At 74.7% G+C, this 56,425-nt stretch carries 48 protein-coding genes (2 of these 48 running past the window's edge); 24 read left to right on the forward strand and 24 right to left on the reverse strand.

The annotated features are described in order from the left end of the window. Both ACZ501_RS21560 and ACZ501_RS21565 read left to right on the forward strand, forming a co-directional pair. A protein-coding gene (locus tag ACZ501_RS21560) for a S1 family peptidase (protein WP_362466303.1) crosses the window boundary here: on the forward strand, nt 1–194 show its end. The gene continues 691 nt to the left of window position 1, outside the view; the window shows 194 of its 885 coding nt (coding positions 692–885); the start codon falls outside the window, past its left edge; the stop codon is at nt 192–194. Nucleotides 195–281: 87 nt separating this feature from the next. Continuing rightward, nucleotides 282–761 (forward strand): hypothetical protein, encoded by a 480-nt coding sequence (locus ACZ501_RS21565; RefSeq protein WP_468797375.1) that lies wholly within the window; start codon nt 282–284, stop codon nt 759–761. 18 nt (nt 762–779) lie between these two features. Here ACZ501_RS21565 and ACZ501_RS21570 read toward each other — a convergent pair whose 3' ends face one another. The 6 genes from ACZ501_RS21570 to fxsA form a co-directional block, all read right to left on the reverse strand. Then, nucleotides 780–1,676 (reverse strand): DUF4231 domain-containing protein, encoded by an 897-nt coding sequence (locus tag ACZ501_RS21570; protein WP_362466300.1) that lies wholly within the window; start codon nt 1,674–1,676, stop codon nt 780–782. A 79-nt stretch (nt 1,677–1,755) separates the two neighbouring features. Further along, the gene (gene fxsT / locus ACZ501_RS21575) at nt 1,756–5,733 is read right to left on the reverse strand and encodes an FxSxx-COOH system tetratricopeptide repeat protein (protein ID WP_468797377.1); all 3,978 of its coding nucleotides are present in this window, start codon (nt 5,731–5,733) and stop codon (nt 1,756–1,758) included. Further along, on the reverse strand, nt 5,730–7,118 hold the full coding sequence (locus ACZ501_RS21580) for a TIR-like protein FxsC (RefSeq protein WP_362466316.1): 1,389 nt from the start codon (nt 7,116–7,118) through the stop codon (nt 5,730–5,732). The genes fxsT and ACZ501_RS21580 overlap by 4 nt, the downstream gene beginning before the upstream one ends. A gap of 43 nt (nt 7,119–7,161) precedes the next feature. Continuing rightward, nucleotides 7,162–8,025, reverse strand: a complete 864-nt coding sequence (locus ACZ501_RS21585) for an AAC(3) family N-acetyltransferase (RefSeq protein WP_468797379.1) — start codon at nt 8,023–8,025, stop codon at nt 7,162–7,164. Beyond that, the gene (fxsBH, locus tag ACZ501_RS21590) at nt 8,022–10,277 is read right to left on the reverse strand and encodes a radical SAM/SPASM protein FxsBH, inactivated beta-hydroxylase extension form (RefSeq protein ID WP_468797381.1); all 2,256 of its coding nucleotides are present in this window, start codon (nt 10,275–10,277) and stop codon (nt 8,022–8,024) included. The genes ACZ501_RS21585 and fxsBH overlap by 4 nt, the downstream gene beginning before the upstream one ends. A gap of 29 nt (nt 10,278–10,306) precedes the next feature. Further along, the gene (gene fxsA, locus ACZ501_RS21595) at nt 10,307–10,471 is read right to left on the reverse strand and encodes an FxSxx-COOH cyclophane-containing RiPP peptide (protein ID WP_361611124.1); all 165 of its coding nucleotides are present in this window, start codon (nt 10,469–10,471) and stop codon (nt 10,307–10,309) included. Between the two features lie 246 nt (nt 10,472–10,717). Between fxsA and ACZ501_RS21600 the strand changes: the two genes are divergently transcribed. After that, nucleotides 10,718–11,266, forward strand: a complete 549-nt coding sequence (locus tag ACZ501_RS21600; protein WP_468797383.1) for an NADPH-dependent FMN reductase — start codon at nt 10,718–10,720, stop codon at nt 11,264–11,266. A 6-nt stretch (nt 11,267–11,272) separates the two neighbouring features. Here the strand turns inward: ACZ501_RS21600 and ACZ501_RS21605 are convergent, their stop codons facing one another. Continuing rightward, nucleotides 11,273–12,124, reverse strand: a complete 852-nt coding sequence (locus ACZ501_RS21605; protein WP_468797685.1) for an alpha/beta fold hydrolase — start codon at nt 12,122–12,124, stop codon at nt 11,273–11,275. 285 nt (nt 12,125–12,409) lie between these two features. Next, the gene (locus ACZ501_RS21610) at nt 12,410–13,528 is read right to left on the reverse strand and encodes a DUF3533 domain-containing protein (RefSeq protein WP_468797385.1); all 1,119 of its coding nucleotides are present in this window, start codon (nt 13,526–13,528) and stop codon (nt 12,410–12,412) included. A 144-nt stretch (nt 13,529–13,672) separates the two neighbouring features. On the opposite strand from ACZ501_RS21610, the gene ACZ501_RS21615 reads away from it, so the two are divergent. From ACZ501_RS21615 to ACZ501_RS21625, 3 genes are all read left to right on the forward strand, one after another. Then, nucleotides 13,673–17,395: a DNA polymerase III subunit alpha gene (locus ACZ501_RS21615; protein WP_468797387.1), complete on the forward strand. Its 3,723-nt coding sequence runs from the start codon at nt 13,673–13,675 to the stop codon at nt 17,393–17,395. Next, entirely contained in the window at nt 17,392–18,720 is a 1,329-nt protein-coding gene (locus ACZ501_RS21620) for a DNA polymerase Y family protein (protein ID WP_468797389.1), read from the forward strand. Before ACZ501_RS21615 ends, ACZ501_RS21620 begins: the two co-directional genes overlap by 4 nt. A 1,008-nt stretch (nt 18,721–19,728) precedes the next feature. Next, nucleotides 19,729–20,589, forward strand: a complete 861-nt coding sequence (locus tag ACZ501_RS21625; protein WP_361611071.1) for an esterase/lipase family protein — start codon at nt 19,729–19,731, stop codon at nt 20,587–20,589. Between the two features lie 55 nt (nt 20,590–20,644). Here ACZ501_RS21625 and ACZ501_RS21630 read toward each other — a convergent pair whose 3' ends face one another. The 3 genes from ACZ501_RS21630 to ACZ501_RS21640 form a co-directional block, all read right to left on the reverse strand. Beyond that, entirely contained in the window at nt 20,645–21,691 is a 1,047-nt protein-coding gene (locus ACZ501_RS21630) for a lytic polysaccharide monooxygenase auxiliary activity family 9 protein (RefSeq protein ID WP_468797391.1), read from the reverse strand. 218 nt (nt 21,692–21,909) lie between these two features. Beyond that, the gene (locus ACZ501_RS21635) at nt 21,910–22,392 is read right to left on the reverse strand and encodes a ribonuclease FAU-1 family protein (RefSeq protein ID WP_361611068.1); all 483 of its coding nucleotides are present in this window, start codon (nt 22,390–22,392) and stop codon (nt 21,910–21,912) included. Beyond that, complete coding sequence (locus ACZ501_RS21640; RefSeq protein WP_468797393.1) at nt 22,389–23,333, reverse strand: GNAT family N-acetyltransferase; 945 nt, start codon at nt 23,331–23,333, stop codon at nt 22,389–22,391. The genes ACZ501_RS21635 and ACZ501_RS21640 overlap by 4 nt, the downstream gene beginning before the upstream one ends. A 72-nt stretch (nt 23,334–23,405) precedes the next feature. Between ACZ501_RS21640 and ACZ501_RS21645 the strand changes: the two genes are divergently transcribed. Further along, nucleotides 23,406–23,798: a GntR family transcriptional regulator gene (locus tag ACZ501_RS21645; protein ID WP_468797395.1), complete on the forward strand. Its 393-nt coding sequence runs from the start codon at nt 23,406–23,408 to the stop codon at nt 23,796–23,798. Between the two features lie 516 nt (nt 23,799–24,314). Here ACZ501_RS21645 and ACZ501_RS21650 read toward each other — a convergent pair. Next, on the reverse strand, nt 24,315–25,421 hold the full coding sequence (locus ACZ501_RS21650) for a DUF5925 domain-containing protein (RefSeq protein ID WP_362460588.1): 1,107 nt from the start codon (nt 25,419–25,421) through the stop codon (nt 24,315–24,317). 202 nt (nt 25,422–25,623) lie between these two features. Here ACZ501_RS21650 and ACZ501_RS21655 point away from each other — a divergent pair, with 202 nt between their 5' ends. Continuing rightward, nucleotides 25,624–26,433 (forward strand): SGNH/GDSL hydrolase family protein, encoded by an 810-nt coding sequence (locus tag ACZ501_RS21655; RefSeq protein WP_468797397.1) that lies wholly within the window; start codon nt 25,624–25,626, stop codon nt 26,431–26,433. Nucleotides 26,434–26,468: 35 nt separating this feature from the next. Here ACZ501_RS21655 and ACZ501_RS21660 read toward each other — a convergent pair whose 3' ends face one another. Beyond that, entirely contained in the window at nt 26,469–28,118 is a 1,650-nt protein-coding gene (locus ACZ501_RS21660) for a serine/threonine-protein kinase (RefSeq protein ID WP_468797399.1), read from the reverse strand. 269 nt (nt 28,119–28,387) lie between these two features. Here ACZ501_RS21660 and ACZ501_RS21665 point away from each other — a divergent pair, with 269 nt between their 5' ends. Further along, a complete protein-coding gene (locus tag ACZ501_RS21665) occupies nt 28,388–28,657 on the forward strand; it encodes a hypothetical protein (RefSeq protein WP_362460595.1) in 270 nt (89 codons plus the stop codon). Between the two features lie 88 nt (nt 28,658–28,745). Here the strand turns inward: ACZ501_RS21665 and ACZ501_RS21670 are convergent, their stop codons facing one another. Continuing rightward, on the reverse strand, nt 28,746–29,942 hold the full coding sequence (locus ACZ501_RS21670) for a CaiB/BaiF CoA transferase family protein (RefSeq protein ID WP_362460598.1): 1,197 nt from the start codon (nt 29,940–29,942) through the stop codon (nt 28,746–28,748). 125 nt (nt 29,943–30,067) lie between these two features. Here ACZ501_RS21670 and ACZ501_RS21675 point away from each other — a divergent pair, with 125 nt between their 5' ends. After that, nucleotides 30,068–31,024, forward strand: coding sequence for a hypothetical protein (locus ACZ501_RS21675; RefSeq protein WP_468797401.1), 957 nt, complete (start codon nt 30,068–30,070; stop codon nt 31,022–31,024). Nucleotides 31,025–31,055: 31 nt separating this feature from the next. On the opposite strand, the gene ACZ501_RS21680 is transcribed toward ACZ501_RS21675, so the two are convergent. Then, nucleotides 31,056–31,844, reverse strand: a complete 789-nt coding sequence (locus ACZ501_RS21680; protein ID WP_362460604.1) for an ABC transporter permease — start codon at nt 31,842–31,844, stop codon at nt 31,056–31,058. Then, entirely contained in the window at nt 31,841–32,809 is a 969-nt protein-coding gene (locus tag ACZ501_RS21685) for an ATP-binding cassette domain-containing protein (protein WP_361609325.1), read from the reverse strand. Before ACZ501_RS21685 ends, ACZ501_RS21680 begins: the two co-directional genes overlap by 4 nt. Before the next feature lie 78 nt (nt 32,810–32,887). Here ACZ501_RS21685 and ACZ501_RS21690 point away from each other — a divergent pair, with 78 nt between their 5' ends. Beyond that, a complete protein-coding gene (locus ACZ501_RS21690) occupies nt 32,888–33,613 on the forward strand; it encodes a TetR/AcrR family transcriptional regulator (protein WP_468797403.1) in 726 nt (241 codons plus the stop codon). A gap of 171 nt (nt 33,614–33,784) precedes the next feature. Here ACZ501_RS21690 and ACZ501_RS21695 read toward each other — a convergent pair whose 3' ends face one another. Continuing rightward, nucleotides 33,785–34,906, reverse strand: coding sequence for a type ISP restriction/modification enzyme (locus ACZ501_RS21695; RefSeq protein ID WP_468797688.1), 1,122 nt, complete (start codon nt 34,904–34,906; stop codon nt 33,785–33,787). A gap of 149 nt (nt 34,907–35,055) precedes the next feature. Between ACZ501_RS21695 and ACZ501_RS21700 the strand changes: the two genes are divergently transcribed. Then, nucleotides 35,056–35,229 (forward strand): hypothetical protein, encoded by a 174-nt coding sequence (locus tag ACZ501_RS21700; protein ID WP_361599958.1) that lies wholly within the window; start codon nt 35,056–35,058, stop codon nt 35,227–35,229. 47 nt (nt 35,230–35,276) lie between these two features. On the opposite strand, the gene ACZ501_RS21705 is transcribed toward ACZ501_RS21700, so the two are convergent. Continuing rightward, the gene (locus tag ACZ501_RS21705) at nt 35,277–36,026 is read right to left on the reverse strand and encodes a GntR family transcriptional regulator (RefSeq protein WP_361599961.1); all 750 of its coding nucleotides are present in this window, start codon (nt 36,024–36,026) and stop codon (nt 35,277–35,279) included. A gap of 85 nt (nt 36,027–36,111) precedes the next feature. After that, nucleotides 36,112–37,425 (reverse strand): homogentisate 1,2-dioxygenase, encoded by a 1,314-nt coding sequence (gene hmgA, locus ACZ501_RS21710; RefSeq protein ID WP_468797405.1) that lies wholly within the window; start codon nt 37,423–37,425, stop codon nt 36,112–36,114. Between the two features lie 192 nt (nt 37,426–37,617). Between hmgA and ACZ501_RS21715 the strand changes: the two genes are divergently transcribed. The 8 genes from ACZ501_RS21715 to ACZ501_RS21750 all read left to right on the forward strand — a co-directional run bounded on the left by ACZ501_RS21715 (nt 37,618) and on the right by ACZ501_RS21750 (nt 49,740). Beyond that, the gene (locus tag ACZ501_RS21715) at nt 37,618–39,753 is read left to right on the forward strand and encodes a right-handed parallel beta-helix repeat-containing protein (protein WP_468797407.1); all 2,136 of its coding nucleotides are present in this window, start codon (nt 37,618–37,620) and stop codon (nt 39,751–39,753) included. Nucleotides 39,754–40,123: 370 nt separating this feature from the next. Beyond that, nucleotides 40,124–40,951: a cupredoxin domain-containing protein gene (locus ACZ501_RS21720; RefSeq protein ID WP_361600069.1), complete on the forward strand. Its 828-nt coding sequence runs from the start codon at nt 40,124–40,126 to the stop codon at nt 40,949–40,951. Between the two features lie 116 nt (nt 40,952–41,067). Next, entirely contained in the window at nt 41,068–42,372 is a 1,305-nt protein-coding gene (locus tag ACZ501_RS21725) for a hypothetical protein (protein ID WP_468797690.1), read from the forward strand. Between the two features lie 46 nt (nt 42,373–42,418). Then, nucleotides 42,419–43,051 carry a TetR/AcrR family transcriptional regulator gene (locus tag ACZ501_RS21730; RefSeq protein WP_361599968.1) on the forward strand — a complete coding sequence of 211 codons (633 nt, stop codon included), beginning with the start codon at nt 42,419–42,421 and terminating at the stop codon, nt 43,049–43,051. Nucleotides 43,052–43,216: 165 nt separating this feature from the next. After that, nucleotides 43,217–45,520, forward strand: coding sequence for a molybdopterin oxidoreductase family protein (locus tag ACZ501_RS21735; RefSeq protein ID WP_468797409.1), 2,304 nt, complete (start codon nt 43,217–43,219; stop codon nt 45,518–45,520). Nucleotides 45,521–45,593: 73 nt separating this feature from the next. Beyond that, the gene (locus tag ACZ501_RS21740; RefSeq protein ID WP_468797411.1) at nt 45,594–47,069 is read left to right on the forward strand and encodes a CitMHS family transporter; all 1,476 of its coding nucleotides are present in this window, start codon (nt 45,594–45,596) and stop codon (nt 47,067–47,069) included. Between the two features lie 99 nt (nt 47,070–47,168). Beyond that, the gene (locus tag ACZ501_RS21745) at nt 47,169–48,581 is read left to right on the forward strand and encodes an aldehyde dehydrogenase family protein (protein ID WP_468797413.1); all 1,413 of its coding nucleotides are present in this window, start codon (nt 47,169–47,171) and stop codon (nt 48,579–48,581) included. 79 nt (nt 48,582–48,660) lie between these two features. Continuing rightward, nucleotides 48,661–49,740, forward strand: a complete 1,080-nt coding sequence (locus ACZ501_RS21750) for a Zn-dependent alcohol dehydrogenase (protein ID WP_468797415.1) — start codon at nt 48,661–48,663, stop codon at nt 49,738–49,740. Here ACZ501_RS21750 and ACZ501_RS21755 read toward each other — a convergent pair. Beyond that, on the reverse strand, nt 49,737–50,495 hold the full coding sequence (locus tag ACZ501_RS21755; protein WP_468797417.1) for a TetR/AcrR family transcriptional regulator: 759 nt from the start codon (nt 50,493–50,495) through the stop codon (nt 49,737–49,739). The genes ACZ501_RS21750 and ACZ501_RS21755 overlap by 4 nt on opposite strands. Nucleotides 50,496–50,581: 86 nt before the next feature. On the opposite strand from ACZ501_RS21755, the gene ACZ501_RS21760 reads away from it, so the two are divergent. From ACZ501_RS21760 to ACZ501_RS21770, 3 genes are all read left to right on the forward strand, one after another. Next, complete coding sequence (locus tag ACZ501_RS21760) at nt 50,582–51,736, forward strand: acyl-CoA dehydrogenase family protein (RefSeq protein WP_361599985.1); 1,155 nt, start codon at nt 50,582–50,584, stop codon at nt 51,734–51,736. A 92-nt stretch (nt 51,737–51,828) separates the two neighbouring features. Further along, nucleotides 51,829–52,116: a YiaA/YiaB family inner membrane protein gene (locus tag ACZ501_RS21765; RefSeq protein ID WP_361599988.1), complete on the forward strand. Its 288-nt coding sequence runs from the start codon at nt 51,829–51,831 to the stop codon at nt 52,114–52,116. A 119-nt stretch (nt 52,117–52,235) separates the two neighbouring features. Further along, on the forward strand, nt 52,236–52,880 hold the full coding sequence (locus ACZ501_RS21770; protein ID WP_361599991.1) for a TetR/AcrR family transcriptional regulator: 645 nt from the start codon (nt 52,236–52,238) through the stop codon (nt 52,878–52,880). Here the strand turns inward: ACZ501_RS21770 and ACZ501_RS21775 are convergent. Next, complete coding sequence (locus ACZ501_RS21775; protein ID WP_361599994.1) at nt 52,871–53,332, reverse strand: MaoC family dehydratase; 462 nt, start codon at nt 53,330–53,332, stop codon at nt 52,871–52,873. The genes ACZ501_RS21770 and ACZ501_RS21775 overlap by 10 nt on opposite strands. A gap of 139 nt (nt 53,333–53,471) precedes the next feature. Between ACZ501_RS21775 and soxR the strand changes: the two genes are divergently transcribed. Then, a complete protein-coding gene (soxR, locus tag ACZ501_RS21780) occupies nt 53,472–53,921 on the forward strand; it encodes a redox-sensitive transcriptional activator SoxR (protein ID WP_361599997.1) in 450 nt (149 codons plus the stop codon). Here soxR and ACZ501_RS21785 read toward each other — a convergent pair. The 3 genes from ACZ501_RS21785 to ACZ501_RS21795 form a co-directional block, all read right to left on the reverse strand. Further along, entirely contained in the window at nt 53,896–54,657 is a 762-nt protein-coding gene (locus ACZ501_RS21785) for a 3-keto-5-aminohexanoate cleavage protein (RefSeq protein ID WP_361600000.1), read from the reverse strand. The two genes, soxR and ACZ501_RS21785, sit on opposite strands and share 26 nt — an antisense overlap. Continuing rightward, nucleotides 54,654–55,250, reverse strand: coding sequence for a hypothetical protein (locus ACZ501_RS21790; protein ID WP_361600003.1), 597 nt, complete (start codon nt 55,248–55,250; stop codon nt 54,654–54,656). The genes ACZ501_RS21785 and ACZ501_RS21790 overlap by 4 nt, the downstream gene beginning before the upstream one ends. A 149-nt stretch (nt 55,251–55,399) precedes the next feature. Continuing rightward, nucleotides 55,400–56,425 carry the 3' portion of a serine-threonine protein kinase gene (locus tag ACZ501_RS21795; protein ID WP_468797419.1) on the reverse strand. It continues 318 nt past the right edge of the window, so 1,026 of the gene's 1,344 nt are visible here — the last part of the coding sequence; its start codon lies beyond the right edge, outside the window; the stop codon is at nt 55,400–55,402.

The raw sequence follows: 56,425 nt of genomic DNA on the forward strand, positions 1-56,425 counted from the left end.
GCGGCGACATCGTCTACGGGATGATCCGGACCAACGTCTGCGCCGAACCCGGCGACAGCGGCGGCCCGCTCTACTCCGGCAGCCGCGCCGTCGGCCTCACCTCGGGCGGCAGCGGCAACTGCTCCTCGGGCGGCACCACCTTCTTCCAGCCCGTCGTCGAAGCCCTGAACGCCTACGGCGTCAGCGTCTACTGACCGGGCCCTCCGCGGGCCCGCAGGCCCCCTGGACGTCCTCCCTCCTTCTGGGAGGATGTCCAGGGCGTCCACGGGGGAGGATCTCGTATGAAGCGCATCGGCGTGACCGGGCACCGCTCGATTCCCGACGAGGCGCTCGGCCCCGTGGAAGCGGGCCTGCGGGCCGTGCTCGGCGGCCACCGGGGCCCGCTGGAGGCCTTCTCCAGCCTCGCCGACGGAGCCGACCAGCTCTTCGCCGCCATCGCCCTCGAATACGGCGCCGACCTCACCGTCGTCATCCCCAGCGGGGACTACGAGGACACCTTCGAGGACCCCGACGCCCTCGCCGGCTACCGACGGCTCAAGCGCCGCGCCGCCCAGGAGGTCACGATGGCCTTCGCCCGCTCCACCGACGAGGCCTACTACGCGGCCGGCACCTACATCGCGGACAGCTGCGACCGGCTCGTCGCCGTCTGGGACGGCCTGCCCGCGCGCGGACACGGCGGCACCGGCGAGATCGTCGCCTACGCCCGGGCCCTCGGCAAACCCGTCACCGTCATCTGGTGCGAGGGCGTGACCCGCGCCTGAGCCGCGCCCCCCACCCCCTCAACTGCTGTGCCGGGCCAGCCAGTCGGTGTGCTGGGGAGAAACGTACCGCTCCGTCTCGTAGACGGCCGACGGCCAGTGGGACTCCGTGATGGTCGTCTGCATCACCACCATCATCGCCGACAGGTCCTGCTCGATCAGGGTGTGCGCCTCGATCAGCGGGTGGTGGCGGCGCACCTCGTTCCAGGCGATCCCCGCCGCCGCGGCCGCACTCAGCAGCCCCGCCGGCCCCGCCCCCGGACCCGAACCGAACGCCCCGAACAGGGCGAGCAGCAGCGCCAGACACGTCAGCAGCACGATCGTCCACGACCACAGCGCCGTCGCCCGCCGCGACCCCTCCGTCTTGCGCTGGTACCAGGTGCGCTGCTCGATCAGCCGGTCCCGGACGTACGTCTCCCTGCGCACCTGGTAGTCCAGCCCGCGCAGCCGCTGCATCGCCCCGGTGATCTCCGCCCCCTCCGGCACCAGGCCCGCCGTCCGCGGATCCTGCCAGCCCATCTTGCGCAGCTCGTCCAGCCCCTTCTCCAGCCGCGCCCGGTACACCCCCTCCGGCCCGGCGACCTCACTGCCGAAGGGCGCCCCGTGCACGGCGTAGCGCCACGCCAGGGACTTGATGAACTCCGCCGCGCTGCGGTTGAGCTGCCACTGCGGACGGGCCCGGCGCCGCGTCGCCCGTACGCCCACGGCCAGCACCCCGGCGTACGCCAGCGCGCTCACCGCCGCGAACACATGCAGCCCGCCGACCGCGGGCCCGGACGGCAGGGCGGCGGAGGCCGCCGCCGCGACCAGCAGCAGCAGCTGCGCGCGGGTGGCCTGCGTCGATTCCCGCTGCCGGGAGACCGCCGCCTGGTCGGTGTGGTGGAAGAGGGCCGGCAGGTCCTCGTTGCGAAAGGTCATGCTGTCGGGCACAACGCCCCCCAACTCTCGGGTGGCGGCCGGCGGGCACCCCGCGGGGCCCCCGCCGCCCGCCGTCGGATCACACCGCGAGCGGCTCCAGGTCCCGGTGGACCCGCCGCTCGTCACGGGCGTAGCGGGTCAGACCGTGGTCCTCCCCCAGCAGCCGCGCCAGCTCGGCCACCGCCTCCGCCCGCACCCGCGCCGCCTCCTCCTTGCGGCCCGTCATGTCCAGGCTGACCGCCATGTTCGACGCGCTCGCCAGGGTCTCCGGATGGTGCGCCCCCAGCACGTCGCGCAGCCGCACCACCGCGATCCGCTCCAGCTCCAGGGCGCCCTCCGGATCACCCAGGTCCGCCCGGGCGTTCGCCAGGTTCAGGTGCGCGAAGATCGTGTGCGGGTGGTGGTCGCCCAGCACGTCGCGCATGCTGCGGATGGTCTGGCGCAGCATCGCCTCCGCCGTGTCCGCCGCGCCCGTGCCCCAGTGGAAGACCGCGAGGTTGTTGACCGCCGCCAGGGTGTACGGGTGCCGCTCGCCCGGCACCTTCATGTACTCGTCCACCACCTCCTGCGCCAGGTCCCGCGCCGCCCCCGGATCACCCGTCGCGAACAGGTCCGAGGCCAGGTTCAGCTCACACGCCAGCAGGTCGGGGTTGACCGAGGTGTACTTGGCCCGGTAGCGGTTGCGCGTCGCCGTCGTCAGCCGCAGGGCGTTCTCGAGCTCCCCGGCCCGCCGCAGCGACACCGCCAGGTTCTTCGCCGCCGACAGCGTGCCCGGGAAGGCCCGGCCCAGCTGCCGCTTGTAGATCTCGTACGTCCGGCTCAGCAGCTGCACCGAGTCGTCGTAGCGTCCCACCTCGCGCAGGTCCCGGGCCAGGTTCTGCGCCGACGACAGGGTGTACGGGTGGTCCGTGCCCAGCACCTCGGTGCGCCGGTCGAAGACCTCCTGGTCGATCTCCCGGGCCCGCGCGTACTGCCCGACCATCCGCAGGTTCAGCGCCAGGTTGTTGGCCGCCGCCAGGGTGCGCGGGTGCGCCTCGTGGAAGATCTGCCCGAAGCCCTCGTGCGCGGCCGTCGCCAGCTCCATCGCCTCCCCGTACCGGCCGAGCGCGCCCAGGTCCATCGCCAGACCGCTCGTGGTCATGTACGTGTGGGGGTGCGAGGCACCCAGGGCGGCCCGCTGCCGCTCCAGCGTGACCTCGTCCAGCTCCTTCGCCTCCACGAAACGGCCCTGCGAGCGCAGGATGTTCGAGAGGTGGAACCGCAGGTACAGGTACTGGAGGTCGTCGCTGCCGAGCATCTCCCGCCAGGCCTCGCGCAGCTCCTCGCCCAGCGCGTACGCCGCCTTGAAGTCACCGCGCTTCCACAGGTAGCGCACCCGGTCGATCAGCAGCCGGCGGGTCTCCGGCTCCGTGCAGAACCGGGCCTCGGACGGGCTCAGGTGCGGCCAGATCGTGTTGAACCTCGGCCAGGTCTCCGGGTTGTCTATCGGTTCGTCGTCGTCCGGCCGGGCACCCGCCAGGATCCGGTGCACCGCGTGCCGCGCCTCGCGCTGCTCCTCCTCCGACAGCTGCGCCCGGATCACCGCCTGGACCAGCCGGTGCACCTGGATGCTGTTGCCGACCTGGTCGACCTTGGCCATCGCGAACCGGCCGATCTCCCTGATGACCCGGCCCAGGACCAGCTTCTCCTGGAGCGAGGAGTCGTACGGCTTGAGCGCGTCGATCATCTCCTTGCTGTAGAGGAGGTTCGCCGATATCGGCTCCGGCGCGAAGAAGGCGCACAGCTGGAGCAGCCGGACGGCGGCCGGGGAGCGGGACTGGAGCCGCTCGATCGACACGTTCCAGGTCGCCGCCACCGGCTGGGGGTATCCGGGCGGCTGGTTCAGGCCCAGCACCCGCGCGGTCTGCTCCGCGAGCTGCTCCAGGTACGCGGACACCGGCGTCGCGGTCTCCGCGATCCAGGCGCCCGCCTGCTCGACGGCCAGCGGCAGGTCGCCCACCGCCACCGCCACCTGCTCGGCGTCCTCCTTGCCCAGGCCGGGAGCGCGGCGCTGGAGGTGCTCGATGGACTCCTCGCGCAGGAACACGTCCACCGGCAGCGCGTCCCCGTACTGGGACCAGGACTGGTTGCGCGAGGTCACGAGCACGTGCCCGGGGCCGCCCGGCGGGAAGAACCGCTTGAGGGTCTCGGGGTCGTCGGCGTTGTCGAAGACCAGCAGCCAGCGCGAGGAGGGCACCCCGCGCCGCAGCAGGTCGATCGCCTCCTGGGAGGCGGCCGCCATGTCCTCGCCGGTCTGCGCGCCCAGCCGTACGGCGAGCTCGGCGAGGCCGGCGACCACCTCGTCCGTCTGTTCCGCGGAGATCCACCAGACCAGGTCGTAGTCGGCCATGAACCGGTGTACGTACTCCAGTGCCACCTGGGTCTTGCCGACGCCGCCGAGCCCGTACAGGGTCTGCGGCTGGGGCAGCACCACGGCCATGCCGCCGCCGAGCTGGTCGCGCATCCGCTCCAGCACGATGGACCGGCCGGTGAACCCGGGGTTGCGGGGCGGCGCGTTCCAGATCTTCGGGACCGTGCCCGGGAAGCGGGGGCCGGGCTGGGAGGTGCCGGCGACGGTGTCGGGCAGGGCCATCGGCCGCTCCACCGCGCGCAGCAGGGCGGTGGTCGCGTGCACCTCGTCGAGCCGGAACAGGTCGACCGGGTTGCGGTCGATGTAGGGCGTGGCCAGGCGTACGTCGCCCACCCGCAGCGGCACCAGCTGGCGCCGGCCCCCGGTCGGGTCCTCGGCGGCGGCCCGGTTCCACACCTCCACGGCCCGCGCCGACTTGAGGTAGGCGCTGGAGAGCAGCACCACGGTCCGGGCGGCGGTGTCCACGCTGATGCCCGCGCCGCCCAGGGTGTCGCCGGGCGCCGAGTGGGGCGCCCGCTCGGCGGAGACGTCCTTGGGCACGACCCGGAACCCGGCCCGGGTGAGCACCGACTCGATCCAGTCGGCCCACATCCGGTTCTCGGCGACGTAGGACAGGAACAGGTCGGCGGGCAGCGCCGGTCGGCGGCGGGTGAAGGCGTCCCTGATCCGCAGCCGCACCTCCTCGCCGATGACCGGCATGGAGGTGATCTCGCCCTCGGTGACCACCGTGGTGAGCCGTTCGAAGGCGGAGAGCAGGGAGTTGGTGAGTCCGGCCTCGTCGCCGAAGGTGGCCAGGGTCTCCTCGTAGGCGTAGTAGGGCCGGTACGGGATCTCCACGGCGCCCCAGTAGGAGGTCAGCTCGTCCCCGACCAGGCCGCTGGGGAAGCGGTCGAACTTCAGGCGGGCCAGGGCCCGGCCCGCGTCGGCCTTCTCCTTCTCGCCCTCGTCGATGCGCATCGGGACCGGGTAGATCTTGATCCCGCGGTCGTTGAACCGCTCGTCGATCTGCCGGGCCACCGAGGCGGCGCCGTCGATGGACTGGTCGGACAGGGTGAAGCAGTCGACCAGGACGTCGGGCAGGTGGACGGTGCAGATGTCGGCGATGTCGGACAGACCGGTGCGGCTGTCGATCAGGACGTAGTCGTAGTTCGCCTTCATGTCGGCCCGCAGGGCGTCGAAGAACAGGCCGCCGCCGAGCCGGTCGTAGAAGTTGTCCCAGTCGAAGGTGGACACGGTCGCCGAGTACTCGCGGTTCTGCCGGCCCGCGGAGACGAAGTCCAGGGTGCCGCCGTCCGGGAACTCCCAGCCGTGGGTCTCCGGAGTGAGGGAGACGGCGTGCGGCTGGATCCGCGCGTAGTCCTTGTGCCAGTCGGCGGCGCGCTGCACGGGGCTGGTGGCGGCCCAGGCGTACTCGCTGATCAGGTCGATGACCCCGGTGGTCGCCCCCAGGGTGGAGGGGTCCAGGAAGGGGTGGAAGAAGCGGTGCAGGCCCGGGGCCTCCAGGTCCCAGTCCACGGCGAGCACCCGCTTGCCGTTGGCGGCGAGGATCCAGGCCGTGTTGGCCAGGGCCATCGTGCGGCCGGTACCGCCCTTGTACGAGTAGAAGGTGACGATGCGTCCGTCTCGGCTGTCACGACTGGCTGTCATCCGCGTCCCCCCGGGTCTGTGTCGGTGTCTTCGCCGTTCCGGCCGGCCGGCGGCGGTGGTGCGGGCGGTGGCGGTGCGGGCGGCCCGCCCATCCCCATCGGGCCCACCAGCCGCGGACGTTCGGTGGAGGTGCTCCCGGCAGGCAGGTACACCTGGGCGTGTCTGAGGAACTGCTGGGCCGCCGCCTCGACCACCTGGGGCAGGATCTGCCCGAGCGTCTCCATGCCGGCCACGCCGTTGGCCGCGGCCCGGCAAGCGGCCCGGCCCTGGCTCATCTTGACGGGCAGGGTCTCCTCGAGCCGGCGGGCCAGCTCGGCCTCCCTCGCCCGGCTCTGGGGGTCGTACCGGTTCCACGGCACGACCACGTTGATCCACGGGCGGTGCTCCTGGTCGAAGGCGGCCAGCCGCTGGCGGCGGTGTTCGTCCTCCACCGCCCAGCGGTCGACGATCAGGATCTCGGGGCGGGTGGGCGGCTGCTTGCTGTCGAAGTGCCCGGCCTCGTCGTCGAAGGAGGACATCGTGGTCTGGTAGTTGAGGTTCCTGACCAGGTCCTCGGCCACGTAGGCGACGGGCCGCTGGGAGACGGGGTGGTACGGGTTCCACTCCAGCGCGTTCTCCCCGTAGTACTCGGGGCTGCGGCCGTCCGGCAGGTCGTGCCGGGAGGCGGCGGCGACGGTCACGTGCAGGGTGCGGACGGGCCCGGCGCCGGGTCCGGCCGGCTGGCCGCCGCCGTGGCCGAAGGCGCTGGGGACCAGCCGGTAGTCCAGCGGGCGGACCGGCTGGAGGCGTACGGTCTCGGCGACCCGGACGATCCGCCGGGCCAGCTCGTACACGGCCTGCTCGTACTGCTCGGCGTACCCGCGCAGCTTGATCAGCCCGTACAGGCCGTCGGTGACGTAGCGCTCGCCGAAGGTGTTGTGGTTGAACTGCAACCGCTCGGCGGGGCCGGGCAGTTGGGCGGGCGGCACCGGTACCCACAGGGCCGGGACGATGGCCTCGGCGGCCGGCTGGTTGCTGAGCGCGCCGTGGTGGATGGTGCGCTGCGCGAAGGCGAACCACTCCTTGCCGCACATCTCGCTGGCGAAGTAGCGCGGCGAGAACAGGGGGACGAAGACCCGGCAGGTGGCGAGGGCCGCCCCGAGCCGTTCCGACCAGCCCTCGCCGCTGCGTATCTCCCGGTCCATGAAGCCGGCCTCGGATCCGGCGGGCAGGTCCGTCAGCGCCATGATGTGGCCGCACAGGTCGCGGAAGAGACGCTCCACCCACATGTCGGGATCGGGTCCTCCAGGCCCGAACCTCGGTGTATGCGCATAACTGAGGAAAAAATACGGCTGCACTGATGCGGGCACACGACCCCCGTCCCGAAGCTGCGAGCGAAGAAACATCATTCCGGAGCTGCTTCGCCACATCCCCTCATCGTTCAGTCAATCAGCGTCTGTTTTCGGTCATCCAGGCCAGGGCGTGGTCGACGGCGTGCGAAACCGAGAAGAACACGGCGGACGCCCCTCCCACCCGCCCCCTGCGCACCAGCGATTCCGGCAGTGCCCGGCCGATCTCCTCGAAATCGCCGTCGTCCAGCGCGACGTCCTCGTACGTCGTCCACTTCCCGTCGTGAGGGCGCCCTCCGGGCCCTTCCGGAAGGCTCACCTTCACCACACAGTCGTACGTGCGCAAGGGGGGCTTCGGAATTCGGTACTCCGCGAGATGGAAAGCCGTGCAGGCCGAAAATCCCACATTGATCATGAGTACCTGTCCTCCCTCCCACCACAGTTTTCCCAAGGGGGAGTCCTCACCGAGGTGGCATTCGGTGCGGTGCTGCGCGCACAGCCGGTCCGCGTCGGCCCCGAGCGCGGCGAAGGAGGTCTGCGGGTGCCCGCTGCGGGCGGCGCCCGGCGTGGTGCGGACCACCTCGGCGAAGGCGCCCACGCCCTGGCTCGGGGTGACGTCCGGGTCGAAGGGCGGCATCCGCGACCGGAACGCCGCCGCCCCGGCTTCGTCGAGCCCGGCGACGCGGGCCAGGTGGGCGCTGGAGGTCAGGGAGTTCTCCGCCGTGAAGGCGGGGACGAGCAGGGTCCCCCGGGGGCCGAGGAGGCCGCGCAGGGCGTCGCGCAGGACCTCGGCGCGCAGGCCGGTGCCGCCCAGGGCGGCGTGCACGAGCAGCCGCTGCCCCGGCCGCACGCCGAGCAGCCGGAGCTGCGCGGCGAGCTGGTGGCGGCCGGGCGGGTCCTGCGGGGAGGCCGGGGCCGCATCCCGGGCCCCCGGCGGGCAGGCCGGCCCGGCCGGGAGGGTCATGCGTCGACCGCCTTCAGCTCCCAGCGCAGCTCCTCCACCAGCCGCTTGCCGGTGACCGTCAGCTCCGCCGCCCCCGCCAGCCGGTCCAGCGCGCGGTGGATGCGGTCGGTGCCGCCCGGCTCCTGCGTCCGGGTGGCCCGGCGGTACGCCTCCACCGCGACCCGCTCGTGGACGTCGGCCAGCAGCCGCGACACCGGCACCGGACGCGTCCGCCAGGGCGAGGGGTGCTCCCAGGCCCCGTCCAGCGCGTAGAGGTCGGCCACCTCGGTCAGTGCCCGCAGCCGGGCCCGGCGGCGGCCGGTGAGCAGGGCCAGGGCGGTCTCCTTGACCCCGGCGGCGTACGGCACCCCGAGCGCGCCCGGCCCGTGCCGCCCGGCCTCGCCCCAGCCCCCGGCCCGCGGGCCGCCGGCGAGCGGCGTCAGGGTGCTCAGCCCGGCGGCGGCCGCCCGCGCGAACCCGGGGACGGTGCGGTGCAGCAGGGCCCAGGCCGCGCCGAGGCGACCCCGCCACTCGTCGGCCTCCCCGGAGCCCAGCCGCAGCCGGGGCGGGCGGGCGAAGCAGTTGCGGTACGGGTCCAGGTCCTCCAGCGCCACCGCGGGCTCCCCGGGCCCGGGCGACCAGGTCCGTACGGGCAGCCACCGCGCGTCCCCCGCCGCCGGGCCGAAGCGGTGCTCGGTGCGCCCCTCCCGGACGACCGCGTACCCCTCGCCCGTGGCGTGCAGCACGGCACGGCCCCGCGTACCGGGCTCCCCGAGCCGCAGCAGCCCCAGCGTCGGCAGGTACACCTCCCCGTCCCGGTAGGCCACCTCCGCCGGCAGCCCGAGCCCGCCCCGCAGTACGGCGGCGGCCGCCAGCGCGGCGAGCCTGCGGGCCGCCCCCGGGCCGTCGGGGCGCCCCTCCCGCACGGCGTCCAGGGCCTCCAGCACCCAGGTCCGGGTGAACGGGTGGCCCAGTACGGCGTCCAGCGCGTCCGCGCCCGCCTCCCCGGCCTCCTCCACCCCGGCCAGCAGCTCCCAGGCCCGCGCCCAGCCGGGGTCCCCCGCGAGGTCCCCGTGCAGGCGGGCCAGCAGGACCCGGGTCAGCTCCTCCTGCGCCCGGGCCAGTTCGGCCGGGTCGGCCAGCTCGCGGGCGGTCAGGGCGGCGGCCGTACGCCCCTCGATCCCGTCCACCAGCTCGCGCAGGTCGGAGCAGTAGACGGAGGGGTTGTCGAAGCCGTTGTCCTCGCGGTAGCGGTGCGTGTAGAGCCCGCCCCCGCACGAACGTACGACAGGGCAGCGGCGGCACGTGTCGCTGACGCCCGCGAGCCCCAGCTGCCGGGCCCGGATCCCCGGGTGCGCGGCGACCTCGTCGAAGGTGTGGGCGAAGACGTCGAACCCGGTGGCGGGGGCCCCCTCGAAGGCGCTCTTGAGGGAGTCGGCCTGCTCCAGCGTCCCGTCGGTCTCCACCACGACGAGGTCGGTCGGGGCCAGCCCCAGGGACTCCGTCAGGCTCGGACCGCCGCCGAGCGTCGACAGCAGGGACTCGAAGAGCCGTACCGGCACGGGCCGTTCCAGCTGCTCCCAGCGGTCGAAGACGCGCAGCAGCCAGCGCGCGTACGCGTCGGGCGCGCCGCCGGCGCGCTCCGGCGGGGTCTGCCAGGTGGCGTGCGGCAGCAGGAAGTCCACCCGGGGCGGCTCCAGCGCCACCAGGGCGTCGAGGACGGCGACGGGGTCGTTGGCCACGTCCACGGTGCAGAGCAGGCCCAGGTAGAGGTGGCGGTAGGGCGCGGAGCGCAGCAGTTCCAGGGAGGCCAGGACCAGGGGGTGGCTGGAGCGGCCGTCGGCGAAGCGGCGGTGGCGGTCGTTCGCCGTGCGGTCCCCGTCGAGGGAGACGCCGACCCGGACGCCGTACTCGGCGAAGAGGTCCAGGTAACGGGGGCTCAGCCGCAGCCCGTTGGTGTGGATCCGCAGGTCGAGCTCGGCCGTACCGGCGAGGGCGCCGGTGAACTCCTCGCACACGAGGCGCAGCCGCTCGGGGCCGGCCAGCAGGGGTTCCCCTCCGTGGAGGATCACCGTGACGGAGGGGAGTGCATGGTCACGGGCATGTTCGGCGAGCCGCGACGCGGTCTGGGAAATGACCCCGGGGGAGATCACCTTCGGCCGGGCTCGCCAGCTCTGGTCTGCGTGTTCGTAGACATAGCAATGATCACAAGCAAGATCGCATCTGCTGTGAACCTTCAGGACGATCTCGCGGAATGCGATCGGGCCGGTCATTCCACCAGTCTAGAGCTCGTGACGCACCGTCAGAGGGCGGAGTTGAAGATCGGTGACTGAATGCGACGGCCGGATTCCGCGGGGAGCACGCGCTCGAGCGCCGCGGCCGCCGAGGCGCTGCGGACGTCGATCTTCGCGAGCGGGACGCGACGGTCCTTGACCGTGCTGGTCGGGGGGGTTGCGGAAGTGTTCACGACACCGTCCTCGGGGAGGCCATCTGAAATGGGAGGGGAAGACATCAGCGCGTTGCTGCCGTCAAGCGTGGACTTTACTCGTCCCCACCCCATTGGCAACCGAGACATGACGCCTGGTCAAGCGTTCTATGGAAAGCGTGGAGCAATAATCGAGGGGGTGCATTCGGCCGTTTGCCGCACGGCCCGGTCCCGTTCTCCCGGAGCCCGCGCCGGACGCCGTCGGCGCAGGTCGGTAGATTGGGACGCATGGCCCACGCACCCGTTGTCCTGCTGCTGTCCGGAAGCCTGCGCGCCGGTTCCACCAACGAGACCGTGCTGCGCACCGCGCGCTCCGTCGCCGCCGAGGCCACCCCGCCGCTGCGCACCGTCCTCTACGACGGCCTGGGCAGCCTGCCCCACTTCAACCCCGACGACGACACCGACCCGCTGCCGGCCCCGGTGGCCGGGCTGCGCGCGGCGATCGCGGAGGCTTCGGCGGTGCTGATCTGCGCCCCGGAGTACGCGGGCAGCCTGCCCGGCTCGTTCAAGAACCTGCTGGACTGGACGGTGGGCGGCACCGAGATCTGCGACAAGCCCGTGGCGTGGGTGAACGCCGCCGCCCCCGGCCGCGGCGGTGGCGCCGAGGCCGCGCTGCGGACGGTGCTGGGCTACACGGGCGCAGCCGTCGTGGACCCGGCCTGCGCGCGAATCCCGGTGGACCGGCAGGCGGTGGGCGCCGACGGGACCCTCGCCGACCCCGCCGCGCGCGAACGCCTCGCGGGGGTGCTCGCCCTGCTGGTGGAAGCGGCCGGGTGAGCGGCCTCAGGCGGGCTGCTGTTCGCCCAGCGGCTCGCGCAGCAGCCAGTTGAGTACGCCGGGCAGCGCGCGCAGGGCCGCGAAGTGGGCGGCGGAGGGGTCGATGGTGGTGGTGGCGCCGGGGATGCGGCGGGCCAGCCAGCGCGAGTGGCCCACGGGGGAGAAGACGTCGAGCTCCCCGTGCCACAGCAGTACGGGGCAGCGGATGCCGGCGGGGTCGAAGCCCCAGGGGCTGCTGAAGGCGAGGATGTCGTCGATCCATCCGTACGCGGAAGTGCGCACGCCCTCGCGGTAGTTGCGCAGCAGCATCGACCGCAGGCCGGCGTCCGAGACGATCATGCGGTCGCTGGCGGTCAGCTCCCGGCGCAGTTCGTCCAGGAGCCGGCCCGGGTCCCTGGCGATGCCGGCGGCGCGCGGGATCAGGCGGGCCGCCAGTTCCTCGGGGTCGTCGGTGGCGGTGGTGTACTCCCGTACGTTCGAGGCGGCCATCCCGGCGAACCAGTCCAGGTCCTCCGCGTCCCTGGGGGCGATCGGGACCAGGGCCGCCGTCCGGGTGACGCGCTCGGGCAGCAGGGCGGCGCAGGCCAGCGCGCCGGGCGCGCCGCCCGAGCGGCCGGCCACGGCGAAGGTGTCCAGCCCGAAGGCGTCGGCGATCGCGGCCACGTCATGGGCCACGTCGGCGACGGTGCGGCCCGGGTGGCGTTCGGAGCCGCCGTAGCCGGGCCGGTCGTAGGCGATGAGCTGCATCCGCCGCTGGTAGAGGACCATCCCGCGGGGCGCCGGGCCGAGCCTGCTGCCGGGCATGCCGTGGAGCAGGAGGACGGGCTTACCGTCCGGGTCGCCCCAGCGTTCCGCCATCAGGGCACGACCGTCGGCGGTGCGCACCTCTTTGCGCACGCGCTCCCTCCCTCACGTCCGGCGCGGGCAGTGAGGCCGATTGTGCTCCCCGGGAGGGGAGCGCGGTAGGGCGCACTCACGGGCGGTTTCCCCCGCGGGGCGTCCGGGGCGGGACCGGCCGCCGGCCGTGTCCGGCGGCGTGAGGCCGCGTCCGGCCGCCTCGGACGCCGGCGGGACACCGGCGGGCCGGGGGCCGGCCGCGGGGGTCCCGGAGGGCACCGGCCCCGGCCGCCCGGCCTCCGGGCTTCAGCGCGGGTCCGCGGCCCCGTCCGTGAGGCGGGGGGCGGACGGGGCGTCGGCGGCGAGCCCGCTGCCCACCGCGGCACCCGGGCGGCCCCGGCGCCTCACCGCGCAGGCCATGGTGATCACGGCGCCGGCCGCCGCCCACGCGGCCAGCACCAGCATGGGGCCGCCCGCGCCGTTGCCCTTGAAGTACGCGATGGAGCGCGCGGCGTACGTACCGGCGCCCGGCGGCAGGGCCGGGCCGACGGCCCTCCAGAACGGCGGCAGCAGCGGATACGGGTAGGCGCCGCCCGCGCTCGGGTTGCCGAACACCACGACCACCAGGATGGCCAGGCCGATGCCGACCACGCCCGCCACCCCCTGGAAGGCCAGGGTGAGCGCGCCGACCGCGAAGACGACCAGGGTGCCGAGCCCCCACAGGGCGGCGACCGGGCCGGGCAGCGCGCCCAGCACCGGGCCGGCGATGACCGCGCCGAGCAGCCCGGCGGCGATCGAGTACAGCAGCAGCGCGCCGAGCCGGATGACCGCGCGGTGGATGTTGGCCGGCCGGGCGCCGGCGCTGATCGCGAGGATCGCGGCGCACAGGTAGCCGCCCACGCACCAGCCGACGACCAGGTAGAAGGAGCTCAGGCCGCGGCTGTCGCCCCGGTCGGCGGGGACCGCGTCGACGACCCGGACCGTACGGCCCCCGGCCCGCTCGGCCAGGCCGACGATCTGTTCCAGGGCCTGGGAGAGCGAGGCCCCGGAGCCGCTCGCGACCAGCAACCGGTCGGTGGTGCCGGCCGGGTCGACGATCAGCGCACCGTCCACCTCCCGGTTCCGGAGCTGGGCGAGCGCCGCCGCCTCGTCCGCGACCGGGTGCGGGTCGAGCGGCACGCCGGGCAGTGCGCCGAGGCGCTGCGCGGTCTGCGCCGCGACCGGTTCCGCGGGGGCGGCCACCGCGATCGGGATCCTGCTGGGCTCCGGGTGGTGGAAGGCCCCGATGTAGGAGGTGATGAACGCCAGCTGGAGGGCCAGCACCCCCAGGACCAGGAGGGCCGCCCGGGTGGTCACGGCGTCCTTGATCTCGGCGGGGAAGCCGCCCGAGGGCCCGGGGGCGCTGCTTCTGGGGGGTGGGGTCATGGCTCCCACGCTCGGCGCGCCGGGGGTGCGGCGCAGCAGGGGAGGCCCGAATGGATGATCGAACATGTGTTTCGCACGGGTATTCGAATTGCTCTATGGTGGAGACGGGGGAGGTTGAAGGTCGAGCGAAGCAGGAGGCCGCGGGTGCCTGGGTTTACGCATCTGCACACCGTTTCGGGGTTCTCCATGCGATACGGAGCTTCGCACCCGGAACAGCTGGCGGAACGTGCCGTCGAACGGGGCATGGACGCCCTCGCCCTCACCGACCGCGACACCCTCGCGGGTGCGGTGCGGTTCGCGAAGGCGGCCGCCAAGGCCGGGATCCGGCCGCTGTTCGGGGTCGACCTGGCCGTGTCCCCCGCCGTGTCCCCCGCGGGGGCGCCCGGTGGGGCCGGGGAGCTCTCGTACCGCAGGCGTACGCCCGTCAGGGGCGGGGCCTTCGTCGACGAGTCCGCTCCGCGTGCCGTCTTCCTGGCCCGGGACGGGGCCGCCGGATGGGCGGAGCTGTGCCGGATGGTGACCGCCGCCTTCGGCGCGGGCGGTTCCCCCTCCGGTCCCGGCGGGACCCTCCTCGGCGCTGCCGGGACCGGACCGGACGGGTTCGCACCGGCAAGCGCCGGGGCCGGCGCGGGCGGCTTCGACGCCGGCGGGCCCGCGGACCCGGACGCCGGCGCGTCCGGCCGGGCCGCCGCCGCCCACGCCGACGCCGTCGGCGTGGGCTCCGGATGGGCCGGGAACGGGTTCGCGCCCGGCGCCCCGGGCCCCGGCCGGCCCGTACTGCCCTGGGAGGCGCTGCGCGGCGACGGGGTGTTCGTCCTGCTCGGCCCCGGCTCCGAGGTGGGCCGGGCGCTCGCCGCGGGCCGCCCCGACCGGGCGGCCCGGCTGCTCGCGCCCTGGCGGGAGGTCTACGGGGACGCCCTGCGCCTGGAGGCCGTCCACCACGGCCGCACCGGCACCGGCCCCGGCTCGCTGCGCCTGGCCGCCCGTACCGTCGGCTTCGCCGCCGAGCAGGGCGTCACGGCCGTGCTGACCAACGCCGTCCGGTACGCCGACCCCGGCCAGGGCCCCGTCGCCGACGTCCTCGACGCCGCCCGCCGGCTCGTCCCCGTCGACCCCCGGGGCGCCCTCGACACCGGCGAGCGGTGGCTCAAGGACCCCGACGCCATGGCCGAGGCCGCCGAGCGGATCGCCGAGGCGGCCGGGCTGCGCGCCGCCGACGCCCGCCGGCTGCTCGCGCGGACCCGGGAGACCGCCGAGGCCTGCTCCGTGGACCCCGAGGACGACCTCGGCATGGGCTCCGTGCACTTCCCCGAGGCCCGCCTCGTCGGCGCCGCCCACCGCACCGCCCAGCGGGTGCTCGCCTCCCGCGCGGCGGCCGGCATGGTGCTGCGCGGCTACGCCGGCCGGCGCGCGTACTGGGACCGGATGGAGGAGGAGCTCGACATCATCGCCCACCACGGCTACGCCTCGTACTTCCTGACGGTCGCCCAGGTCGTGGACGACGTGCGCGGGATGGGCATCCGGGTGGCCGCCCGCGGCTCCGGCGCGGGCTCCCTCGTCAACCACCTCCTCGGCATCGCGCACGCCGACCCCGTCGAGCACGGCCTGCTGATGGAGCGCTTCCTCTCCAAGCGCCGCCGCGTGCTGCCCGACATCGACATCGACGTGGAGTCCGCCCGCCGGCTGGAGGTCTACCGCCGGATCATCAGCCGCTTCGGCGCCGAGCGCGTCGCCACCGTCGCCATGCCCGAGACCTACCGGGTCCGCCACGCCATCCGCGACGTCGGCGCCGCCCTGTCCATGGACCCGGCCGCCGTCGACCGGCTCGCCAAGGCCTTCCCGCACGTCCGCGCCCGCGACGCCCGCGCCGCCCTGGCCGAGCTGCCCGAACTGCGCGGCCTGCGGGAGGAGGAGCACGGGCGGCTGTGGGAGCTCGTCGAGGCGCTGGACGCCCTGCCGCGCGGGACCGCCATGCACCCGTGCGGGGTACTGCTCTCCGACGCCTCGCTGCTCGCGCGCACCCCGGTGGTGCCCACCAGCGGCGAGGGCTTCCCGATGTCCCAGTTCGACAAGGACGACGTGGAGGACCTCGGGCTGCTCAAACTCGACGTGCTGGGCGTGCGCATGCAGTCCGCGATGGCGCACGCGGTCACGGAGCTGCGCCGGGCGACGGGCCGCGAGCTCGACCTGGACGACCCCGCGCAGGTGCCCCCGGGCGACGGGCCGACGTACGAACTGATCCGCTCCGCCGAGACGCTGGGCTGCTTCCAGATCGAGTCCCCCGGTCAGCGCGACCTGGTGGGCCGGCTCCAGCCGTCGACCTTCCACGACCTGGTCGTCGACATCTCCCTCTTCCGGCCCGGACCGGTGGCCGCCGACATGGTGCGCCCGTTCATCGAGGCACGGCACGGGCGGGCCCCGGTCCGCTTCCCGCACCCGGACCTCGCCGACGCGCTGCGCGAGACGTACGGGGTGGTGGTCTTCCACGAGCAGGTCATCGAGATCGTGCACGTCATGACCGGCTGCGGGCGGGACGAGGCCGACCGGGTGCGGCGCGGGCTCTCCGACCCGGAGTCCCAGGGCCGGATCAAGGCCTGGTTCGCGGCGGCGGCGGCCGGGCGCGGCTACGCGCCGGAGGTGATCGCCCGCACCTGGGAGATCGTCGAGGCCTTCGGCAGCTACGGCTTCTGCAAGGCGCACGCCGTGGCCTTCGCCGTGCCCACCTACCAGTCGGCGTGGCTGAAGGCCCACCACCCGGCGGCCTTCTACGCCGGGCTGCTCACCCACGACCCCGGGATGTACCCCAAGCGGCTGCTGCTGGCGGACGCCCGGCGGCGGGGCGTGCCGGTGCTGCCGCTGGACGTGAACCGCTCGGCGGCCGCCCACCGCATCGAACTGGTGTCCGATGGTGCGGACGGGTCGGGGCCGGGCCGGTGGGGCCTGCGGCTCGCCCTGGCCGACGTCCACGGCATCAGTGAAGCCGAGTCCCGCCGGATCGAGGCCGGCCAGCCGTACGCCTCCCTGCGCGACTTCTGGGACCGCGCCCACCCGGGCCGCCCGGTCGCCGAACGGCTGGCCCAGGTCGGGGCGTTGGACGCCTTCGGCGCGAACCGCCGTGACCTGCTGCTGCACTTGGCGGAGCTGCACGGCGCCCAGCGCGCCGCCGGAGCCCCCGGCGGCCGTGGTGCCGGCGGCCGCGCCGGAGGCCGGGGCGCGGCCCAACTGCCCCTCGGCGGCGGGCGGTCCACCGCCACCGTCGGGCTGCCCGACCTGACCGAGGCCGAGCGGCTCAGCGCCGAACTCGGCGTCCTCGGCATGGACGCCTCCCGCCACCTGATGGACGACCACCAGGCCTTCCTCGCCGAGCTGGGCGTGACCCCGGCCCGCCGCCTGCGGGACGCCGAGCACGGCCGGACCGTACTCGTCGCGGGCGCCAAGGCGGCCACCCAGACCCCGCCGATCCGTTCGGGCAAGCGGGTCATCTTCACCACCCTCGACGACGGCACCGGTCTGGTCGACCTGGCCTTCTTCGACGACAGCCAGGAGGCCTGCGCGCACACCGTCTTCCACTCCTTCCTGCTGCTGGTGCGAGGGGTCGTGCAGCGGCGCGGCCCGCAGAGCCTCAGCGTGGTCGGGGCCGCCGCCTGGAACCTCGCCGAGCTGGTGGAGCTGCGCGAGCACAACGGCCTGGAAGCGGCCACGGCCCGGCTCGCGGAGCCCCAGGCCGGCGGCACCGCCGACACCGGCCGCCGCATCCACCTCCCGAACGGCTACGAGATGAACCCGTGGGCCGACCTCCAGCCGCCCGGGGAGCGCGCCGCGACCGGCCGCAAGCTGTGGCACTCCAGCCCGGGGAGCGCGGGATGACCGGCACCCGCGCCGCCACCGGCACGGCCTCCACCGCCGGCGTCCTGCACCTGCGCTGCGCCCCCGCCCTGTCCGGGGAGGGCTACCGCGAGGTGCTGGAGCTGCTGCGCGAGTTCTCCCCGCTCGTCCAGGCCCTGCCGCCGCGGGCCGCGCTGGTCCAGGTCCGGGGCGCCCAGCGGTACTTCGGCGCCGGCCCCGCCCGCATCGCCGAGGTGATCCGGCTGCGCGCGGTGGCCCGGCTGGGCACGGACGTCCGGATCGGGGTCGCCGCCACCTGGGCGGTGGCGGCGATGGCCTCCGCCCGGGTCCAGGGGCCCGGCGGGGTCCTGGCCGTGCCCCAGGAGGCGGTGGCCGGCTTCCTGGACCCCCTCCCGGTGGAAGCGCTGTACGGGCTCGGCTCCCGGCAGGCCGAGGCGCTGCGCGGGTACGGGCTGCACACCGTCGGGGCGCTCACCCACGTGCCGCCCGGGGTCCTCGAGCGGATCCTCGGCAAACGGGCCGGCCGGCTCGCCGCCGACCGGGCCCGCGGCATCGACCCGCGCCCCGTCACCCCGAGGGACCTGCCGTCCTCGGCCGCCGTCCGGACCGGCTTCACCCGTCAGGAGCTGGACGGCCCGCACGCCCGGGCCGCGCTGCTCGGCCTGGTGGTCCGGCTCGGCGCCGCCCTGCGCGGACGCCGCCAGGCCGCCCGGTCCCTGTCCCTGACCCTGCAGTTCGCGGGCGGCTCCCGGTGGGAGAAGTCCCGGCGGCTGGTGGAGCCCTCCGCCCACGACGAGGACCTGCGCACCCTCGCGTACCGCCTGATGGACGCGGCCGGCCTGCAACGGGCCCGGCTGACCGGCATGGTGCTGCGCGCCGAGGACCTCACGGACGCGGAGGGCGTGAGCCGCCAGCTCACGCTGGATCCCGTCCGCGAGTCCCGGCTGACGGTGGAGGCCGCCATCGACCGCGCCAACGCCCGCTTCGGGCCCGGCACGGTCCGCCCCGCGTCGGTCGCGCCCAGCCCCGGCGGCCCCTCAGACGCCGTCCAGCATCAGTCGAACCGTCTCCGCGCGGAGCGGGGTGGTCTGGGCCTGGATCAGGTGGAACTGGGCCTCGCGGGAGAGCCGGCCGGCGGTGTGCCCGTACTGGACCGCCCGGCCGCCCGCCACCGCCACGCAGGCCGCGGCCGCCCGTACGGCCAGGTCCAGGGCGGCGGCCCGCAGGGCGAGGCGGTCCCCGGTGCGCTGCCCCCGCGGGACCTCGTCGCGCAGGGCGTAGGCCTCGGCGCGCAGCCGGGCGGTCCGCTCGGCCAGGCGCAGGCCGAGGTCCTCGTACGGCGGTGACCGGAGGAGGAACCCGGCGGTGGCGCGCAGCTGGCCGAAGACGGCCGGCTGCGCGTCGGCGTTCTCCAGGTCGTAGTCCCGGATCCAGTCGGCCCGCGGCAGCAGGCCCACCACCCGGTCGTCGGGTACGCGCACGTCCCGCAGCTCGACGCGGGCCGTGTGCGTACCGGCCATCGCCCACAGCGGGGCTCCCTCGACGGAGCTGATGCCGCCGCCGTCCGCGCTGCGGTCGAGCAGGGCGAGGACCGCCTCGTCGGACGGGGTGACGGCGCCCACGAACAGCGTGTCGGCCAGGCCCCACCCCGTCACCCACGGCATCCGCCCGGTGAGCCGCCAGCCGCCCGGGACCCGCTCGGCCGTGACGGGCGGGCGCGGATGGCGCAGGAAGGCGAAGCCGGCGGTGGCGCGCCGCTCACCGCGGGCGAGGGCCGGCAGCAGGCTCGCGCGCAGGGCGGCCCCCGCGGGGCCGGACGCCTGGAGCAGGGCCTTGGCCGCCGGGACGTGCTGGGTCCACACGAACCAGGTCGACGGGTCCACCGCCGCCAGCACCTCGTGCACCTCCCGGACCACCTGACGGGCCGTGAGCCCGCCCGCCGGGTCCGGTTCGTATCCGACCAACCCGTACGCGCCCGCGGCGGCGAGCGCGTCCAGATGCGTACGGGGCACCCCGCTCACGGCGGTCCGCTCCGCCTCCGGCGCCAGGACGCGTACGGCGGCCCCGGTGACGGCCGCGACCAGCGGGTCGGCCGCCAGAGCGGGCGGGGCGGCCAGGGCGGTGCCGGCTCCGGGGGGCCTCTGCATGGCCGCGCTCACCTCACGTCCGTGTCGGGGGGCGCCCATTGTTCCTGAGCGGTACCGGAGGAATCCTCGACACGCGAGTTTTTACCGACGCGTAACTTCCAAGTCCTGCTACCGGCCCGTAATTTGGCGCCAGCAGCCCCCCCATGTGATCCGGATCACGGGACGAATCCCCACGCTTTTCCCCTTGACCTGCAAGGAGATCACACGATGCTGCCCTGGAGACGCCTGCTCCGCCCGCTGGCCGTCCTCACCCTCACCGCCGCCGCGCTCGTCGCCCCCACCGGCGCCGCCCAGGCCGCGACCGCACCCAGCAGCGGCTGGAACAACTGGTCCTGCAAGCCGTCCGCCGCGCACCCCCGCCCCGTCGTCCTCGTCCACGGCACCTTCGGCAACTCCGTCGACAACTGGCTCGGCTTCGCGCCCTACCTCGTCCACCGCGGCTACTGCGTCTACTCCCTCGACTACGGCCAGCTGCCCGGCGTGCCCCTCTTCAACGGGCTCGGCCCCATCGAGAAGTCCGCCGGACAGCTCGACGCCTTCGTCGACAAGGTCCTGGCCTCCACCGGCGCCGCCGAGGCCGACCTCGTCGGCCACTCCCAGGGCGGCATGATGCCGCGCTACTACCTCAAGTTCCTGGGCGGCGCAGCCAAGGTCAACGCCCTCGTCGGCCTCGCCCCCGACAACCACGGCACCACCCTGTCGGGACTCACGCAGCTGCTCCCGTACTTCCCCGGCGCCCAGGACCTGATCAGCACCGCGACCCCGGGGCTCGCCGACCAGATCGCCGGCTCCGCCTTCCAGCAGAAGCTCAACGCGGGCGGCGACACCGTCCCCGGAGTGGCGTACACGGTCATCGCCACCCAGTACGACGAGGTGGTCACCCCCTACCGGAGCGCCTTCCTGGACGGGCCCGGGGTGCGCAACGTCGTCCTCCAGGACCTGTGCCCGCTGGACCTCTCGGAGCACGTGGCCATCGGCCTGACCGACCGGATCGCCTGGCACGAGGCGCTCAACGCCCTCGACCCCGCGCACGCCGAACGGACCACCTGCGCGTCGGTCTTCGACTGACGCGCGGGCGGCCCGCCCGGTACCCGCCGGCGGTAGCCGGGCCGGTCCTCCCCGGCTACCGCCGGGAGGGGCCCCCGGTCGCCCGGCGGCGGGCCAGGGCGAACAGCACCGCCGCTCCGGCGGCCAGCACCCCGGCCCCGGCGATCGCGATCACCGGGGTCGCGGAGCTGCCGCCGGTCTCGGCGAGGCCGCCGCCGGTGCCGCCGGCCGGTGAGGGCGCGGCCGAGGGGGAGGCGGCCGCCGGCGGGGCGGGGACCGGGGAGGCGGCGCTCCGGCCGTTCGTCTTCGGGTCGTTGTCGCCGTGGCCGTGGTGCTCGACCGTGGACTTGTCCGCGCCGTCGGAGATCTGCTGGTCCGTCGGGGCCTTGGGCGGCTCGACGGGCTTGGTGGAGGCGCCGGCGCCGGTGCTGGGCTTCGCGCTCGGGGCGGTGGTCCCCGTACCGCCTGCGCCGCCGCCGCTGTCCTTGCCGAAGACCACGTCCGAGCAGGTGTAAAAGGCCTCCGGGCTGTCCGAGCGCTGCCAGACGCTGTAGATCAGGTGGCGGCCGGACTTCTCGGGGACCGTCCCGCCGAAGACGTAGTCGCCGTTCTGCATGCCCGGGTCGGTGGCCTTCGCGAACGGCGCGGGCTCCAGGTCGGACCACTTCAGCGGCTTGGACGGGTCGTAGCCGTCCTTCGTCACGTACAGCTCGAAGGAGCCCTTGTGCGGGGCGGTCCCCTTGTAGCGGAAGGTGTGCGCCCCGGCGGTCATCGGGGAGGCCGGCCAGTCGGCGCGGGGCAGGTCCAGCCCCTTGTACGTGGCGTTGCCCGCCGAGCACAGCTGCCCGTCCGGGATCAGCGACCTGCTCTTGCCGGCCGCGTTGGCGATGTTCACCGCGTTCCAGTCGTAGAACGCCTGCGGCCCGCCCGCCGCGACGGCCGCCTTGCACGCCGCCGACTTCGGTGCCTCGGGGCCCTCCGCGTAACACGCCGCCACCCGGCTGACCGGGTCCGTCATCGAACCGTGGGCGGCCGCGGGCACGGCGGCGTACGCGGCCACCGCGAGCGGGGCGAAACCGGCGGCGGCGACACGGACGGCGGTACGGGCACGGCGAGCGGGCATGGGCGGATCTCCTTCGGGCGCAAGGCGGGGGAGCGCCAGCGGAACCGGCCGGCGCGGCGCCGCCCCCCGTCGGGCCCGGCGCCGCACCGGCTCTCCCTGGCCCCGCCAAGCTAGCCCGCCGCCCGGCCCGCCCGGCCCGGATCGGGCCCCCGGAGCGCATCCTTAGGGTGCGCTTAAGGAAGGCCTAAGCGGGCCCACAGATACGGCCCCCAGAAGGCCTAGGTGAGCAGGGCGGCCAGGCCTTCCGGCGTGCGGGCCTGGTCGTCCAGGGCGTCCAGGGCCCGTACGGCGCGCGCCGCCGCCTCCGGGTCGCTCTGCGCCAGCCCGCTCGACGCGAACTCGTCCTCGTCCAGCCGCAGCACCGACTGCCCGTCCGCCGACACCCACAGGTCCAGGTCCAGGTCCTCGACCACGATCTCGTCCCCGCGGACCACGGCCGGGCGGGTGATGTCGCAGTACCAGCCCTTGAGGATGCCGTCGCCGGTCCACACCTCCTTGACCGCGTACCAGCGCGTCCTCCAGAAGTGCTCCACGAACACGTCACCGGGCTCGAAGCGGACGAACCCGAAGTCCCGCGCCCCCTCCGCCGCCCAGGGCGCGCGCACCGAGATCCGGTCCCCGTCGTCGGCCACCTGCGCCGCCGGGTAGCTGATCTTGGTGCGGCCGGCCTTGGTCAGGGTGACGGTCCAGCGTGCTGTCATCTCGCGGCTCCCAGTCTCTTCGTGTGTCGGGTCTCGGTCGCGCAGACCTCGTACCCGAACCAGGCGTTGACAGCCAGCATCGGGCCGTTCCCGGCGTCGTTGCCGGTGAAGGCCTCGGTGTACCCGGCCGCGCGGGCCCGGTGCAGCGAGTCGGTCTTGGCGAGTTTGGCCAGCCCGCGGCCGCGGAAGGCGCGCAGGGTGCCGGTCATCGCCGAGGAGTAGCGGGTCGCGCCGTCCGTCCGCGCGGCGCTGAAGGCGGCCACGGCCCCGTCGACCAGGACCACCGTCGTCAGTGCGTGGTCGAGGGTGGGCTGGTGCCAGACGCCGTCCAGCCAGTCCTGGTAGTCGTCCAGGACCACCGGTACGTCACCCGGCTCGTCGGCCGTCACCTCGGCGTCGGCCTCGTACAGCGGCCGGGGGTCCGCCGCGAAGGCGGACCCGGGACGCAGCTCCACACCGGCGGGCAGCTCCCGCGGCAGCGGCGGCAGGGCGCCCGCCGCCAGGTCCAGGCGCAGGAAGTGCGCCGAGCGGCTGGGACGGTAGCCGTGCCGCTCGGCGAAGCCCCGTTGGGCGGGCTCGTCCAGCACCCAGGCGTACGCGTCCACCGCGCCCCGCGCCGCGAGGTGCTCCTCGGCCGCACGCAGCAGCGCGGTCCCGGCGCCGAGACCGCGGTGGGCGGGGTCGACGTAGGGGTTCACGTACGACAGGCCGGGCTCGGGGCTGTCATACGCGAGGCCGGCCTGCGCGGTGCCGACCGGATGGCCGTCGGGGGTCTCGGCGAGGAGGATCCGGTGGTGCTTCGCGGGGTGGGCGGAGGCGAGTTCGTGGGCCACGCCGGCGGGGGTGGTGACCAGGAAGGGCAGCGCGGCCCGGAGGACCCGTACGACGGCTTCGGCGTCGGAAGCGTCATCGGGACGGATGTCACGGACGTGGATGGTCATGGGACGGACGTTACGGCCGGGGATGCGGGCAGCGCCTGCGAATTACCGGGCGGATGGGGGAGAATCGGCGCCGTGACCTCGACCAATCTCAAGATCAGGATCGACGGCTCGGCCGGCTCGGCCGCCCCGTACGAACAGCTGCGCGCGCAGATCGCGGACCGGGCCCGGTCGGGGGAACTGCCGGCGGGCTACAAGCTGCCGACGGTGCGGGGGCTGGCGGAGGAGCTGGGGCTGGCCGCGAACACCGTCGCGAAGGCGTACCGGGCGCTGGAGGGCGACGGGGTGATCGAGACGCGGGGGCGGAACGGGACGTTCGTCGCGGCGGCGGAGGGTTCCTCGCGGGAGGCGGCGGCGGCCGCCCAGTCCTACGCGGAGCGCGCGCACCGGCTGGGCCTCACGGAAGCCGAAGCCCTGGCGGCCGCCACCGCGGCCCTGCGGGCCCGCTACGGGACCGCCTCGCCCTGACACGCGGGGGCCTGGGGCCGCAGTTTCGGGAGCTCCGGGGGCCCCGCGCCAGGAGACCGGGGGCGGAGCCTGCCGGCATCCGGGGCTGAGCCCCAAGCCTCCGGGGCTGTGCCCCGAAGGTCCGGGGCTGCGCCCCAGGGGTCCGGGGCTGTGCCCCCGAGGGTCCGGGGCCGAGTCCCGAAGGTCCGGGGCTGCGCCCCCGAGGGTCCGGGGCTGTGCCCCAAAGGTCCGGGGCTGCGCCCCCGAAGGTTCGGGGCTGCGCCCTCAGGGGTTCGGGGCTGGGCCCCGGGGAACGGGCGAAGGGCGGGTAGGGGAACCAGCCCGCGCAGCGGCCCACCACTCGCAGGCGACGGACCACCCCTGTTGAGGGGCGCCGGCCCCGCCTGACGGGTCGACGGACGGAGTCCGGCGCAGCGGCGCGAAGCCGGGAAGGCCGCTCGCGGCCGAGCCGTGTGAGCGGCGCGTGGAAAGGGGAGGCCGCTCGCGGCCGAGCCCGTGTGAGCGGCGCGTGGAAAATCAGAGGTACAGGCCCGCCTCCGGCGAGTGGGGTTGGGGCGGGAGGACCGCCCCGGGGCCCGTGCCGCGCCGGAGGGCGAAGAGTTCGGCCAGCGAAGCCCCCTCGCGGGAGACGCCCTCGTCCGTGCCGAGCCACTCCACCGCCTCCGGGTGGGTCAGCCGGCCGACCTCGATGCGGGCCAGGCACCGCCCCGGCCGGACCACCGCCGGGTGCAGCCGCTCCAGGTCCTCGTTCGTCGTGACGCCGACCAGGACGTTGCGGCCCTGCCCCAACAGACCGTCCGTCAGGTTCAGCAGCCGGGACAGCGCCTGTCCCGCCGTGTGCCGCGCCTCGCCGCGGATCAGCTCGTCGCAGTCCTCCAGGAGCAGCAGCCGCCACCTCCCCTTCGCCGTGCCCTCGTCCTCGCCGATGGCGATGTCCATGAGGTAGCCCACGTCGTTGAACAGCCGCTCCGGGTCCAGGACGCAGTCCACCTGGCACCAGTCCCGCCACGACCGCGCGAGCGTGCGCAGCGCCGAGGTCTTGCCGGTGCCCGGCGGGCCGTGCAGCAGGAGCAGCCGGCCCGCGATGTCGTCCGGGGTGACCTTCATCAGCCGGTCCATCGCCCGGGCCACCGGCTCCGTGTAGTTCGGCCGGACCTCCTCCCAGGTGCCGGCGGAGATCTGCCGGGTCGTGCGGTACGGGCCGCGGCGCGGGGAGACGTACCAGAAGCCCATCGTGACGTTCTCCGGCTGCGGTTCGGGCTCGTCCCGGGCGCCCTCCGTGGCCTCACCGAGCACCTTCTGCGCGAGCTCGTCGCTGACCGCCGTCACGGTCACGTCCGCCCCCCGGCTCCAGCGGGAGACCAGGACCGTCCAGCCCTCGCCCTCGGCGAGCGTCGCGCTGCGGTCGGTGTCGCGTGCCGCGCGCAGCACGGTGGCCCGCGGGGGCAGCAGGGTGGCTTCCGCCTTCACCCGCTCGATCGTGACGCTCTGCGCGTACGGCTGCTCGCCGGTCGCGAACCGGCCGAGGAACAGCGCGTCGACGACGTCCGACGGTGAGTCGCTGTCGTCGACATGGAGCCGGATCGGCAGCGCGTCATGCGGGTCTGCTGGCATGGCGCCCATGATCCGGCACGAACTGCCCCCATGCACCTGTGTTTCCCCGGACGGGTGCCCGGGTTCCCTCTTCAAACACATCGCGCGTGAAGATTCCGGCCATGTGTCCTCGCCAATCCTGCGCCGAACATTCTTGGCATGGACACTTCCAGACAGCCCCGGCTCCTTGTACCACGGACTCAGGAGTAACCCCCCACAAGGAGCCGCACACATGAGCAAACGAATGCCGCGCCTCGCCGCCCTGGCCTCCTCCCTGTTACTCGCCGCGGGCGCCGCCCTGTTCGGCGCCGGCCAGGCGGCCGCCGCACAGGCCGACTTCGGCTACGTCGCCCTCGGCGACTCGTACTCCTCCGGCGTCGGCGCCGGCAACTACGACGGCTCCAGCGGCAGCTGCAAGCGCACCACCCGCGCCTACCCCGCCCTGTGGGCCGCCGCCCACTCCCCGCAGACCTTCGCCTTCACCGCGTGCTCCGGAGCCCGTACCGGTGACGTCCTCGCCAACCAGCTCGGCCCGCTCAACTCCGGCACCGACCTGGTCAGCATCACCGTCGGCGGCAACGACGCGGGCTTCTCCGACGTGATGACGACCTGTGTCCTGCAGTCCGAATCCACCTGCGTCAGCCGCGTCAACGAAGCCAAGAGGTACGTCGACTCCACCCTTCCCGGACAACTCGACCAGGTCTACGACGCCATCCGCGGCCGCGCCCCCGCCGCCCGGGTCGTCGTCCTCGGCTACCCCCGCTTCTACAAGCTGAACGGCACCTGCGTCGCCGGCCTCACCGAGGGCGAGCGCTCCGCCATCAACGGCGCGGCGGACTACCTCAACGCCGCCATCGCCAAACGCGCCGCCGACCACGGCTACGCCTTCGCCTCGGTCGTCGGCGCCTTCACCGGACACGAGATCTGCTCCGGCAGCGCCTGGCTGCACAGCGTCAACTGGGCCAACATCGGCGAGTCCTACCACCCCACCGCCACCGGACAGTCCAGCGGCTACCTGCCCGTCTTCTCGGGCCAGGTCTGAGGGCCGAGCCCTTGGGCCGGGCGCGACGGCCAGGCCTAAGGGCTCACCCCGGCGCTCGGCGCCGGGGAAGGCGTCGCCGTCTCCGCCGGTGAACCGGAGGGGGCGGGGGAGCCGGGGGAGGAGACCCCGCCCGTCGGGGTCTCCTCCTCGCACGTCACGGAGTACTCCAGCCACGCCGACGCCGTCTGCGCCGGCGCGCGCACCTCCAGCCGGACCGCGTCGTGGACGCCCGCGCCGGCCGGCTCGCCGTCACCCGGCTCGGTGTGGTCGAGCTGGCGGGTACGCGCCCCGCCGGCCTCGTACGCGATGCTGCGCCACTCCGCGGCCGCCCCCGCACCCCCCTCGCGCCTGACCCAGCGGTACTCCACCACGGCCGGGGTCCGGGCCACCTCGATGGTGCCGGTGAAGGCGGGCGCGAGCACCTCGGGCGGCGGGCAGCTCCCGCCGTACGCGGCGCGCACGGTGTGGACGTAGAGGGTGACGCTCTGCGCGGGCGCCGCACTGGCGGACGCGGACGCGGACGCGGTCTCGGACGCCGAAGCGGAGGCCGACGCCGGCGCCGTAGCGGAGGCCGACGCCGTCGGGCCGCCGCCCGGCCCCCGCCCGCCCCCGGTGTCCCGCAGCAGCAGCCACCCCAGCAGGGCCAGGGCCAGCAGCAGCACCGCGATCCCGAGGGCCAGCACCACCCCGGCCCGCCGCTGTCCCCGCCCGGGCCGCTCCGGTTCCGCCGGCGCCACCGGTACCGGTACCGGCATCGACCGGGTCGGCCCGTACCCCGCGTCGTACGCCGCCCGCGTGGTGGCCGTCGGCGCGCCCGGCCCCGACACCGGCCCGCCCGCCTCCCGTACCGTCCCGCCCGCGCCGACCACCCGCAGCATCCGGGCGGCCTCCGCGGCGGGCAGCCGCGCGGCGGGGTCCTTGCGCAGCAGCCCCTCCAGCACCGGTCCCAGCGGCCCGGCCCGGCGAGGCGGGGGCAACTCCGCGTCGACCACGGCCTGCAGGGTGGCCACCGGGGTCTCCGCGCGGAAGGGCGGGACCCCCTCCACGGCCGCGTACAGCATCACCCCGAGCGACCACAGGTCCGACTCGGGGCCGGGCTCACGGCCCAACGCCCGCTCCGGTGCCAGGAACTCGGGGGAGCCGATCACCTCTCCGGTCATCGTGAGCGCGGCCGATCCCTCCAGCCGGGCGATCCCGAAGTCGCTGAGCACCACCCGCCCGTCGTTGGCGACCAGGACGTTGGCCGGCTTCACGTCGCGGTGCAGCACCCCCGCGTCGTGGGCGGAGCGCAGCGCGGCCAGCACCTGCTCGCCGATGTCCGCGGCCCGCTGCGGACTCATCGGGCCCTCGCCCTCCAGCACCTCCGCCAGGGAGAGCCCGCGCACCAGCTCCATCACGATCCAGGGCCGGCCGCCCTCGCTCGCGACGTCGTAGATCATGACCACCCCGCGGTGCGAGATGCGGGCCGCCGCCCACGCCTCCCGCTCCAGCCGCCGGTACAGCCGCTCGACCTCGGCCGCGTCCAGTCCGGCGGGGGCCCGTACCTCCTTGACCGCGACCTCCCGGCCCAGGACCTCGTCGCGGGCCCGCCACACGAGTCCCATGCCGCCGCGGCCCAGCTCGCCGAGCAACCGGTACCGGCCGGCGATGACACGCCCGGCCTCCCCGTTTTCGTTCCCACTCACGCGAACCCCCCTGTGCCACCGGGTGATCACTCCAAGTTAGCGCAGGAGCCGCCGGGCCGCCCCCGCCGTGACGGCCCTGTCACCGACCGCTGCGAGCGGCCCCCCAAGTCACCCCATTGGTACGGAGAGTGACGGATGACTCCGCTGAGTAATCGTCAACTACCCGTAATTACAGGGGTAATTCACACCACCGGGATACCCGCGGGCGCAGCCGGGGCGATAGGGTTAACCTGCCCGGGCCGGGTGCCCTCGTACGGGTGGGGAGAGACATGGAACAGATAGCAATGCGCAGCAGGCCGCCTCGCGTGCCTGCCATCACCTGCGGCAGCAGCGCGGTCAGCTCGCGCCTCGACCGCCACCTCGCCGTGCTGGGCGGACCCGCCGCCCCGCACCACGAGGTCGCCGAGGCGACCCTGCTGATGCGTGAGCTGACCGCGCGCGACCACACCCACGTCCAGCGGAGCCGGAGCGCGCGCGTCGCGCTCTTCGCACCGCTGCGCAGGCTGCGGCGCACGCTCTTCGGCAGCCGCCGCTCGTAACAGCCCGCGCAGCCGGTCCCCCGTCCGGCTGCACCCCGGCCCGTCCCCCGTCCGGTGACCCCGGACAGTCCCGGCGTCACCCCCGGCCTCAGGCGATCACACCGTCCCGGCGCAGTGCCGTGATCTGCGCGCCCGTCATCCCCAGGGCGCGCAGCAAGGCGTCGGTGTGTTCGCCGAGCGCGGGCACCGCGCCCATCCGCGGTTCCGCGCCACCCGGCAGCCCGATCGGCGGCAGCAGCGCCCGCAGCGGGCCCGCCGGGGTGTCCACCTCCCGCCAGCGTTCGCGTGCCGCCAGCTGGGGGTGCGCGGCCAGCCGCTCCACCGAGTTGAGCCGCGCGCAGGCGATCCCGGCCGCCTCCAGCCGTGCGACGGCCTCGTCCGCCCCGAGCCGGCCGAGGACCTCGGCCACCACCGCGTCGGTCTTCTCCCGGCCCCGGGTGCGGGCCGCGTTCGTCGCGTACGCCGGGTCCTGCGCCAGGTCCGGCCGGTCCAGCACCTGGACCGCGAGGCGCCGCCACTCCCGGTCGTTCTGCACCGACAGCAGCACCCGGTCCCCGTCGGCCGTCGCGTAGGCGTCGTACGGCGCGATCACGGCGTGCGCCAGGCCGGTCCGTACGGGCTGTTCACCGCCGTGCATCGTGTGGTGCAGCGGATGCCCCATCCACTCCGCGAGCGCGTCCAGCATCGACACCTCCACCGGCCCGCCGCGCCCGGTGACCCCGCGGCGCAGCAGGGCGGCGAGCACTCCCGAGAAGGCGTACATGGCGGCGGCGATGTCCGCGGCCGGGATCCCCGCCTTCACGGGCCGCTCCGGGGTGCCCGTCACGGAGACCAGCCCCGCCTCGCACTGCACGAGCATGTCGTAGGCGCGCTTGTGGGCGTACGGGCCCTGCGCGCCGTAGCCGGAGACGTCGACCGCGACCAGGCGCGGGTAACGGGCGCACAGCGCGGCCGCGTCGAGCCCGAGCCGGGCCGCGGCGCCCTGGGCGAGGTTCTGCACGAACACGTCGGCGCCGCCGAGCAGGCCGTGCAGCACCTCCAGCCCCCGCGGGTCCTTCAAGTCGAGGGCCAGGGACTCCTTGCCCCGGTTGGCCCAGACGAAGTGCGAGGCCAGGCCGTGGGCGGCGGTGTCGTAGGCGCGGGCGAAGTCACCGCCGTCAGGACGCTCGACCTTGATCACCCGGGCGCCGAGGTCGGCGAGCTGGCGGGTGGCGAAGGGAGCGGAGACGGCCTGCTCGACGGCGACGACGGTGATGCCGTCGAGGGGGAGGGGTTCGGTAGCCATGGGGCCTGCCTACCGGGTGACAGCGGGGTCTGTCACCCGTGTCCGGGGCCCAAGTCCAGCGGAATGTCCGGATTGTATGCCTAAGGTGCGGGCGTCCGCCGTCGCGCCGTACCGAAGGGTCGCCCATGAGAGCCCCGACCGCCGCCGCATCCCCCGCCCGCTCCGCAGCCCGGCGGGCGGCGGTCGTCGTGACAGCGCTGCTGGCGGGCTTGGCGGTGACGGTGGCCCCGGCCGGGGCGGCCGGGCGGGGCCCGGATCCGGTGACCGTGAGCGGGTCCGGCGCCGACGGCGTCGTGACGAGCGTACCGGGCTGCCCGGCCGGACCGCTCACCGACGGCCGGACGCTCGGGGGCGGCGCCGCGCTGGGCCCCGGGGTCTTCTCCGCACTGCCCAGCCAGATGGCCGTCCACCTGCCCTTCCGGGTCGGCGGCACCCAGGCCGCGCTCCCCGCGGCCGACACCCAGGTGACCATCGCCAACGCACGGGGGTTCGTGACCGTGCAGCTGGACGGCGGCAGCTGCGACGCCCCCGGCCTCTCGTACAACGGGACCACGGCGTCGGGGACCGGAGCCTGGCACGTCGTGTCGAACACCACCTCGGCCAACGCCTACCGGGGTGCCTCGGGCGGCGGAAGCTTCAGCCTCAACGCCGACGCCACCCCCGGCCCCGGCAAGCCGTGGGGTCTGGACCTCCTGGGGAGCATCTCGCTCCTCCAGCCGCAGGTGGCCGTGACCCACCGCGCCTACTGGGGCGGGATCGGCAACTACCTCACCCGCACGCTGAGCGTCGAGTACCGGATCCGGAACTCGGGCTCCGGCGACGCCTTCAACGTCAAGCTCCTCGACGCCCTGCCCACGGGCTCCGGGATCACCCGGCTCGGCCCGGTGCCGCAGACGGTGGGCTCGATCCGGTCCGGTGCCACCGCTTCGGTGGTCGTCCGCTACCGGGTGTGCGGGCTCGCCGTCGTCGGCTGCCGCTTCACGGCCGACACCCGGACGTCCCTGACGGACGCGCTCGACGGCAACCCGCAGACGGCGACGGTCCCGGTGACCGTGCAGGTGCCGGTCACGCCGGTGCCGTGACGCCTTGCGGCGACCGCGCCCTGACCCTTCCTCAGTCCCGGCCGCGCGCGAACCGTCGCGCGGTCGGCGGCACGAAGAGCGCCAGCAGGAGCAGTGACCACAGCACCGCGCCCGCCACCGGATGCGCCGCCGGCCACGCGGCGCCGGGCGCGCCCGCACCGCCCGCGTTGCCGCACAGCTCCCGTACGGCGGTGGCGACGGCGCTGATCGGGTTCCACTCCGCGACCGTCCGCAGCCAGCCGGGCAGTCCGGCCGTCGGCAGGTAGGCGCTGGACAGCATCGGCAGCACGAAGGTCGCGCTGCCGAGCTGCCCCGCGGCTTCCTCGCTGCGGCTCACCAGCCCGAGGTACGTCCCCACCCAGGCGGTGGCGAAGCGGAACAGAAGCAGCACGCCGAGCGCCCCCAGCGCCCCCGGCAGGCCGTTCTCGACCCGCCAGCCCATCGCCAGCCCCACCAGCATCAGCGGCACCATCGACACCGCCGTGGTCAGCAGGTCGGCGGCGGTCTGCCCCAGCGGGACCGCGGCCCGGCTCATCGGCAGCGTCCGGAAGCGGTCGGTCACCCCGCGGTGGGCGTCCTGTGCGGCGGTGAACATGCCGGTCATCAGGCCGTTCGCGGCGGTCGCGGCGAGCAGCCCGGGCACCAGGAACTCGCGGTACTCGGCGCCCGGCATGGCGAGCGCGCTGCCGAACACGTACCCGAAGAACAGCAGCATCATGATCGGCATGGTCTGGGTCAGGACCAGCAGGGCCGGGGCGTGCCGGGCCTTCTGGAGCTGGCGGGTGAGGACGGCGCCGCCGTCCGACAGCAGGGTGGTCATGCCGCGTTCTCCTTCTCCTGGAGGGGGGCCGGGGTCCGGGTGAGGCGCAGGAACACCTCGTCGAGGGTGGGCGGGCGCAGGCTCGCGTCGGTCACCAGGATCTGGGCGGTGTCCAGCTCCCGGATGATCCGGGGCAGGGTGAGCGAGGCGTCCAGGACGGTCACCGCGGCGGTGAGCCGCTCCTCGTCCAGCGCGGGGCGGCCGCCGGTGAGCCGGTCGAGGACCGCGGCCGCGCCCGCGAGGGCGGCCGGCTCGGCGACGGTGACCTCGGCGCGGGCGCCGATGCGGGCCTTGAGGGCGGCGGGGGTGCCGGTGGCGACGGCCCGGCCGCGGTCCACGACGACGACGCCGTCGGCGAGGCGGTCGGCCTCCTCCAGGTACTGGGTGGTGAGCAGCACCGTGGTACCCGAGTCTGCGAGGTCGCGCACGGCGGTCCAGATCTGCTCGCGGGCCGCCGGATCCAGGCCGGTCGTGGGTTCGTCGAGGAACAGGACTCGGGGTCGGGTGACGAGCCCGGCGGCCAGGTCCAGGCGCCGCTTCATGCCGCCGGACCAGGTCGAGGCGACCCGGTCGGCGGCCTCGCCGAGCCCGAAGCGCTCCAGCAGCTCGTCGGCGCGGGCGCGTACGGCCCGGCCCCGCAGGCCGGCGAGGCGGGCGAACAGCCGGAGGTTCTCACGGCCGGTCAGGTCCCCGTCTACGGAGGCGTACTGGCCGGTGGCCCCGATGGCGCGGCGTACGGCGGCCGGGTCGCCGGTGACCTCGTGGCCGGCCACCAGGGCGCGGCCGGCGGTGGGCGCGGTGAGGGTGGTGAGGATGCGCACGGCGGTGGTCTTTCCCGCGCCGTTGGGGCCCAGCAGCCCGCAGACGGTGCCCTCCGGAACGGCCAGGTCCAGCCCGCGCAGGGCGTGCACCTCGCCGTAGTGCTTCTCCAGACCCTCACTAAGTACGGCGTACGTAGTTGTCATGCGCCGCACCCTACCGCACTCCGTACGCTGTACGTAACTAAGATGGGAGCCCGAGACGACGACGAGGTGATGTGACCGATGGCAGCCGGCGGGCGCCCAGCCGAACCCGAAGTGATCTGGGCCCGGCCGCAACGGGCCGGCCGCGGGCCCAGGCCCGCGCACAGCCGCGACTCGATCGCGGCCGAGGCGGTGCGGATCGCCGACGCGGAGGGGATCGACGCCGTCTCCATGCGGCGCGTGGCGGCGGGGATCGGCGCCGGGACGATGTCCCTGTACAACTACGTCCCCCGCAAGGAGGACCTGTACGAGCTGATGGTCGACGCGGTCAGCGGGGAGTACGAGCTGGCCCCGCCGAGCGGCGACTGGCGGGCCGACCTGCTCGCCCTGACCCGCCAGACCCGCGCCCTGATGCGCCGCCACCCCTGGCTTCCCCGGCTGCTGAGCCCGGTCTACGGCTTCGGCCCCCAGGCCCTGCGGTACCTGGAGTACTGCCTGGCCTGCCTGGAGCCGCTGGAGGCTCCCGGGGGCGAGAAGCTGGAGCTGATCGCGGCGATCAACGGCATGGTCGCCACCTTCGTGGCGGGGGAGCTCGCCCTGGCCGAACGGGCCCGCGCGCTGCCCTGGAGCGAGGCCGCCGAGCAGGGCGTACGCGCGGCCTGGCTCGGCTCCCGGCTGGCCACCGGGGAGTACCCGCGGCTCGCGGAGGCCCTCGGCGAGGGCACCCCGGTGACGTCCGCCGGGCCGGACATGACGGCGGTCTTCGACCGTGCGGTGTCCCGGCTGCTGGCGGCCTGGGACGCCTGAGGCCGGCCACCGGGGCACCCGCGCGGGGGCGCGGCGCCGGGCTTCCGGGTCGCGTGACGGCCGGCGGGCGGGTGCTGCGCCGGGCTCCCGGGTCGCGCGAAGGTCGGCGGGCGGGTGCGGCGCCGGGCTTCCGGGTCGCGCGACGGCCGACGCGCGGGCGCGGCGCCGGGGTCAGAGCAGCGCGAACTGCCCGCCCGGGCCCTCCTCCTGATGATCCAGCACCGACGCCGGCCGCCGGGCCCAGCGCGGCGGCGGCAGCACCCCGGCGGCCTCCAGCTCCGCGGCCGGCAGCAGCGGCCCGGGGCTGAACGCCGCCCGCTCCGGGGCCAGATCGGCCAGCAGCGCCAAGGTCGTCACCAGGGCGAGCAGCTCCGAGGTCCAGGCCTGCGGCCACGCGGCCGGCCCCAGCCCCTCCAGGCCCCGCGCCTGCGGATCGCGGTGCGCGCCGCGGGCGGCGAACCAGGACTCCAGCACCCGGACCCCCTGGACCTCGTACTCCCAGGCGCCCGCCGGGACGGGGGACACGGTCCCGTCCCCGAGGGTCAGCGTCTCCGTCTCCGGGTCGTACCCGAGCCCGTCCGGCCACGCCGTGACGGCCGCGCGCACGTACGGCCGCCGCCCTCCGGGCAGCCGGGGCGGCTCCCCGCCCGGTGCCCCGCGGAGCTGGACGGACAGCAGCCGGCGGCCCAGCTCCAGCCCGGCCCGCCAGTGCTCCGGATCGGCCGCGAGCGGGACCTCGTACCCCCGCGGGCCCGGGCGGCCCGCGGCCAGGATCCAGCACAGGACGTCCTCGGGGGTGACCGGGCCGCCGTGGCGGGCGCCCAGCACGGCCGGCAGGCCCGGCGCGAGGTTCGGCTCGGCCCCGCCGGGGCGCCGGTGCAGCGGGCGGATCCGGCCGAGCCGGCCCGCCGGGAGGTGGGCGGTGACCAGCAGGCCGGGGGCCTCCAGCAGGAACAGCTGCCGCGCGTCCAGGACCCGCCACAGCTCGGGGCGGGCGGAGTCGATGAGCCGCTGGTCGGGCAGGAGCCACTGCTCGTCGAAGGGTGCGCGGAGCACCCGTACGGGGTCCGGGAAGGGACCGGGCGCGTCCGCGAAGCGGGCAGTGGCCGAGCGCTGGCCCGGCAGCGCGGCCGCTCCGGCGGAGGGCGTACGGGTCCGGCTCGGGCGGAACAGCCGCTCCCGCTCCGCCCCTTCGGCGCCCGTCAGCGCCTCCCAGCGGGCACGCAGCACGGCGGGATCGGGCGCCGCCACCCAGTCGCGGCCCAGGCGCAGGCCGGCCACGGCCCAGGGCATCAGATCGTCCAGCAGCGGTACGTCAGCGCTCACCCGGCAGATGGTAGCGACGGGCCGCCGGGGCCGGGCCGTGTCCCGGCCGAAGCGTTACGCTCCTTATGTACGCATACGTCACGTATGTGGCACGTAGCTGCACGGAGGAGCCGGCCATGAGTCAGTACGACGAGTATTCGACCCCGTCGCAGGCCGAGGGCGAGCGGCTCGACGAGGACATGGACGAGCGGGAGAAGCGGGAGCGGCACCCGCAGACCATGCGCACGACGCCCTCCCAGGCCGAGGGCGAGCGCGGTGCGGAGGAGAAGGACGAGAAGGAAGCGAAGTGACGACCGCGGGCCGCTGCCGGCCCGTGCCCGCGACCGGCGCCCGGTGATCAGGGCGCCTCGACGGTCACCGTGAACGAGAACCGGTCGCCCCGGTACCGGATCCGGGCCACGTCGACGACCCGGCCGTCCTCGTCGTAGGTCACGCCCGTGTAGTGCAGGATCGGGCTCAGCAGCGGTACCTCCAGCAGCTCCGCCGTCACCGGGTCGGCGAGCCGCGCCTCCACGGTGTCCGTGATGCGGCTGATCCGTACGCCGACCACGTCGCGCAGCACCTTGGTCATAGGCCAGCGCTCCAGATCGGCCAGGTCCACCGCCTCGGCGAGTTCGGGGCGCACGGCGTTCTCCGCCCAGTTGGTGGGCTCCCCGCTCTCGCCGTCGCGCCGGAGCCTGCGGTACGTGACCACCTCCTCCGCGTCCGGGAAGTGCTCCAGCAGCTCCCCGGACACGGGCGTGCGCTCGTGGCCCAGCACCGTCGTCCGCTCACCCGACTGCTGGGCGACGATCGCGTCCACCGAGCCGAGCAGCCGCACCGGGGCGCTGCGCATCGCACCCGGCTCGATGAAGGTGCCGCGCCGCCGGTGCCGGCTGATGAGGCCCTCGCCCTCCAGCTCCTTGAGCGCCTGGCGCATCGTCAGCACGCTCACCCCGTAGTGCCCGGCGAGCTGCTCCTCGGTCGGGAGCCGCAGCGAGGCGTCCGGAGTGCGCCCCAGTATCGAGGCGCGCAGGGACTGGGACACCTGGTACCAGAGCGGCAGCTTCCGGTTCAGCACCAGGGAGTCGGGGGCGAAGGCGGTCACGGGTCGTTCTCCGTACGGGTGGATTCACAGGTGACGCGGCGAGGTGGCGGGCCGGGCGGGGCCGACGGGGTCCGGCAGGGGCATGTTAGGCACGGAAGTGGCGCTGGAGACCCTCCCATACGTCGTCGTATCCGCGCTGGAGGTGCTCCGCCTCCGCAGCCTGGGGAGTGGCGGTGATCGGCCAGCGGGTCTCGAACATGAAGGCCAGGCCGTCGTCGATCTTCTGCGGCTTCAGCTCGGCGGCGCTGGCCTTGTCGAAGGTCTCCCGGTCCGGGCCGTGCGCGGACATCATGTTGTGCAGCGAGCCGCCGCCCGGCACGAAGCCCTCGGCCTTGGCGTCGTAGGCGCCCTCGATCAGGCCCATGTACTCGCTCATCACGTTCCGGTGGAAGTACGGCGGGCGGAAGGTGTCCTCGCCGACCAGCCAGCGCGGGGCGAACACCACGAAGTCCACGCCCGCCAGCCCCGGGGTGTCGGAGGGCGAGGTCAGCACCGTGAAGATCGACGGGTCCGGGTGGTCGTAGCTGATGGACCCGATCACGTTGAAGCGCCGCAGGTCGTAGACGTACGGCACGTGCGTGCCGTGCCAGGCCACCACGTCGAGCGGGGAGTGCCCGTAGGTCGCCGACCAGAGGTTGCCGCAGAACTTGTTGACCACCTCGGTGGGGCGCTCCACGTCCTCGTACGCCGCCACCGGCGCGCGGAAGTCCCGGGCGGCGGCCAGGCCGTTGGCGCCGATCGGACCGAGGTCCGGCAGCTCGAAGGGCTGCCCGTAGTTCTCGCACACGTACCCGCGCGCGTCGCCGTCGAGCAGCTCGACGCGGAAGCGGACGCCGCGCGGGATCAGCGCCACCTCGCCGGGGCCGGCGCTGAGCAGGCCGAACTCGGTGCGCAGCAGCAGACCGCCGCGCTCCGGGACGATCAGCAGCTCGCCGTCCGAGTCGCTGAAGACCCGGTCGGCCATGGAGGCGTTGGCGCTGTAGAGGTGGACGGCCATGCCGGTGCGCTGGGTGGCGTCGCCGTTGCCGCCCAGGGTCCACAGGCCGTCCAGGAAGTCGGTGCCGGGGGCGGGGTCGGGGAGCGGGTTCCAGCGCAGCCGGTTGGGGTCCGGGACGCTCTCGTTGAACGGCGCGGTGCGCAGGGCGCCGTTGTCCACGCGGGTGAAGGCCGGGTGCGCCGCCGAGGGGCGGATCCGGTAGAGCCACGAGCGGCGGTTGTGGCGGCGCGGCTCGGTGAAGGCGCTGCCGCTGAGCTGCTCGGCGTACAGGCCGAGGGCGGCGCGCTGCGGGGAGTTGCGGCCGATCGGGAGCGCGCCGGGCACGGCCTCGGAGCTGTGCTCGTTCCCGAAGCCGGTGAGGTACTCCAGCGCCTCCGCCGTCTTCCTGGCCTGCTCACTCATGGGTGCTCCCGCTCCCTCGAAGGAATCCTATGGCTGACAGTAGGATTCCGAGCCGCCCACGTCAACGCCGTCTCGCGGCCGCCGGCCCGGAACCCGGCGCGCGGCCGCTCCACGAACCCCGCCCGCGGCGGCTGCGAGAACCTCGCGCGCAGGGGGATCCAAAAAGATGAACATTGCTCTACTCTCTCGCGCATGTCGTGGACCCGCAGGTTCCCTGCCGTGCCGGCGGCGCTCCTCGCCGCCCTCCTCGCCTTCCTGTCCCTCCTCGCCGCCGCGCCGGCCGCCCGCGCGCACGAGGAGCGCCCCGTCGCCCTGCCCGACGGCACCGGATCCGTCCCCGCCTACCGCGCCGCCGAGCCCGACCTGCTGGTCTGCAAGACCGACCGGCCCGCTTTCGAACGCCGCATATCCGGCTTCCCGGCCGAGCTGCGCCGACGCAACCTCGACCTCTACGCGCGCTGCGAGCAGAGCGGCTACCGCCACCTCCAGGAGGCCGTGGACGCCGTCGACCGGCCCGGGATGAACATCGCGATCCTGCCCGGCCTCTACGAGGAGGAGCCCTCCCGGCCCGAGCCGACGGGGGAGTGCGCCGCACTCAAGGCCCCCGACTCCTCACTCGGCTACCAGATCCTGTCGTACGAGCAGCAGGTGAAGTGCCGGCACAACCAGAACCTCGTCGCCATCCTCGGCAAGACGAACCTGCAGATCGAGGGCACCGGCGCCGCCCGCACGGACGTCGTCGTCGACGCCGGGTACCAGAAGCTGAACGCCATCCGCGCCGACAAGTCCAACGGCATCTACTTCCGCAACTTCACCGCGCAGCGCACCACCTTCAACTCCCTGTACGTCCTCGCCGGCGACGGCTTCGTCATCGACGACGTCCTGACCCGCTGGAACGACGAATACGGCTTCCTGACCTTCGCCAGCGACCACGGCCTCTACAAGAACTGCGAGTCCTACGGCAACGGCGACTCGGGGATCTATCCCGGCAGCGCCTCCGACATCAACGACGGACGCGGCTACGACGTGCCCCGCTACTCCATCGAGATCACCGGCTGCCGCAGCCACCACAACATGGTCGGCTACTCCGGGACCGCGGGGGACTCCGTGTGGGTCCACGACAACGAGTTCGACCAGAACATGGGCGGCGCCTCGATGGACAGCGCCTTCCCCGGACACCCCGGACTCCCGCAGAACCACGCCCGCTTCGAACGCAACCTGATCCACGACAACAACGCCGACTACTACCCCCACGTCGCCGACGGCACCTGCGCCAAACCGCCCGCCGAACGCGGCTACGAGCAGGGGGTGGTCTGCCCGCAGATCTCCATGCCGCCCGGCACCGGCATCATCACCGCCGGAGGCAACTGGAACCTCTACGAGCACAACTGGGTGTACGGGCACCGGCGCGCGGGCTTCTTCCTCAGCGCCGTCCCCGCCTTCATCCGGGGCGAGGACCAGTGGTCCAAGCAGACCGACACCTCCCACCACAACCGGTACGCGGGCAACGTCCTCGGCAAGGACCGGTCCGGCGCCTCCCGGCCCAACGGCACCGACGTGTGGTGGGACGGCCAGGGCAGGGGCAACTGCTGGCAGGACGGCCCCGACGGCTCCACCCCGGGCACCCTGCCGCAGTGCGGGAAGGAACGCGGGGCCGTCAGCGGGGACTCGGCCCGGCTGGTGGGCGAGCCGGTGAAGCTCGTCCAGCTGCTGGTCTGCGCCGACTACAGCGTCCAGGCCCGCAAGCTCCCGGCCGGCTGCGACTGGTACGGCGCCCGGGGGCTGGAGCGGGTGGAGACGCAGCTCGCGGTCGCGGTGGCGGCGGTGCTGCTGCTGGTCGGCGGGATGCTGTGGTGGCGGCGGCTGCGCGGGACGCGGACGGGCACGGCGGCGACCCTCCTGGGCCTGGCCGGCCTGGCCCTGGACGTGGCCGGCTCCACGATGCCGCTGGTGGACACCCCCGTCCCGGCGCTGGCCCTGCTCCTGCTCGGCCTGTGGTGGGTAGGCGTCGGCCTGGCACTGCGCCCCGGACGCCCCTGGCTGGCGCGCCTCACCCTGCTCCTGGGCGCCCTCACCCTCCTGGACGCCTTCGACAAGGCCGTGCTGATGATCCCGTGGATCCCGCTGAGCCCCGCCTGGGTACGGGCCCTGGTCGCGGTGGTGTGGGTGCTGTGGGCGGTCGTCGCGGCGGCCCGCCCGGGCCCCGCCGCGCCCGCCCGCCCCGCCGGCCCGGGCGACGCTCCGGCGGGCGACCGCACCCCGGTCCCGGCAGGCCCGGCCCCGGCCCGGAGCGCCACCCCCGAACCGCCGCCCGCCGACACCCCCTGACGCCCGAACGACGGCCCCCGGCCCGCGCCGCCCCGGAAACCCCGCCCCGGCCCGGAAACCCCGCCCCAGGCGGGAGGCCCCGCTTCGGCCCGGAAACCCCGCCCCGGGCGGGAAACCCCGCGCCGGCGCGGAAGCCCCGGCCCGGGCGGGAGCCCGTGCTGGACCAGTCCGCCCCGACCAGTCGGCCCGGGCGCGGAAGCCCCGTCCCGACCAGTCCGCCCCGCCAGGGCCGCCTCCCGCCCGGGGTGGTCCGCCCTACGACCGGAGGCCCGCAGTGACCGTGCCCGCAGAGACCCGCATCCGGTGCGACGTGTGCCGGACGCCCGCCCCCCGGACCTGCCCGCCCCGCCGCTCGGCCCGCACGGCGGCGCTGCTGGCGCTCCTCCTGCTGCTCGCGGGCGGAGCGGCGACGGGATGCGGCGGCCGGGCCACCACCCACCACAAACCCGGCACCACCCACGAACAGGCCTCCGGCAGCGTCGGCACCCTGCTCGACACCCAGGACGGCGGCGGCCACCGCCTGCGCGAGGTCCCCGCCGCCGCCGCGCCCGCGGTGAAGCTCACCGCCCGCCCCGACTCCGAGGATGGATGGAACCTCCAACTGGAGGTGACCCGCTTCCGCTTCACCCCCGACAGCACCGGCGGCGCCGCCCTCCCCGGCACAGGCCACGCCCACCTGGAACTCGACGGCCGCAAAGTGGCCCGCGTGTACGGCCCCTGGTTCCACCTGCCCGCGGCGCAGGTCCCCGAAGGCGCGCACACCCTGACCGTCCGCCTGTACGCCGACGACCACACCGCCTGGGCCGTCGCCGGCAAGCCGGTCGAAGCGACGGCCGCGCTGACCGCGGGCCCCCCGGGCCAGGGAACCCACAGCCATCCCGCGCCCGCCCCGACCGGCCCCCCGGCGCCCCCACAGGCCTCCCCGGCGCCTCAGGCCGACCGGACCGTCACCCTCACCGTCCGGGACGGAAAGGTCGTCCCCGCCACCGGCCGCACCGAGCTGAAGCGCGGCGAGCGCCTCGCCCTGCGCGTCACCAGCGACCGCGCCGACACCCTGCACGTCCACGGCTACGACAAGGAACTCGCTCTGCCCGCGGGCCAGGAGGCCACCCTGGTCCTGACGGCCGACCGCACGGGCCTCTTCGAGGTCGAGACCCACGAGTCCCGGCTCGTCCTGACCCAGCTCCTCGTCCGGTGACCCCCCTGAGCCTGCCGACCCCGGGAAGCCCCGGAACCGGAACCGCCCTCCAGGCCGGTGCCGCGGCCGTCCCGGGATGGCCCGCCGCGCAGCCGGGCCCCGGGCCGGGCCAGGGCGTGGTCCTTCACCCGGCCGACCCGTCGACCCTGCTCGCGCACGGGATCGGCTCCCAGCACGACCTGCCGATCTCTCCCTTCTACGCCTTCGCCGGTGCCTTCGCGGCGCTCTTCGTCTCCTTCCTCGCGCTCGGCCTCCTGTGGTCCGCATCCCGCTTCCGCGGCGACCGCTCCGGCCTCGCCCTGCCCGCCGGGCTCCAGCGGGTGGCCGACGCGCCGGCCACCCGCACCGCCCTGCGCGGGCTCGGTCTCGCCGCAGCCCTCGCCGTACTCCTCCACCTCCTCCTCGGTCCCGACGACCCCGGCCGCAACCCCGCTCCCGGCGCCGTCTACGTCCTGCTGTGGGTCGGGATCGTGCCCGCCTCCCTTCTCCTCGGCCCCGTCTGGCGCCTGCTCAACCCGCTGCGCACCCTGCACCGCCTGCTCTCCCGGGTCCGCCGCCGCCCGCCCGGGGCCGGCCGCCCCCTGCCGGCCCGGATCGGCCAGTGGCCGGCCGCCGCCGCGCTGTTCGGCTTCACCTGGCTCGAACTCGTCGCTCCCGATCCCGCATCCACCACCACCCTCCTGTGTGCCCTCACCGCCTATGCCGCCGCCCAGCTGCTCCTCGCCGCCCGCTTCGGCGAGAGCTGGTTCGCCGACGCCGACGCCTTCGAGGCCTACTCAGGCCTCCTGGCCCGGCTCTCCCCCTTCGGCCGCCGCAGCGACGGCCGCCTGGTCCTGCGCAACCCCTTCCACGGACTCGACGCGACGCCCGAGCGGCCCGGACTCGTCGCCACCGTCTGCGTCCTGCTCGGTTCCACCGCCTACGACGGCTACTCGGACAACCCCGCCTGGATCAACACCCTTCAGACCTCCCCCCTGGGCCGCATCCCCACGGCCACGCTCGGACTGCTCGCCTCCATCGGCCTCGTCGCCACCCTGTACTGCCTGTGCGCGGGGGCCACCCGCCTCGTCAGCGGCCCGCACCCCCGACCGCTGACCGCCTTCGCGCACTCACTCGTGCCGATCGCCCTCGGCTATCTCATCGCCCATTACTTCTCCCTCTTCGTCACCGAAGGACCACGCACAGTAAGCATGGCACTGGGCACTGACAACGGCCCCGATCCCAGTCCCCCCTTGGGTCCGGGCGGTCTCGCCGCCCTCCAGGTGATGGCCGTCGTCACCGGTCACGTACTCGGTGTGATCGCCGCCCACGACCGTTCCGTACGCCTCTTCCCGCCGGCCAGGGCGGTGGCGGGCCAACTCCCGCTGCTCGCGCTGATGATCACGTACACGATCGGCGGGCTCACCCTCCTCCTGAACTGAGGACCGGGCCCCCGCACCACTGGACCCACGGACCAGGAGCGGCATGATGGACCCCGTGCCTCCCGCCCACCCCCTGCGCAGGACCCCGGTCCAGCAGCGCAGCGCCGACCGCCTCGCCCGCATCCTCGACGCCTGCGCCGAACTCCTCGACGAGACCGGCTACGAGAACCTCAGCACCCGTGCCGTCGCCCTGCGCGCCGGGGTGCCCATCGGCTCGGTCTACCGCTTCTTCGGGAACAAGCGCGCCATGGCCGTCGCCCTGGCCCAGCGCAACCTGGAGCAGTACGCGGAAGGCATCCAGCGGCGGCTCGCGGTCGTGCCGGGCACGCACTGGCGGCCGGTCGTGGACGCCGTGCTGGACGAGTACCTGGCCATGAAGCGCAGCGTCCCGGGCTTCGCCCTCGTCGACTTCGGGGTGCCGGCCCCGCCCGCCTCCGAGCCCGCCGGAGGTCCCGCCTCAGACCCCAACCACATGGTCGCCGCCCGTCTGACGGCGCTCCTGTGCGCCCACCTGGGGCTCACCCCCGGCGCCGACCTGGCCCGGGCGGTCCTGGTGGCCGTCGAGGCGACCGACGCGCTGGTCCAACTGGCCTTCCGGGCCGACCCGGCGGGGGACCCCGGCATCGTGGCCGAGACCCGGGCGATGATGCACGCCTACCTGGCCCGGGTCCTGGACTGACCGGCCCGCGCGGGCCCCGCCCCCGGGCAGCAGCGGAACGGGCTGCCGCAACCCCCTCCCCGCCGTCCCTACCGGTCGGTATGCTCGCCGTGCCCGCCCCGCCAGCCCGCGCCGTGCGGCCGCGCCACCGGTCCGCGACGCAGCCCGCCGCCCCCAGGAGTGCCCATGCCCCGCACCGCCCCGCGCATCTGCCCCCTGTGCGAAGCCACCTGCGGCCTCACCCTCACCATCGAGGGCACCACCGTCACCGGAGCCCGGGGCGACCGCGACGACGTCTTCAGCCGCGGCTTCGTCTGCCCCAAGGGAGCCGCGTTCGGCGCCCTCGACTCCGACCCCGACCGGCTGCGCACCCCCCTCGTCCGCCGCGACGGGCGCCTGCGGGAGGCCACCTGGGACGAGGCCTTCGACGCCATCGCCGCCGCCGTCCCCGCCCTCGTCCGGGAGCACGGCGCCCAGGCCGTCGGCGTCGTGCTCGGCAACCCCAACGTCCACACCATGGCCGGAGCCCTCTACCCGCCGCTCCTCGTCAACACCCTGGGCACGCGCAACCTCTTCACCGCCAGCACCCTCGACCAGATGCCCAAACACGTCTCCAGCGGGCTCCTGTTCGGCGACCCCTTCGCCATCCCCGTGCCCGACCTCGACCGCACCGACTTCCTCCTGCTGATCGGCGCCAACCCGGTCGAGTCGAACGGCTCGCTGTGCACCGCCCCCGACTTCCCGGGCCGGCTCAAGGCCCTGCGGGCCCGGGGCGGCACGCTCGTCGTCGTCGACCCGCGCCGGACGCGCACCGCCAGGCTCGCCGACCGACACCTCGCCCCGCGCCCCGGCAGCGACGCCCTGCTGCTGGCCGCGCTCGCCCACACCCTGCTCACCGAGAAGCTCGCCGATCCCGGCGCCCTCGCCGAACACACCGAAGGACTCGGGGAACTCTCCGACGCCCTCGCGAGTTTCACTCCCGAGGCGGTCGCCCCCGCCTGCGACCTGCCGGCCGACGGGATACGCGCCCTCGCCCGAGAGCTGGCGGCCGCCCCGACCGCCGCCGTCTACGGGCGGATCGGCAGCTGCACCGTGGAGTACGGGACGCTCGTCAGCTGGCTGGTGGACGTACTGAACATCCTCACCGGCAACCTCGACCGCCCGGGCGGAGCCCTCTTCCCGCTCCCGGCGGCCGGCCCGCGGCCCCGGCCCGCCGGGCCCGGCAGGGGGTTCGCGCTCGGCCGCTGGCGCAGCCGGGTGAGCGGCCACCCCGAGGTCAAGAGCGAACTGCCCACCGCCGCGCTGGCCGAGGAGATCGAAACCCCGGGAGAGGGGCGCGTCCGCGCCCTGATCGCCATCGCGGCCAACCCCGTGCTGTCCGCCCCCGACGGCCGGCGGCTCGACGCGGCCCTCGCCGGCCTCGACTTCATGGTCAGCGTCGACCCGTACCTCAACGAGACCTCGCGCCACGCCCACGTCGTCCTGCCCCCGCCACCGCCCTCGCAGAGCGCGCACCACGACTTCGCCTTCAACGGGTTCGCCATCCGCAACCAGGTCCGCTACACCCGGCCCGCCGTCCCCCTCGAAGCGGACCGGCTCGACGAGTGCGAGATCCATGCACGCCTCGTCCTGGCCGTCTCCGGCATGCACGGCTCCGCCGAGCCGTCCGCCGTCGACGACATGGCGATCCAGGCCGTGCTCGCCAAGGAGACCGCCGACCGCCGCTCCCCCCTGCACGGAGCGGACCCGGCCCGCTTGGCCGGGCTCCTCACCGGCGAGAACGGTCCGGAGCGCAGGCTTGACCTGATGCTCCGGCTGGGCCCGTACGGGGACCTGTTCGGCGCCGCCGGACAGTCCGGCGGCGGTGGGGCCGCGGCTCCCGGCGCAGGAGGTACGCAGACCAGCGCGGGCGCGCCCGAAGAGACGGCCGGGCTGAGCCTGGAGCGGCTCCTCGCCCACCCGCACGGCATCGACCTCGGCCCGCTGCGCCCCCGGCTCCCGGGCGTGCTCAGGACCCGCACCGGCAGGATCGAGCTGCTCCCGGAGCCGATCACGGCCGAGCTCCCCAGGCTGCGCGCGGCGCTCGCCGCCCGCCCCGCCACCCTCGTGCTCGTGGGCCGCCGCCATCTGCGCTCCAACAACAGCTGGTTGCACAACGTCCCGGCCCTCGTCGGAGGTTCCAACCGCTGCACCCTCCAGGTCCATCCCCAGGACGCGGACCGTCTCGGCCTCGCCGACGGAGGCCGGGCCCGGATCACCGCAGACGGCGGCAGCCTGGACGCGCCGGTGGAGGTCACCGACACCGTCCGCACCGGCGTCGTCAGCCTCCCGCACGGCTGGGGCCACGACCGGCCCGGAACCCGCCTGGCGGTGGCCGGCGCCGAACCGGGGGTCAACGTCAACCAGCTGCTCGACGGCACCCGGCTCGACCCGCTGTCGGGCACCGCCGTGCTCAACGGCTTCCCCGTCACCGTCACACCCCTGCCCTGAGCTGTGGTTTTGCTCGTATTGCTCACGCGTGGACGTCTTGTTGGCGTAAGGAAGCGGCACCTACCGTCCCTGCATGCTGACCTTCCTCGGCTTCGCCATGATCGCGACCTTCCTGGTCCTGATCATGCTGAAGAAAATGTCGCCCATCGCGGCGCTCGTCCTCATTCCCGCGCTCTTCTGCGTGTTCGCCGGAAAGGGCGCGCACCTGGGGGACTACGTCATCGACGGCGTCGGCAAACTCGCCCCGACCGCCGCCATGCTGATGTTCGCCATCGTCTACTTCGGCGTGATGATCGACGTCGGACTGTTCGACCCGGTCGTCCGGGGCATCCTGCGCTTCTGCAAGGCCGACCCGATGCGGGTGGTGGTCGGTACGGCCGTCCTCGCCGCGATCGTCTCGCTCGACGGTGACGGATCGACCACGTTCATGATCACCGTGTCGGCCATGTACCCGCTCTACAAGCGGCTCGGCCTGAGCCTGGTGGTCATGACCGGCGTCGCCGCGACCGCCAACGGGGTGATGAACACCCTGCCCTGGGGCGGTCCCACGGCCCGCGCGGCCACCGCGCTCAAGCTCGACGCGGCGGACATCTTCGTCCCGATGATCCCGGCCCTCGCGGTCGGCCTGCTCGGCGTCTTCGTCCTCGCCTACGTCCTCGGCGTCAGGGAGCGCCGCCGGGTCGGCTCGCTGGTGATGCCGGGCGAGGCGATCGCCGAGGAGGTCCTCGTGACGGCCGGCTCGGGCGCGAAGGAAACCGCCACGGAAATCCGCAACTCCGGCTCCGCCCCGTCCGCCTCCACCGGCACCTCCGGCCCGGTGTCCGCCTCCGCTCCCGCCGCCCCGGCCTGCGCCCCCGCCGCCGGCTCCGGTACCGAAGCCGTGCTGTCCGATGGGGACGGGGACGGATTCCAGGGGCTGGACCCGCAGCGCCCGACCCTGCGCCCGCGCCTCTACTGGTTCAACGCGGGCCTGACCGCCGCCCTGCTCACCGCCATGATCATGGAGCTGCTGCCGATCCCGGTGCTGTTCCTGCTCGGCGCGGCCCTCGCCCTCACCGTGAACTTCCCCCACATGCCCGACCAGAAGGCCCGGATCGCCGCCCACGCCGACAACGTCCTCAACGTCGCCGGCATGGTCTTCGCCGCCGCCGTCTTCACCGGCGTCCTCACCGGCACCGGCATGGTCAAGCACATGGCCGACTGGCTCGTCGGGGCCATCCCGGAGGGCATGGGGCCGCACATGGCCCTGGTCACGGGCCTGCTGAGCCTGCCCCTCACCTACTTCATGTCCAACGACGGCTTCTACTTCGGCGTCCTGCCGGTCCTGGCGGAGGCGGGCGCGGCCCACGGGGTCTCGCCGCACGAGATCGCCCGCGCCTCCCTGGTCGGACAGGCCCTGCACATGTCCAGCCCGCTGGTTCCGGCCGTCTACGTCCTCGTCGGCATGGCCAGGGTCGAGTTCGGCGATCACACCCGTTTCACCGTGAAATGGGCGGTTCTCACCTCCCTCCTGGTCCTGGCGGCAGGGATGCTTTTCGGCATCATCTGACCGGTGGACCACCCGCCGACCAAAAACTACCGTCGCTAGTTTGTAGGGTGTGGGAGCGAGATCAGGTCCACGCGCTCGTCCGTGCTCGGGAGGAATGCCATGAAGGCCCACGACGGGATGTACATCGGCGGGGAATGGCGGCCCGCCGCCGGAACCGGCCGGATCGAGGTCGTCAACCCGGCCGACGAGCAGGTCATCGGTGCCGTCCCGGCCGGTACGGCCGAGGACGTGGACGCGGCCGTGCGCGCCGCCCGTGCCGCCTTCCCCGGCTGGGCGGCGACCGCCCCGGCCGAGCGGGCCGCCCTGATCGGTGCCCTGCGCGACGCCATCGTCGCCCGCAAGGGCGAGTTCACCGACACCATCACCGCCGAGCTGGGCTCCCCGGTCGGCTTCGCGGAGGCCGTGCACGTCGGCACGCCGGTCGCGGTGGCCTCCTCGTACGCGGAACTCGCCGCCTCCCACGCCTTCGAGGAGAGGGTCGGGAACTCCACCGTCTTCCTGGAGCCGGTCGGTGTGGTCGGGGCCATCACGCCCTGGAACTATCCCCTGCACCAGGTCGTTGCCAAGGTGGCACCCGCTCTCGCCGCCGGCTGCACCGTCGTCCTCAAGCCGGCCGAGGACACCCCGCTGACCGCACAGCTCTTCGCCGAAGCCGTGCACGAGGCGGGCATCCCGGCCGGAGTCTTCAACCTGGTGACCGGCACCGGCCCGGTCGCCGGCCAGGCGCTGGTCGAGCACGAAGGAGTCGACCTCGTCTCCTTCACCGGCTCGACCGCCGTCGGCAAGAAGATCGGCGCCATCGCCGGCGCCGCCGTCAAGCGCGTCGCCCTCGAGCTGGGCGGCAAGTCGGCGAACGTCATCCTGCCCGGAGCCGATCTGGCCAAGGCCGTCGCGGCAGGCGTCGGACACGTCATGAACAACACCGGCCAGAGCTGCAACGCGCTCACCCGCATGCTCGTCCACCGGGACCAGCACGAGGAGGCCGTCGCCCTCGCGGCCGCCGCCGTCGCCACGTACCCCTCGGGCGACCCGCGCGACCGGGGCACCCGCCTCGGGCCGGTCGTCAACGCCACCCAGCGCGACCGCGTGCGCTCGTACATCGGCAAGGGCATCGCGGAAGGCGCGCGCCTCGTCGCGGGCGGCCCCGACGCGCCCCACGAGCGCGGCTACTTCGTCGCCCCGACCGTCTTCGCCGACGTCACCCCCGACATGACCATCGCCCAGGAGGAGATCTTCGGCCCGGTGCTGGCGATCCTCCCGTACGAGGACCAGGACGACGCCCTGCGCATCGCCAACGGCACCGTCTACGGCCTGGGCGGCGCGGTGTGGGCGGCGGACGAGGAGACGGCCGTGGCGTTCGCCCGCCGCATGGACACCGGCCAGGTGGACATCAACGGCGGCCGCTTCAACGTGCTCGCGCCCTTCGGCGGCTACAAGCAGTCGGGCGTGGGCCGCGAGCTGGGCGCGCACGGCCTGGGGGAGTACCTCCAGACCAAGTCGCTGCAGTTCTGACCCGGCGGCGCCGCCGTGCGCCGCGCCCCACCCGCCACCCCGAAGCCCGAGCAGCCCCCGAGACACGGAGACGACGACCATGGTCCGCGCCGCCATCCTGCCCGCCGTCGGAGCCCCGCTGGAGATACGGGAGATCGTGCTGCCCGATCCCGGCCCCGGGCAGGTCCGGGTGCGGCTCGCCGCGGCCGGGGTCTGCCACTCGGACCTGTCCCTCACCGACGGCACCATGCGGGTCCCCGTCCCCGCCGTCCTGGGGCACGAGGGCGCGGGGACGGTCCTCGCCGTCGGCGAGGGCGTCACCCACGTCTCCCCGGGCGACGGGGTGGTGCTCAACTGGGCGCCGTCCTGCGGGGAGTGCCACCACTGCCGGATCGGCGAGGTCTGGCTCTGCGCCAAGGCCCTGACCGGCGTCGGCGCGGTCTACGCCCACGACACCGCCGGCACCGAGCTGCACCCGGGGCTCAACGTCGCCGCCTTCGCCGAGGAGACCGTCGTCGCGGCGAACTGCGTGCTGCCCGCGCCCGACGGGATCCCGCTCGCCGAGGCCGCCCTGCTCGGCTGCGCGGTACTGACCGGCTACGGCGCCGTGCACCACAGCGCCCAGGTCCGCCCGGGCGAGTCGGTCGCGGTGTTCGGCGTCGGCGGGGTCGGACTCGCCGCCCTCCAGGCGGCCCGGATCGCCCAGGCCGGCCCCGTCGTGGCCGTCGACGTCTCCCCGGCCAAGGAGGAACTGGCCCGCGCCGCCGGGGCCACCGACTTCGTGCTGGCCGGCGACACCACCGCCAAGCAGATCCGCGCCCTCACCGGCGGGCAGGGCGCCGACGTCGCCGTGGAGTGCGTGGGCCGCGCCGGGACGATCCGCACGGCCTGGGACTCCACCCGCAGGGGCGGCCGCACCACGGTCGTCGGCATCGGCGGCAAGGACCAGCAGGTCGGCTTCCACGCGCTGGAGATCTTCCACTTCGCCCGCACCCTCAGCGGTTGCGTGTACGGCAACAGCGACCCGGCCCGCGACCTGCCGGTCATCGCGGAACACGTCCGGGCCGGCCGCCTCGACCTCGGCTCCATGGTCACCGACCGCATCACCCTGGAGGGCATTCCGGCCGCCTTCGACGCGATGACCGCGGGCAAGGGCGGCCGCTCGCTGGTGGTCTTCTAACCCCGCTGGGACGGCGCGTCCCCCGTCTGCGGCGCGTCCCCCGTCTGCGGTGCCTCCCGCGTCTGCGGCGCGGCCGCCCGCAGGGCCTCGTACTGGAGGGCCAGGCCGTCCAGGAGCGCCGTCAGGCCCGTCTCGAAGGCGCCCTCGTCCACCTCCCGCTGACGTTCTGCCAGCAGGTGGGCCTGGCCCAGGTGCGGGTAGTCCGCCGGATCGTACGCCGTCTCGTCGTCCACGAACCCCCGGGCGAAGGAGGCCACCGCCGAGCCCAGGATGAAGTACCGCATCAGCGCGCCGATCCGGGTCGCCTGGGCCGGCGGCCACCCCGCCGCCGTCATGGCCCCGAACACCGCGTCCGCCAGCCGCAGGCCGGCCGGGCGGCGCCCCGGCCCGCGCGCCAGCACCGGCACGATGTTCGGATGGTCGGACAGGGCCTCCCGGTAGGAGTGCGCCCAGTCGTACAGGGCCCCCCGCCAGTCCTTCCCGCCCACGCCGCCGGGGGCTTCCCCGGAGTCTCCACCGGAGCCCCCGAAGGCCTCGAACATCGACAAGTCGACCTTCGCGCTCACCGCGTCCGCGACGGCCTCCAGGATCGCGTCCTTCGTGCGGAAGTGGTTGTACAGCGAGGGCCCGCTGACTCCGAGAGCGGCGGCCAGCCGTCGCGTGGACACCGCGTCCAGCCCCTCGGCGTCCACGAGCGCGCCCGCCGCCTCGACGATGCGGTCTCTGCTGAGGAGGGGCTTGCGCGGTCTGGCCATGCGCCACATAGTAGGCCCTGCCCCGCCATAAACTACCGGTGCTAGTTAAAGGCCCGGCAGCCGGACCACGCCCGGGAGGACCCCCCGTGAACCTGGAGCTCAGCGAGGAGCAGGAGGCCGTGCGCCGCCTCGCCCGCGCGTTCACCGAGCGCGAGATCGTCCCGTACGCCGCCGAGTGGGACCGCGCCGAGAGCGTGGACCGCTCGATCGTGAAGAAGCTCGGGGACGTCGGCTTCCTCGGCCTCACCGTGCCCGAGGAGTACGGCGGCTCCGGCGGCGACCACCTCTCCTACGTGCTCGTCACCGAGGAACTCGGCCGAGGGGACTCCGCCGTGCGCGGCATCGTCTCCGTCTCCCTCGGCCTGGTCGCCAAGACCGTCGCCGCCTGGGGCACCGAGGAGCAGAAGCGGGCCTGGCTGCCCCGGCTGTGCTCCGGCGAGGCGCTCGGCTGCTTCGGTCTGACCGAGCCCGGGACCGGCTCGGACGCCGCCGCCCTCACCACGCGCGCCGTGCGCGAGGGGGACGCGTACGTCATCAGCGGCAGCAAGATGTTCATCACCAACGGCACCTGGGCGGACGTCGTCCTCCTCTTCGCCCGGACCGACGCCGCCACCCCCGGCCACCGCGGGATCTCCGCCTTCCTCGTCCCCGCCGACAGCCCCGGCCTGACCCGCCGCGAGGTCCACGGCAAACTCGGCCTGCGCGGCCAGGCCACCGCCGAACTCACCCTCGACGGCGTCCGCGTCCCCGCCTCCGCGATGCTCGGCCCCGAGGGCAAGGGCTTCTCCGTGGCCATGTCGGCCCTGGCCAAGGGACGGATGTCGGTGGCGGCCGGCTGCGTCGGCATCGCCCAGGCCGCGCTGGACGCGGCGGTCTCGTACGCGGCCCAGCGCGAGCAGTTCGGCAAGCCGATCGCCCACCACCAGCTGGTCCAGGAGCTGATCGCCGACATCTCGGTCGACGTGGACGCGGCCCGCCTGCTGACCTGGCGGGTCGCGGACCTGATCGACCGTGGGCAGCCCTTCGCCACCGAGTCCTCCACCGCCAAGCTGTTCGCCTCCGAGGCCGCCGTGCGGGCGGCGGGCAACGCCCTCCAGGTGCACGGCGGCTACGGCTACATCGACGAGTACCCGGCGGGGAAGCTGTTGCGCGACGCCCGCGTCATGACCCTCTACGAGGGCACCAGCCAGATCCAGAAGCTGCTCATCGGCCGTGCCCGCACCGGGGTTTCCGCCTTCTGACCATCCGTCGCGGGAGTGGCGGGCCCGGGCTGAGTACCCGTCTGAGTATCCGAGCGGATGTGCTCCGCGTCACGGCGTCCGATGCTGGGCCCATGAACGAGACACCGGTCAAGCAGCAGAACACGGGGGCGTACTACGGCCAGGCCGTCGCCTCCTTCGGCATCGCCCTGGCCGCCGTGGCCGTGGGGATCTACAACATGGACGTCAGCGGCTGGGTCCGGGCCTTCCTCGGCATCGCCGTGCTCTACCTGACCACCTCGGCCTTCACCCTCTCCAAGGTGGTCCGCGACCGCCAGGAGGCGACGCAGATCGTCAGCCGGGTCGACCAGGCCCGGATGGAGAAGATCCTGGCGGAGTACGACCCCTACGCGCAGAAGTAACCGAGCGGCACGGACAGCAGAAGCAGCCCCGCCGGCCACCGTCCGCGCCAGGCGCTAAGCGCTTGCTCACCCTCCGGTAAGCTGGTGTCTTCCTACAGGACGAAGAGGGTGGGCGAGCGATGGACAGCGCGGCGGAGACGACCGGCGGCTACCAGCCGTGGTCGGAGGTCACCCCCGACGCCGCGCGGCGGCTGCTCGTGGCCGCCGTCGAAGCCTTCGCCGAGCGCGGCTACCACGCGACCACCACCCGTGACATCGCGGGCCGCGCCGGCATGAGCCCGGCCGCCCTCTACATCCACTACAAGACCAAGGAAGAGCTGCTCCACCGGATCAGCCGGATAGGCCACGACAAGGCGCTGGAGATCCTGGAAACCGCCGCCTCCGGCCCGGGGGCCGCCGCCGACCGGCTCGACGCGGCCGTACGGTCCTTCGTGCGCTGGCACGCCGCACACCACACCACCGCCCGCGTGGTCCAGTACGAGCTCGACGCCCTCGCCCCGGAGCACCGCGGCGAGATCGTCGCCCTGCGCCGGCTGAGCGACGCCGCCGTGCGCCGGATCATCGCCGAGGGCGTGCGGGCGGGGGAGTTCGACGTCCCGGACGTCCCGGGCACCACCCTCGCCGTGCTGTCCCTGTGCATCGACGTGGCCCGCTGGTTCAGCGCCGCCGGGCAGCGCACGCCCGACGAGGTCGGCGCCCTGTACGCCGACCTCGTCCTGCGGATGGTGGGCGCGCGCCCGGCCGCCGCGACGGCTCAGAAGTAGTAGCGCGACACCGACTCCGCCACGCACACCGGCTTCTCGCCGTCCTCCCGCTCGACGGTCACCGTGGCCGCGACCTGTACGCCGTCCCCCGCCTCGGTGACCGCCGTGATCACGGCGGTGGCGCGCAGCCGCGAGCCGACCGGTACCGGGGCGGGGAAACGGACCTTGTCCACGCCGTAGTTGATGCCCATCCGCATGCCCTCGACCCGCATGATCTGTGGCACCAGGCTCGGCAGCAGCGACAGCGTCAGGTAGCCGTGCGCGATGGTCGAGCCGAAGGGTCCGTCGGCGGCCCGCTCCGGGTCCACGTGGATCCACTGGTGGTCCCCGGTCGCGTCCGCGAAGAGGTCGATGCGCTTCTGGTCCACCTCCAGCCACCCGCTCGGGCCGAGCGGCTCGCCGATGCCGGCGCGCAGCTCCTCGGCGGACGTGAAGATCCTCGGTTCGGCCATGCCCTGCCCCTGTCTGCTTCTGCTGGTACCGGATGCCGGGACCGGCCCCTGGTGCCGGCCGCCCAGGCGAATAAGCGCTTGCTCAGCATGCTGGGGGGCTGGTGCGTCTGTCAACGGATCTCCGGTTAGGCTCGGCGATGTGCCGCAGATTCCCGAGAACGTCCACGAACTCACCGTCGGCCAGTTGTCCGCGCGCAGCGGAGCGGCCGTGTCCGCCCTGCACTTCTACGAGGCCAAGGGGCTGATCAGCAGCCGCCGCACCTCCGGCAACCAGCGGCGCTACAACCGTGAGGCGCTGCGCCGGGTCGCCTTCGTGCGCGCCGCCCAGCGCGTGGGCATTCCGCTCGCCAGCATCCGCGAGGCGCTGGCCGAGCTGCCGGAGGAGCGCACCCCCACGCGGGAGGACTGGGCCCGGCTGTCGGAGCACTGGCGCGGCGAGCTCGACCAGCGCATCCAGCAACTCAGCCGCCTGCGCGACCACTTGTCCGACTGCATCGGCTGCGGCTGCCTCTCGCTGAAGAACTGCGCGCTCTCCAACCCGGACGACGTCTTCGGCGAACGCCTCACCGGTTCCCGGCTGTCGCAGTAGCGGCCCCGTCCCGCAACGCCAGGGCGGCCGACACCAGTTCGGCGTTCGAGCGCGCCGGCCGCCCGTCCGGAAGGTGCAGCACCTGCGCCACGCCGATCCGCGCGCCCGCCCCGCACCGCGCGGCCAGCCGCAGCACCGGCCAGGCGGCGCCCTCCCGCCCGTACAGCACCACCGGAACCGGCGGCAGCCAGCGCAGGCCCGCCACCAGCGCCGGATCGGCCTCCGCCAGCTCCGCCACCAGCCGGACCCGCCCCGGCGCGGCCCACTCCAGGAACCGGGCCAGCGGCTCCGGCCCGGCCCCGCCCCCCAGCGGCACGACGGCGTCCACCGCCACCCCGCGCGCCAGCAGGGCCTGCCCCAGCTCCCGGGCGCCCGGCTCCGCGAACGGCACCGTCGCCCGGTCCGGCAGCACCGTCCAGGACCGCACCCGCTCCAGCCGCCCCGCCGGATCCGGCTCGGCGCCGACACCCGCCGGAACCGTCAGAGGTACGCGGACCCCCGCGCCGCGCAACTCCTCGAGCAGCGGCCCGACCACCCGGGGCGAGAGGCTCTCCCGCCCGCACGGAGTCCGCGGGTGCACCAGCACCTCACAGGCCCCGGCGGCCACCGCGTCCAGCGCCGACCGGACCAGATCCCCCGGGGACAGCGGCACCGCCGCCCCGTCGGCCGCGCCCCGCGAACCGTTGAGCGCGACCTGGAGCATCCCCTCCGGCGGGCCGCCCGGCAGTCCGCTCACGCCGCCCCCGCCGCCTCGTGCACCACCGCCGTGTCCACCAGCGCCGGCCGGGGCACCACGATCCCGCAGCCCCCGCACACCGGCCCGTCCCACGCCCACGCCCCGGCCCACGCGCCCGCCCCGGCCAGCGCGGCCGGCCAGCGCAGCTCCTCCTCGCCGCAGACCGGGCACGCCGTCCCCGGCTCCGACTCCAGGGCCGTCACCAGCCGCCGCAGCACCTCGCCCAGCGTCCCCTCCGGACGCACCCCCGGGTCGGCACACCGCACCACGGCGTCCCCGCTGCCGCCCCAGGCCCACTCCGGCCGCCGGACCCCGTCGTGCTTCTCGCGTCTGCGCCGCTCCGCGAACAGCCGCTCGTACTCCAGCCAGACCGCCCGCGCCTCCTCGAGCTCCTCCAGCGCCGCCACCAGCCGCAGGGGATCCGCCCCCCGGTCCTCGGGGGCGATCCCGTGCCGGTCGCACAGGTGCCACCACGTCGCCCGGTGCCCGTAGGGCGCGAAGCGCTCCAGGCAGCGGCGCAGCGAGTGGCGCCGCAGGGCCCGGTCATTGCGTGCGTCACGCACCTGATAGGCCAGACTCCGAAAACCTGCCAACGTACCTTCACCTCCGCCGTGCCCCTGCCCACACCTGACCGCGTCACTCCGTCGAACGAAGCAACCCCCCGCGACGTGCCCAACATGCCCGGGGAGATGCGGGCGCATGCGGGGGCGGTCGAGGCGTGCCGGTGGCACATGGCCGGAAGTCAGCGCCCCATGCGTCCCGCGCCGACCACGATCCGGGCCAGTTCCGCATGGCAGATGTCGCTGTGCGCCCCCGACGGAGCCCCGCCCCGGCGGACCACGGAGCCCGCGTCCACACTGACGCAACCGGCCTCCGGCAGGCCGCCCCGCAGGGCCGCCTCCAAGCCCAGCCGCGGGGCGCCGGGCACCGCCCGCACCCCGTCGTGCCCGATCGCGCCCCACCGCTCGTCGAAACCGAGCAGACCGGCCGAATCACCCGCCATCCGGGAGGCCAGGGGATAGAACACGCCCAGGGCCGAGTCGTGGGCGGAGTGGCAGGCCACCACCGGGCCGTCCACCCTGTGCTGGAGCCCGCGCAGGGCGCCCCCGCGCCGCTGGTCGTGGGGGAGGCGCTCGCTGAACGCGTAGTGGGAGAAGGCCCCCTGGAGCAGCGTCAGCGACTTCACGTGCCGCGCCGCGTCCGGTACCGCCCGCAGCGAGAAGGACACCACCCGGGCGCCGAAGCTGTGGCCGATCAGGTGGACGCGCAGGGCCGGCCGGCGTCCGGCGAGGTCGGTGAGCACCGGCCCGAGCCCGTGTTCGCCGACCACCCCGGCCCGCTTCTTCATCTCGTAGTACGTGGCCTGGCGCAGCAACTCCTTGGCCCCGCCCCACAGGGAGCGCAGCCCGCCCCCGAGCGCGGGTCCCGGGGCCGCGGCCACCGCACCCCCCGCGAGCGCCCCGGCTGGATCCGCCCCGGCCGGGGCGGCGGCCGCCTCAGCCTCGGCGAGGGCCCCCGCCAGCGCCCGGCACACCTCGACGGTGTCCAGCGTGAAGACGGCCGGAACGTCCGGGCCGAGGGCCTGCCCCGCCGGATCGGCGTGGACGAGCCGGCGCACCAGCGCCCCGAACTCGGCGAACGCCGCCGCTGACTCCGGGCGCTGCGCCAGCAGTCCGCCGGCCCGGTCCAGCTCCGCTTCCCGCCCCGGCCAGAACAGCCCGAGCGCCGCGCGCGTGGCACCGTCCAGGGCCGTCCCGTCCTCCGCGCC

This window comes from Streptomyces sp. NPDC034085 (assembly GCF_055575555.1).

Excerpts from the sequence above, each read along its gene's own strand:
- ACZ501_RS21565 (WP_468797375.1), top strand. The coding sequence starts at position 282 with ATGAAGCGCATCGGCGTGACCGGGCACCGCTCGATTCCCGACGAGGCG.
- ACZ501_RS21570 (WP_362466300.1), bottom strand. The coding sequence starts at position 1,676 with ATGACCTTTCGCAACGAGGACCTGCCGGCCCTCTTCCACCACACCGAC.
- fxsT (WP_468797377.1), bottom strand. The coding sequence starts at position 5,733 with ATGACAGCCAGTCGTGACAGCCGAGACGGACGCATCGTCACCTTCTAC.
- ACZ501_RS21580 (WP_362466316.1), bottom strand. The coding sequence starts at position 7,118 with ATGTTTCTTCGCTCGCAGCTTCGGGACGGGGGTCGTGTGCCCGCATCA.
- ACZ501_RS21585 (WP_468797379.1), bottom strand. The coding sequence starts at position 8,025 with ATGACCCTCCCGGCCGGGCCGGCCTGCCCGCCGGGGGCCCGGGATGCG.
- fxsBH (WP_468797381.1), bottom strand. The coding sequence starts at position 10,277 with ATGACCGGCCCGATCGCATTCCGCGAGATCGTCCTGAAGGTTCACAGC.
- ACZ501_RS21600 (WP_468797383.1), top strand. The coding sequence starts at position 10,718 with ATGGCCCACGCACCCGTTGTCCTGCTGCTGTCCGGAAGCCTGCGCGCC.
- ACZ501_RS21605 (WP_468797685.1), bottom strand. The coding sequence starts at position 12,124 with ATGGCGGAACGCTGGGGCGACCCGGACGGTAAGCCCGTCCTCCTGCTC.
- ACZ501_RS21610 (WP_468797385.1), bottom strand. The coding sequence starts at position 13,528 with ATGACCCCACCCCCCAGAAGCAGCGCCCCCGGGCCCTCGGGCGGCTTC.
- ACZ501_RS21620 (WP_468797389.1), top strand. The coding sequence starts at position 17,392 with ATGACCGGCACCCGCGCCGCCACCGGCACGGCCTCCACCGCCGGCGTC.
- ACZ501_RS21625 (WP_361611071.1), top strand. The coding sequence starts at position 19,729 with ATGCTGCCCTGGAGACGCCTGCTCCGCCCGCTGGCCGTCCTCACCCTC.
- ACZ501_RS21630 (WP_468797391.1), bottom strand. The coding sequence starts at position 21,691 with ATGCCCGCTCGCCGTGCCCGTACCGCCGTCCGTGTCGCCGCCGCCGGT.
- ACZ501_RS21635 (WP_361611068.1), bottom strand. The coding sequence starts at position 22,392 with ATGACAGCACGCTGGACCGTCACCCTGACCAAGGCCGGCCGCACCAAG.
- ACZ501_RS21640 (WP_468797393.1), bottom strand. The coding sequence starts at position 23,333 with ATGACCATCCACGTCCGTGACATCCGTCCCGATGACGCTTCCGACGCC.
- ACZ501_RS21650 (WP_362460588.1), bottom strand. The coding sequence starts at position 25,421 with ATGGGCGCCATGCCAGCAGACCCGCATGACGCGCTGCCGATCCGGCTC.
- ACZ501_RS21655 (WP_468797397.1), top strand. The coding sequence starts at position 25,624 with ATGAGCAAACGAATGCCGCGCCTCGCCGCCCTGGCCTCCTCCCTGTTA.
- ACZ501_RS21665 (WP_362460595.1), top strand. The coding sequence starts at position 28,388 with ATGGAACAGATAGCAATGCGCAGCAGGCCGCCTCGCGTGCCTGCCATC.
- ACZ501_RS21670 (WP_362460598.1), bottom strand. The coding sequence starts at position 29,942 with ATGGCTACCGAACCCCTCCCCCTCGACGGCATCACCGTCGTCGCCGTC.
- ACZ501_RS21675 (WP_468797401.1), top strand. The coding sequence starts at position 30,068 with ATGAGAGCCCCGACCGCCGCCGCATCCCCCGCCCGCTCCGCAGCCCGG.
- ACZ501_RS21680 (WP_362460604.1), bottom strand. The coding sequence starts at position 31,844 with ATGACCACCCTGCTGTCGGACGGCGGCGCCGTCCTCACCCGCCAGCTC.
- ACZ501_RS21685 (WP_361609325.1), bottom strand. The coding sequence starts at position 32,809 with ATGACAACTACGTACGCCGTACTTAGTGAGGGTCTGGAGAAGCACTAC.
- ACZ501_RS21690 (WP_468797403.1), top strand. The coding sequence starts at position 32,888 with ATGGCAGCCGGCGGGCGCCCAGCCGAACCCGAAGTGATCTGGGCCCGG.
- ACZ501_RS21695 (WP_468797688.1), bottom strand. The coding sequence starts at position 34,906 with ATGCCCTGGGCCGTGGCCGGCCTGCGCCTGGGCCGCGACTGGGTGGCG.
- ACZ501_RS21700 (WP_361599958.1), top strand. The coding sequence starts at position 35,056 with ATGAGTCAGTACGACGAGTATTCGACCCCGTCGCAGGCCGAGGGCGAG.
- hmgA (WP_468797405.1), bottom strand. The coding sequence starts at position 37,425 with ATGAGTGAGCAGGCCAGGAAGACGGCGGAGGCGCTGGAGTACCTCACC.
- ACZ501_RS21715 (WP_468797407.1), top strand. The coding sequence starts at position 37,618 with ATGTCGTGGACCCGCAGGTTCCCTGCCGTGCCGGCGGCGCTCCTCGCC.
- ACZ501_RS21730 (WP_361599968.1), top strand. The coding sequence starts at position 42,419 with ATGGACCCCGTGCCTCCCGCCCACCCCCTGCGCAGGACCCCGGTCCAG.
- ACZ501_RS21735 (WP_468797409.1), top strand. The coding sequence starts at position 43,217 with ATGCCCCGCACCGCCCCGCGCATCTGCCCCCTGTGCGAAGCCACCTGC.
- ACZ501_RS21740 (WP_468797411.1), top strand. The coding sequence starts at position 45,594 with ATGCTGACCTTCCTCGGCTTCGCCATGATCGCGACCTTCCTGGTCCTG.
- ACZ501_RS21745 (WP_468797413.1), top strand. The coding sequence starts at position 47,169 with ATGAAGGCCCACGACGGGATGTACATCGGCGGGGAATGGCGGCCCGCC.
- ACZ501_RS21750 (WP_468797415.1), top strand. The coding sequence starts at position 48,661 with ATGGTCCGCGCCGCCATCCTGCCCGCCGTCGGAGCCCCGCTGGAGATA.
- ACZ501_RS21755 (WP_468797417.1), bottom strand. The coding sequence starts at position 50,495 with ATGGCCAGACCGCGCAAGCCCCTCCTCAGCAGAGACCGCATCGTCGAG.
- ACZ501_RS21765 (WP_361599988.1), top strand. The coding sequence starts at position 51,829 with ATGAACGAGACACCGGTCAAGCAGCAGAACACGGGGGCGTACTACGGC.
- ACZ501_RS21770 (WP_361599991.1), top strand. The coding sequence starts at position 52,236 with ATGGACAGCGCGGCGGAGACGACCGGCGGCTACCAGCCGTGGTCGGAG.
- ACZ501_RS21775 (WP_361599994.1), bottom strand. The coding sequence starts at position 53,332 with ATGGCCGAACCGAGGATCTTCACGTCCGCCGAGGAGCTGCGCGCCGGC.